Origin of the sequence: Mesonia oceanica (assembly GCF_902499555.1) — a bacterium.
Classification (GTDB): domain Bacteria; phylum Bacteroidota; class Bacteroidia; order Flavobacteriales; family Flavobacteriaceae; genus Mesonia; species Mesonia oceanica.
In genome coordinates, this window is the sequence record NZ_CABVMM010000014.1 from 1 (window position 1) to 57,671 (window position 57,671).

General features: G+C 34.8%; 56 protein-coding genes and 1 pseudogene (1 of these 57 running past the window's edge). 34 read left to right on the plus strand and 23 right to left on the minus strand.

Going from position 1 to position 57,671, the window contains the following annotated elements:
- The 4 genes and pseudogenes from FVB9532_RS15905 to FVB9532_RS15920 form a co-directional block, all read right to left on the minus strand.
- A pseudogene (locus FVB9532_RS15905) lies at nucleotides 1-1,188 on the minus strand (hypothetical protein); the annotation flags it as partial.
- A 42-nt stretch (nucleotides 1,189-1,230) separates the two neighbouring features.
- Entirely contained in the window at nucleotides 1,231-2,400 is a 1,170-nt protein-coding gene (locus tag FVB9532_RS15910; protein WP_150546174.1) for a hypothetical protein, read from the minus strand.
- A gap of 157 nt (nucleotides 2,401-2,557) precedes the next feature.
- Complete coding sequence (locus FVB9532_RS15915; protein ID WP_150546175.1) at nucleotides 2,558-2,929, minus strand: ribosomal maturation YjgA family protein; 372 nt, start codon at nucleotides 2,927-2,929, stop codon at nucleotides 2,558-2,560.
- A 62-nt stretch (nucleotides 2,930-2,991) separates the two neighbouring features.
- The gene (locus tag FVB9532_RS15920; RefSeq protein WP_150546176.1) at nucleotides 2,992-3,570 is read right to left on the minus strand and encodes a GNAT family N-acetyltransferase; all 579 of its coding nucleotides are present in this window, start codon (nucleotides 3,568-3,570) and stop codon (nucleotides 2,992-2,994) included.
- Between the two features lie 189 nt (nucleotides 3,571-3,759).
- Between FVB9532_RS15920 and FVB9532_RS15925 the strand changes: the two genes are divergently transcribed.
- Nucleotides 3,760-4,446 (plus strand): hypothetical protein, encoded by a 687-nt coding sequence (locus FVB9532_RS15925; RefSeq protein WP_150546177.1) that lies wholly within the window; start codon nucleotides 3,760-3,762, stop codon nucleotides 4,444-4,446.
- 173 nt (nucleotides 4,447-4,619) lie between these two features.
- Here FVB9532_RS15925 and FVB9532_RS15930 read toward each other — a convergent pair whose 3' ends face one another.
- The 5 genes from FVB9532_RS15930 to hutI all read right to left on the minus strand — a co-directional run bounded on the left by FVB9532_RS15930 (nucleotide 4,620) and on the right by hutI (nucleotide 8,713).
- Nucleotides 4,620-5,093: a hypothetical protein gene (locus tag FVB9532_RS15930; protein ID WP_150546178.1), complete on the minus strand. Its 474-nt coding sequence runs from the start codon at nucleotides 5,091-5,093 to the stop codon at nucleotides 4,620-4,622.
- Nucleotides 5,094-5,207: 114 nt separating this feature from the next.
- Nucleotides 5,208-6,002 carry an MBL fold metallo-hydrolase gene (locus tag FVB9532_RS15935; protein WP_150546179.1) on the minus strand — a complete coding sequence of 265 codons (795 nt, stop codon included), beginning with the start codon at nucleotides 6,000-6,002 and terminating at the stop codon, nucleotides 5,208-5,210.
- Between the two features lie 11 nt (nucleotides 6,003-6,013).
- Nucleotides 6,014-6,475 carry a GNAT family N-acetyltransferase gene (locus FVB9532_RS15940; protein WP_150546180.1) on the minus strand — a complete coding sequence of 154 codons (462 nt, stop codon included), beginning with the start codon at nucleotides 6,473-6,475 and terminating at the stop codon, nucleotides 6,014-6,016.
- Nucleotides 6,476-7,453 carry a formimidoylglutamase gene (locus tag FVB9532_RS15945; protein ID WP_150546181.1) on the minus strand — a complete coding sequence of 326 codons (978 nt, stop codon included), beginning with the start codon at nucleotides 7,451-7,453 and terminating at the stop codon, nucleotides 6,476-6,478.
- Between the two features lie 21 nt (nucleotides 7,454-7,474).
- Nucleotides 7,475-8,713 carry an imidazolonepropionase gene (gene hutI / locus FVB9532_RS15950; RefSeq protein ID WP_150546182.1) on the minus strand — a complete coding sequence of 413 codons (1,239 nt, stop codon included), beginning with the start codon at nucleotides 8,711-8,713 and terminating at the stop codon, nucleotides 7,475-7,477.
- A gap of 269 nt (nucleotides 8,714-8,982) precedes the next feature.
- Between hutI and FVB9532_RS15955 the strand changes: the two genes are divergently transcribed.
- The 9 genes from FVB9532_RS15955 to ribB all read left to right on the plus strand — a co-directional run bounded on the left by FVB9532_RS15955 (nucleotide 8,983) and on the right by ribB (nucleotide 17,776).
- Nucleotides 8,983-9,621 carry a peroxiredoxin gene (locus tag FVB9532_RS15955; RefSeq protein ID WP_150546183.1) on the plus strand — a complete coding sequence of 213 codons (639 nt, stop codon included), beginning with the start codon at nucleotides 8,983-8,985 and terminating at the stop codon, nucleotides 9,619-9,621.
- A gap of 87 nt (nucleotides 9,622-9,708) precedes the next feature.
- Nucleotides 9,709-10,023, plus strand: coding sequence for a thioredoxin family protein (locus FVB9532_RS15960; RefSeq protein ID WP_150546184.1), 315 nt, complete (start codon nucleotides 9,709-9,711; stop codon nucleotides 10,021-10,023).
- A complete protein-coding gene (locus tag FVB9532_RS15965; protein WP_150546185.1) occupies nucleotides 10,004-10,252 on the plus strand; it encodes a DUF6952 family protein in 249 nt (82 codons plus the stop codon). The genes FVB9532_RS15960 and FVB9532_RS15965 overlap by 20 nt, the downstream gene beginning before the upstream one ends.
- A 156-nt stretch (nucleotides 10,253-10,408) precedes the next feature.
- A complete protein-coding gene (tpx, locus tag FVB9532_RS15970) occupies nucleotides 10,409-10,909 on the plus strand; it encodes a thiol peroxidase (protein ID WP_150546186.1) in 501 nt (166 codons plus the stop codon).
- Nucleotides 10,909-11,271: a diacylglycerol kinase gene (locus FVB9532_RS15975; protein ID WP_150546187.1), complete on the plus strand. Its 363-nt coding sequence runs from the start codon at nucleotides 10,909-10,911 to the stop codon at nucleotides 11,269-11,271. Before tpx ends, FVB9532_RS15975 begins: the two co-directional genes overlap by 1 nt.
- Before the next feature lie 102 nt (nucleotides 11,272-11,373).
- Nucleotides 11,374-13,836, plus strand: a complete 2,463-nt coding sequence (locus FVB9532_RS15980) for a DNA translocase FtsK (protein ID WP_150546188.1) — start codon at nucleotides 11,374-11,376, stop codon at nucleotides 13,834-13,836.
- Nucleotides 13,837-13,852: 16 nt separating this feature from the next.
- Entirely contained in the window at nucleotides 13,853-14,500 is a 648-nt protein-coding gene (locus tag FVB9532_RS15985; RefSeq protein ID WP_150546189.1) for an outer membrane lipoprotein periplasmic chaperone LolA1, read from the plus strand.
- Between the two features lie 4 nt (nucleotides 14,501-14,504).
- Nucleotides 14,505-16,595, plus strand: coding sequence for an LptF/LptG family permease (locus FVB9532_RS15990; protein WP_150546190.1), 2,091 nt, complete (start codon nucleotides 14,505-14,507; stop codon nucleotides 16,593-16,595).
- Nucleotides 16,596-16,627: 32 nt separating this feature from the next.
- Nucleotides 16,628-17,776, plus strand: a complete 1,149-nt coding sequence (ribB, locus tag FVB9532_RS15995; RefSeq protein ID WP_150546191.1) for a 3,4-dihydroxy-2-butanone-4-phosphate synthase — start codon at nucleotides 16,628-16,630, stop codon at nucleotides 17,774-17,776.
- 39 nt (nucleotides 17,777-17,815) lie between these two features.
- Here the strand turns inward: ribB and FVB9532_RS16000 are convergent, their stop codons facing one another.
- On the minus strand, nucleotides 17,816-18,451 hold the full coding sequence (locus FVB9532_RS16000; protein ID WP_150546192.1) for an NAD(P)H-dependent oxidoreductase: 636 nt from the start codon (nucleotides 18,449-18,451) through the stop codon (nucleotides 17,816-17,818).
- Nucleotides 18,452-18,600: 149 nt separating this feature from the next.
- Between FVB9532_RS16000 and FVB9532_RS16005 the strand changes: the two genes are divergently transcribed.
- The 5 genes from FVB9532_RS16005 (at nucleotide 18,601) to FVB9532_RS16025 (ending at nucleotide 25,160) form a co-directional block, all read left to right on the plus strand.
- The gene (locus FVB9532_RS16005; RefSeq protein WP_194716567.1) at nucleotides 18,601-19,569 is read left to right on the plus strand and encodes a lipid A-modifier LpxR family protein; all 969 of its coding nucleotides are present in this window, start codon (nucleotides 18,601-18,603) and stop codon (nucleotides 19,567-19,569) included.
- A 61-nt stretch (nucleotides 19,570-19,630) separates the two neighbouring features.
- Nucleotides 19,631-21,592 (plus strand): endonuclease, encoded by a 1,962-nt coding sequence (locus FVB9532_RS16010; protein ID WP_150546194.1) that lies wholly within the window; start codon nucleotides 19,631-19,633, stop codon nucleotides 21,590-21,592.
- Between the two features lie 226 nt (nucleotides 21,593-21,818).
- Entirely contained in the window at nucleotides 21,819-23,270 is a 1,452-nt protein-coding gene (locus tag FVB9532_RS16015; protein ID WP_150546195.1) for a RimK family ATP-grasp domain-containing protein, read from the plus strand.
- A gap of 1 nt (nucleotide 23,271) precedes the next feature.
- Nucleotides 23,272-24,492, plus strand: coding sequence for a glutamate-cysteine ligase family protein (locus FVB9532_RS16020; RefSeq protein ID WP_150546196.1), 1,221 nt, complete (start codon nucleotides 23,272-23,274; stop codon nucleotides 24,490-24,492).
- Nucleotides 24,489-25,160 carry an N-formylglutamate amidohydrolase gene (locus FVB9532_RS16025; RefSeq protein ID WP_150546197.1) on the plus strand — a complete coding sequence of 224 codons (672 nt, stop codon included), beginning with the start codon at nucleotides 24,489-24,491 and terminating at the stop codon, nucleotides 25,158-25,160. Before FVB9532_RS16020 ends, FVB9532_RS16025 begins: the two co-directional genes overlap by 4 nt.
- Here the strand turns inward: FVB9532_RS16025 and FVB9532_RS16030 are convergent.
- From FVB9532_RS16030 to FVB9532_RS16045, 4 genes are all read right to left on the minus strand, one after another.
- Nucleotides 25,138-25,743: a pseudouridine synthase gene (locus FVB9532_RS16030; protein WP_150546198.1), complete on the minus strand. Its 606-nt coding sequence runs from the start codon at nucleotides 25,741-25,743 to the stop codon at nucleotides 25,138-25,140. The genes FVB9532_RS16025 and FVB9532_RS16030 overlap by 23 nt on opposite strands.
- 348 nt (nucleotides 25,744-26,091) lie before the next feature.
- A complete protein-coding gene (locus FVB9532_RS16035; protein ID WP_150546199.1) occupies nucleotides 26,092-26,904 on the minus strand; it encodes an AraC family transcriptional regulator in 813 nt (270 codons plus the stop codon).
- Nucleotides 26,905-27,129: 225 nt separating this feature from the next.
- Complete coding sequence (locus FVB9532_RS16040; RefSeq protein ID WP_150546200.1) at nucleotides 27,130-28,083, minus strand: transketolase family protein; 954 nt, start codon at nucleotides 28,081-28,083, stop codon at nucleotides 27,130-27,132.
- Between the two features lie 36 nt (nucleotides 28,084-28,119).
- Nucleotides 28,120-28,968, minus strand: a complete 849-nt coding sequence (locus tag FVB9532_RS16045) for a transketolase (protein ID WP_150546201.1) — start codon at nucleotides 28,966-28,968, stop codon at nucleotides 28,120-28,122.
- Between the two features lie 195 nt (nucleotides 28,969-29,163).
- On the opposite strand from FVB9532_RS16045, the gene tgt reads away from it, so the two are divergent.
- From tgt to FVB9532_RS16085, 8 genes are all read left to right on the plus strand, one after another.
- A complete protein-coding gene (tgt, locus tag FVB9532_RS16050; RefSeq protein WP_150546202.1) occupies nucleotides 29,164-30,294 on the plus strand; it encodes a tRNA guanosine(34) transglycosylase Tgt in 1,131 nt (376 codons plus the stop codon).
- Between the two features lies 1 nt (nucleotide 30,295).
- Entirely contained in the window at nucleotides 30,296-31,372 is a 1,077-nt protein-coding gene (locus FVB9532_RS16055; RefSeq protein ID WP_150546203.1) for an LptF/LptG family permease, read from the plus strand.
- Between the two features lie 91 nt (nucleotides 31,373-31,463).
- Entirely contained in the window at nucleotides 31,464-32,417 is a 954-nt protein-coding gene (locus tag FVB9532_RS16060; RefSeq protein ID WP_150546204.1) for an acetyl-CoA carboxylase carboxyltransferase subunit alpha, read from the plus strand.
- Between the two features lie 166 nt (nucleotides 32,418-32,583).
- Nucleotides 32,584-34,134 carry a replicative DNA helicase gene (dnaB, locus tag FVB9532_RS16065; protein WP_150546205.1) on the plus strand — a complete coding sequence of 517 codons (1,551 nt, stop codon included), beginning with the start codon at nucleotides 32,584-32,586 and terminating at the stop codon, nucleotides 34,132-34,134.
- A 110-nt stretch (nucleotides 34,135-34,244) separates the two neighbouring features.
- Entirely contained in the window at nucleotides 34,245-35,507 is a 1,263-nt protein-coding gene (locus FVB9532_RS16070; RefSeq protein WP_150546206.1) for an asparagine synthetase B, read from the plus strand.
- Nucleotides 35,508-35,517: 10 nt separating this feature from the next.
- Complete coding sequence (locus tag FVB9532_RS16075) at nucleotides 35,518-36,507, plus strand: LacI family DNA-binding transcriptional regulator (protein WP_150546207.1); 990 nt, start codon at nucleotides 35,518-35,520, stop codon at nucleotides 36,505-36,507.
- Between the two features lie 66 nt (nucleotides 36,508-36,573).
- Nucleotides 36,574-37,794, plus strand: a complete 1,221-nt coding sequence (locus FVB9532_RS16080) for a glycoside hydrolase family 172 protein (RefSeq protein ID WP_150546208.1) — start codon at nucleotides 36,574-36,576, stop codon at nucleotides 37,792-37,794.
- Nucleotides 37,795-39,339, plus strand: a complete 1,545-nt coding sequence (locus FVB9532_RS16085) for a sulfatase family protein (RefSeq protein ID WP_150546209.1) — start codon at nucleotides 37,795-37,797, stop codon at nucleotides 39,337-39,339.
- On the opposite strand, the gene FVB9532_RS16090 is transcribed toward FVB9532_RS16085, so the two are convergent.
- Nucleotides 39,336-40,289, minus strand: coding sequence for an OmpA family protein (locus tag FVB9532_RS16090; RefSeq protein WP_150546210.1), 954 nt, complete (start codon nucleotides 40,287-40,289; stop codon nucleotides 39,336-39,338). The genes FVB9532_RS16085 and FVB9532_RS16090 overlap by 4 nt on opposite strands.
- Nucleotides 40,290-40,337: 48 nt before the next feature.
- Here FVB9532_RS16090 and FVB9532_RS16095 point away from each other — a divergent pair, with 48 nt between their 5' ends.
- Nucleotides 40,338-40,760: a secondary thiamine-phosphate synthase enzyme YjbQ gene (locus tag FVB9532_RS16095; protein WP_150546211.1), complete on the plus strand. Its 423-nt coding sequence runs from the start codon at nucleotides 40,338-40,340 to the stop codon at nucleotides 40,758-40,760.
- Here the strand turns inward: FVB9532_RS16095 and FVB9532_RS16100 are convergent.
- From FVB9532_RS16100 to htpG, 8 genes are all read right to left on the minus strand, one after another.
- Nucleotides 40,757-41,557 (minus strand): HAD family hydrolase, encoded by an 801-nt coding sequence (locus FVB9532_RS16100; RefSeq protein WP_150546212.1) that lies wholly within the window; start codon nucleotides 41,555-41,557, stop codon nucleotides 40,757-40,759. The genes FVB9532_RS16095 and FVB9532_RS16100 overlap by 4 nt on opposite strands.
- 76 nt (nucleotides 41,558-41,633) lie before the next feature.
- Complete coding sequence (gene rplT / locus FVB9532_RS16105) at nucleotides 41,634-41,978, minus strand: 50S ribosomal protein L20 (RefSeq protein WP_150546213.1); 345 nt, start codon at nucleotides 41,976-41,978, stop codon at nucleotides 41,634-41,636.
- A 97-nt stretch (nucleotides 41,979-42,075) separates the two neighbouring features.
- Entirely contained in the window at nucleotides 42,076-42,273 is a 198-nt protein-coding gene (gene rpmI, locus FVB9532_RS16110; protein ID WP_150546214.1) for a 50S ribosomal protein L35, read from the minus strand.
- A 52-nt stretch (nucleotides 42,274-42,325) separates the two neighbouring features.
- Nucleotides 42,326-42,841, minus strand: a complete 516-nt coding sequence (infC, locus tag FVB9532_RS16115) for a translation initiation factor IF-3 (protein ID WP_262714410.1) — start codon at nucleotides 42,839-42,841, stop codon at nucleotides 42,326-42,328.
- 59 nt (nucleotides 42,842-42,900) lie between these two features.
- A complete protein-coding gene (thrS, locus tag FVB9532_RS16120) occupies nucleotides 42,901-44,853 on the minus strand; it encodes a threonine--tRNA ligase (RefSeq protein WP_150546216.1) in 1,953 nt (650 codons plus the stop codon).
- A 74-nt stretch (nucleotides 44,854-44,927) separates the two neighbouring features.
- Nucleotides 44,928-45,743 carry a DUF6503 family protein gene (locus tag FVB9532_RS16125; RefSeq protein ID WP_150546217.1) on the minus strand — a complete coding sequence of 272 codons (816 nt, stop codon included), beginning with the start codon at nucleotides 45,741-45,743 and terminating at the stop codon, nucleotides 44,928-44,930.
- A gap of 12 nt (nucleotides 45,744-45,755) precedes the next feature.
- Nucleotides 45,756-46,256: a hypothetical protein gene (locus tag FVB9532_RS16130; RefSeq protein WP_150546218.1), complete on the minus strand. Its 501-nt coding sequence runs from the start codon at nucleotides 46,254-46,256 to the stop codon at nucleotides 45,756-45,758.
- 106 nt (nucleotides 46,257-46,362) lie between these two features.
- Nucleotides 46,363-48,246: a molecular chaperone HtpG gene (htpG, locus tag FVB9532_RS16135; RefSeq protein WP_150546219.1), complete on the minus strand. Its 1,884-nt coding sequence runs from the start codon at nucleotides 48,244-48,246 to the stop codon at nucleotides 46,363-46,365.
- 349 nt (nucleotides 48,247-48,595) lie between these two features.
- Here htpG and FVB9532_RS16140 point away from each other — a divergent pair, with 349 nt between their 5' ends.
- The 10 genes from FVB9532_RS16140 to FVB9532_RS16185 all read left to right on the plus strand — a co-directional run.
- A complete protein-coding gene (locus tag FVB9532_RS16140) occupies nucleotides 48,596-49,276 on the plus strand; it encodes a TetR/AcrR family transcriptional regulator (RefSeq protein WP_150546220.1) in 681 nt (226 codons plus the stop codon).
- Nucleotides 49,276-50,586, plus strand: coding sequence for an ABC1 kinase family protein (locus tag FVB9532_RS16145; protein WP_150546221.1), 1,311 nt, complete (start codon nucleotides 49,276-49,278; stop codon nucleotides 50,584-50,586). Before FVB9532_RS16140 ends, FVB9532_RS16145 begins: the two co-directional genes overlap by 1 nt.
- A 907-nt stretch (nucleotides 50,587-51,493) precedes the next feature.
- A complete protein-coding gene (locus tag FVB9532_RS16150) occupies nucleotides 51,494-52,045 on the plus strand; it encodes a hypothetical protein (RefSeq protein ID WP_150546222.1) in 552 nt (183 codons plus the stop codon).
- Between the two features lie 523 nt (nucleotides 52,046-52,568).
- On the plus strand, nucleotides 52,569-52,928 hold the full coding sequence (locus FVB9532_RS16155; protein WP_150546223.1) for a VOC family protein: 360 nt from the start codon (nucleotides 52,569-52,571) through the stop codon (nucleotides 52,926-52,928).
- Between the two features lie 11 nt (nucleotides 52,929-52,939).
- A complete protein-coding gene (locus FVB9532_RS16160) occupies nucleotides 52,940-53,377 on the plus strand; it encodes an EVE domain-containing protein (RefSeq protein ID WP_150546224.1) in 438 nt (145 codons plus the stop codon).
- Nucleotides 53,370-53,831 (plus strand): MarR family winged helix-turn-helix transcriptional regulator, encoded by a 462-nt coding sequence (locus FVB9532_RS16165; RefSeq protein WP_150546225.1) that lies wholly within the window; start codon nucleotides 53,370-53,372, stop codon nucleotides 53,829-53,831. The genes FVB9532_RS16160 and FVB9532_RS16165 overlap by 8 nt, the downstream gene beginning before the upstream one ends.
- Nucleotides 53,832-53,837: 6 nt before the next feature.
- Nucleotides 53,838-54,050: a DUF1428 family protein gene (locus FVB9532_RS16170; protein WP_228482377.1), complete on the plus strand. Its 213-nt coding sequence runs from the start codon at nucleotides 53,838-53,840 to the stop codon at nucleotides 54,048-54,050.
- A gap of 174 nt (nucleotides 54,051-54,224) precedes the next feature.
- Nucleotides 54,225-55,208: a Fic family protein gene (locus FVB9532_RS16175; RefSeq protein WP_150546227.1), complete on the plus strand. Its 984-nt coding sequence runs from the start codon at nucleotides 54,225-54,227 to the stop codon at nucleotides 55,206-55,208.
- 74 nt (nucleotides 55,209-55,282) lie between these two features.
- On the plus strand, nucleotides 55,283-56,587 hold the full coding sequence (locus FVB9532_RS16180; protein ID WP_150546228.1) for an SH3 domain-containing protein: 1,305 nt from the start codon (nucleotides 55,283-55,285) through the stop codon (nucleotides 56,585-56,587).
- A gap of 216 nt (nucleotides 56,588-56,803) precedes the next feature.
- Nucleotides 56,804-57,671 carry the 5' portion of a 3-oxoacyl-ACP synthase III family protein gene (locus FVB9532_RS16185; protein WP_150546229.1) on the plus strand. 143 nt of this gene lie beyond the right edge of the window, so 868 of the gene's 1,011 nt are visible here — the first part of the coding sequence; its start codon is at nucleotides 56,804-56,806; its stop codon lies off the right edge, out of view.

A 57,671-nucleotide genomic window follows, 5' to 3' on the forward strand; every position in this document is an offset into this window, starting at 1 on the left:
ACTGGGGATATCTTTTAAATGCCCTTTTTGTTGAATGTGATTTTCTACTTCTTTAAGGCTAGGGAGTTGGTAAGTGTTTTCAAACACAAAATCTGACCAGCCATTTGCTTCAACCTTTATTTCCCTTGCCCCTATAGAGCCTTCTACGGCTAATTTGTGACTGCCCATGGTTGTGGTGCCAATCCCAAAATTACCTTGATCAAAAATTATTTTTTCATTTGTATTTGTGCCTGCTTGAGTAAAACTTAATACAAAGGGATCGTCATGTTCTATAAAATTTAGCGTTCCCCTTCCACTTTCATAAGACGTGTATATTCTTCCTCCATCATTTGACGAGCCTACGCTAAAAGCGTTTTCTAAATTACTTTTCCCAATATCTAATTTTGCAGTTGGAGAGTTTGTGCCTATCCCCACATTTCCATTCGTATTAAAAGTGATTAGCGAGGGATTCTCATGATTATTGCTTGTCCCATAATTTATTCGTAAGGAAGAATTATCATTAGAAGTCCTTCTAACAATTGACCAAATATCATTATTCGCATCGCCATTACCTTCTACAAGATTAATAGCTGAGCCCCAATTACCGGCTGAACTTGATATAAGATCAAGTTGTGCATCATTAGCTTCAATTATTTGCGTAGCATAGGTTGTTTTTATACCTACATTTGATTCTTCTAGATGTAATTTGGTGTCAGGAGCTGTAGTTCCAATTCCCACATTTCCATCTTTATAAAATAAACTATTTCTTTCTCGTTGCCATTGATAGGAAGAACCAAAAATGTGAGGTTCTACGTCAGCTTCTTGTGTGTTTAATTCTTCTACAAATGCTTTTACAGTATATAGGTTTGCATGATTAGTTTTTATTTTTACAATATTATTATCAATAAATAGAATGGGACTATTTGAGATGTTTGCACGAATGTTAACCGCACGGTGTCTCCAAATAGAAGAATTGTTATCATACCAAACTAAATATTCAGCTCCTGTATCTGTTCCAGTATTCCGGGTTACTAGATGTACTCTGTATATATTATTGATGTTTAGAGATTGTCCGCTATCATCTGTTAGCTCTACAGGTGTATTCACATTAACACTTAAACTTTTAGAGAAAAATCTTTGTTCTGCTGTTTGCGAATATGCTGTTTGAGTGATAAGGTAAACGATGAATAATAAATAAAGGTTTTTCATTTTTTAAGGAATTAAATAATTTAAAAAAGATCAGGTTTTAGATTAGTTTTTGTTTTCTAATTTTTGTATTCTTTTTTGTAGCTCTAGAAGTTTTGCAGTTAGAAATTCATTTTCTTTTTCAAGTTTTTCAATAGTTGAGTTTTTATTTTCTAAAGACAAAATCTTTTTTTCTTGGGCAATTGTATAAAGGGTAAGCTCTTCAATTTTCTGTAATAATTTGGCATCCATTTCCCCTAGAAAAATCCCATTTTCTTCTACTTCTTTAGCGCTGGGGATATCTTTTAAATGCCCTTTTTGTTGAATGTGATTTTCTACTTCTTTAAGGCTAGGAAGTTGGTAAGTGTTTTCAAACACAAAATCTGACCAGCCATTGGCTTCAACCTTTATTTCCCTTGCCCCTATAGAGCCTTCTACGGCTAATTTGTGACTGCCCATTGTTGTGGTACCAATCCCAAAATTACCTTGATCAAAAATTATTTTTTCATTTGTATTTGTGCTTGCTTGAGTAAAACTTAACACAAAGGGATCGTCATGTTCTGTGAAATTTAGCGTTCCACTATTATTTTCATAAGACGTGTATATTCTTCCACCTTCATTTGACGAACCTACGCTAAATGCATTTCCTAAACCGGATTTAATCTCCAACTTTGCAGTTGGAGATTGCGTTCCTATTCCTATATTACCTCCATTGAAATAACTAGAGCCTTGTGGGGAAATTCTAACTTTCTTAGAATTATTTTCATTTTTCATATATAAATTCAAGTAATTTTTACCGTCACCGGGATATTCAGTAAAAAGATTGTATTTACCTGAATCATCAGTTAAAACAAATTGTTTTGCGTAAGATGAAGGAGTTTTAGCAATTACTAGAGGTGCATAGGGGGTAGTAGTACCAATCCCTATATTTCCATTGGGTCTAAATACCATAAAGGTATCATTATATTTTCTACCAATATAACCATAATCAAAGCTAGAACCATTTTGGTCAGTAGTGCCCTTTGCTGAAAAACTTATAAATTTTTCTGTAAGATCTTCATTAGATATAGAAAATCCTCTTGCCCAACCAGCAAGTCCGGTACTATTGAAATTTGTTTTAATACTAACTCCATAAGCAGGTGAATTTAGACCGATTAATATATTTTCATTTTGAGCTTTTGCTTCGATACTTGCTATGATACAAATGATTATTAAAATTTTGGCTTTGTAATTCATGATTAAGTTTTTGAAGAAAAGTTGGTTAGTTATTTTGTTTCGTAAATATAACGGTTTTTTGAATACAATTTATTAAAAATTTTAACTATTGAATTGGGGATAGGTAACTTCTTGTGTAGTAGATTTTTATTTTAACCCAATATAGATTGAGTTATTTTTACTTCTTACTTCGCAATTTTTCTAATCCCAAAATGGTGAAAAAAGCAAAGGTATATGCTGCCATATCTTTCCAATCAAAGGAAGATCCCAATACGATATGTGAAGCTTGGGATTTTTTGATTTTTAATAGTTGTAGAATGTCTATATATTGAGCTATTTCGATGAGGTAGGCCAATACCAATACCCCTATGGCCACGTATAATTTCTTCCACTTAAAAAAGCTAAGGACAAAACAATAAATTAGAAAAACTACCAAATAATCACCAAATACGTTTCTTATAAATCCACCGTGAAAGAAGCGTTCAATAATAACTTCTATCGTAAATAAGAATAGGCTAAGTAGCGCATATGTATAATTAAACCTGAGCATACGAACGGATAAGATTAGGGAAAATACTCATTTTTAAGGGAGGTGGTTTTTTAGTAAAAAATTTATTTAGTTGATTTTATAGGAAGCACTAAGCCTTCTTTAATTGTACTATTTATTTCATAGCATAGACACTTTTCAAGATCAGGGTATGCCTGGAGTAGCGGGTGTTTAAATACGCCAATTTTTTTCATTCCTATCTTCTTCATCACCTTTTCAGAATTGACATTTGTTTCCGGACAGATAGCGATTATTTTCTCCAGGTTGAGGTCATCAAAAGCAAACTCCAGACACCTTTTGGCACCTTCAGGTGCATAGCCTTTTCCCCAAACACTTTTTTTTAATCGCCAACCAATATCTACCGCAGGAGTGAAGTTACTTTTAAAATCTTTATAGTCCAAACCGATAAAGCCTATGAATTCTCCGGTTTCTAAAATTTCTGTAGCGAAATAACAATATCCATTTTTAGCATAACGGGCTTTGAGTCGGTTTATAAGTTCAGCGGTCTCTTTTAAGCTTAAGACTTGTGGAAAGTGTTCCATCACTTCCGGATTGGAATTAATAGCCGCAAACGCTTCTAAATCTTGGTCTGTCCAATTCCGGAACCCGATTCTTTCCGAGGTGAAAATGTATTCTGTTTTCAAGTTATGCTCTTCAAAGGTTTGTGTGATAAAAGTAAACTTTCATCATTATTAAAATTAGGAGCGTAAATATATGAATTAATCATACTTTATAATTGGCGGTATTCTATTACTCCCTAAACAATTATTTTACAAGTGGAACCCCTATATTTACAAATTAAACCTGTTTCCATATTTAGAACAAGACATTTAATGAAGAAACTACTTGTCCTACTAGTATTACTATTCTCTATTGGAGTTTATGCCCAAAAAGGGAAAGACACCGAACCGAGAAATGAAAGTTTTATTACTACAGATGTTATTTCCCCTTTTTATTATCAAGGTACTTTAAAAGGCTTTAGTGATAACGGAACACCTCGTTGGAGACTTGGCTATATAAAAAATATAAATCCTAAAACAAAAATCGGAATAGATATTGGTTACGGAAATGCGAATAGTTCTATTATCCAAACATTTGATAATTATTCGCTTTGGGAAATACGGCCGGAATATTACCATATACTCAATCCTAAAAGGAAAACATTAAGCTATTTTTCTTTAGCGCTCTTTTACCTAAATCAACACGAGGAATTTAAAAATCAATACTTTTTTTCTAAGGATAACGGGTATTCGACTTTTGATAAAGCCGATTATAAAAGACAAAAATTTGGGTTAATCCCAAAATTTGGAATGTTTGTAAATATCTCTAATAGGATTGGATTGAATTGGTACACCGGAGTAGGCGTAAATTATAGAATAAATAGTTATAGTGATTTTGTGAATTTGAGACCAAAACAATATAACGAAGAACATTTTTCACCCTATTTTCGCAGGGAAGGAAACAGAATAGGAGTAGAATTTACTATTGGCCTAAAAATATATTATCGGATAAAAAACTAATACTAACAATCCTAATCGTTTACAAGCTTATTTGTCTTAAGAATTTCGATTTAAACAAACCGCATTAAAGTAGTTTCTGGTTTCCGAAATAGGACTTTGGATCTATTAATTGTCCTGAAAACAATTAGTAATGATATATGATTTTTGAAAAGTTCTTGTTTTTAAAAGTACTTTTAATCATCATATTTAAAGTGTTCCATAAAATTTAATAACTCATCTTCCTTTATCGTTTTATGATTAATTTTTTGACCAACCCAAATACCTTTTTTCTTTTTATCTATTTCAAAAGTTCCTCTTTTTGAAAATCTTTCTATGATTACTTTTTTATCGAGAGGAATAAACTTTTCCATCAATAGTTGTTTATTGAAGGTAGAGTAATTTCTTACTCTCATAATTCTATTTTCATCAAAATTTTTCCGAATACTGAAAGTTGAATAATCTATAAAAAACCCGTTTTTAAGCAATTGCTTGTTAGATTTTATTAATTGATTTAATCCTATCAGCGATCTGATTTCTTCTTCAATTATAATAATAATTGTTGCCAATGATAAAATTAAAATAACATAAAAAATAGAGTGGATTGGACGATAAAAAAAGATGAAAAGACTCATGAATATTAAAACTATCAAGGTGATAACTTTCCACATAGCAATACTTTTAAAGTATTTTTGATAGTTTGTTTTCAAGAGAGTTTAAATAGTAGTTTGCTTAGGTTGATAAAAATTTCTGAGGGTTTGGAAGTTTGTATTTCCCAACCCTCATCAATACCAATCCAAAATTTCAACCTCAATAGCGGGATTGTTGGTGGTGACGATGTTTTTAAAATGATCTACGTCACTCATTCCGTCTTTTCCGCGGTAGTGGTAAGGGTAAACCTTTTTAGGTTTAAAGTCTAAGACCGCATCTGCAGCAGCATCGACCGGCATTGTGTAGGGCAGGTTCATACAAACAAAAGCCAAATCAATATCTTTTAAATTTCGCATTTCTGGGATGTCTTCCGTATCCCCGGAGATATATACTTTTTTATCGTTGGCACTCAACAAATACCCATTGCCACGACCTTTTACGTGAAAATCTTTGGCTTCTTCCCGTAAGTTGTACATCGGGATGGCTTTTACGTTTACACCCCACCAAGTTTTTTCCTCATCATTGTTCATCACCTGAAGTCGGCTTTGTAAATGCTCCGGCAACTGTTCTTTCACGGCTTGCGGACATACAATTTGAAGGGTCGAATCTTGTTCGGTTAAAGCGTTTAAAGTTTCCGCACTCATATGGTCACCATGAATATCGGTTACAAAAATTAAATCGGGTTGAGGTAATTCACTGTATTTTTCAGCACCACCAACCGGGTCAACATAAAAAACCTTATCGTTCAACTGCATTGCAAATGAGGCGTGCTCTACCGGCATCACGATAATAGAGTCTTGCATCGTTTTGGTTTCTTCTTTACCTGCTACCGCAGCACTTATTTCTTGTGGGGCTTTGTCTTCCTTCTTTTCTTGTTTGCAAGCCAGTAAGGAAAGGCTTAAGCAACTGAATAACATTAATTTTTTCATGGGGTTTTTGTTTAAGCTTGGTAAATCATTTTAATGTCGGCACGTTCGTAAGGCGGGTTTTCTTCCAACAGAACTTCGTTAAACCCGAACTTTCTATAAAGATAAATCGCATTTTCCAAAAACCGATTCGAATACAGCACGTATTCATATTCTGCATGTTCACGAGCGTATTGCTGAAAATAAGTCAGCATAAACTGTCCGATTTTTTTTCCGCGCCACGCTTCATCTACTGCCATTTTTGTCAGCTCTAAAGTATCAGGGGTTAACTTCAGTAAAGCAAAAGTGCCTACAATGTTGCCCTCAAGTTCCACAAAGAAAATTTTTCCGCCTTTATCAATAATTTCTTCTTCGCAATGGTAGAGCACTTGTTTGTCGTGTGGCTCCACACGAAAATACTTTTCTAGCCAAGCCAAATTTAATTCAGCAAACTTAGGAGCTAAAACCGGTGTAAACTTCTTTATTTGTAAGTTCATTTATCTATCTTCCCGTATAAAATCTGAAACAAAATAGCTCAAGGCTTTTCCAATCATCGGGTTGTTTTCTGGGGAAGCTTCACACAAATGCATGTATAACACTTCTTGTTTTTTAGAAAGCTTAATAAAACTTCTAATTTCGTTTACATTAAATCCGCTAGGCGTCATCGCACTGCTGTCAAAATTTTTCATGCAGTCACAATCTATTTCCAATCCAAATTTATTTCTAACAAAATCGGTGGCTTTTTTAAACTTGATGAGTTTTTCAATAGTGGTGAGGTGCAAGTAATCTTCCAGCGATGAATATTGAATATGTTTATCGGCATCTATATAATCAAAAATATACTGCGGTGTATAGTTTTGATGAATGCCCACCATGGCGTAACGGTCTAAGTATTCTTCTTCTTTGGCATAGCGAAAACCATTTCCGCTGTGGCGATAATCGGTTTCCCGTAAATCGGTATGTGCATCTACATTTAAAACGTGAATTGGACGATCTAAGGCTTGCGAAGCTCCTTTAATGTTTCCGTACGCGTTGTTATGTCCACCACCAATAATCACCGGGATTTTATCTTGACTAATAATGGTTTTTACCATCATGGCAACTTGGGCGTCAATTTGCTGAACAATTTCTCCCAGTTCTATTTTGGTATAAGTTCCCAGCGAAGCTTTCATAAAAGAAGAACAATTTACTTCTCCCAAGATCAAACAGTTTTCTGGTTGATTGTATTTATTTACCTGAATATTTACAAAACTATTTAAAAAAGCATTCCAAGCCTTTGCTGTTCCCGGTTTGCCGTGGTTTCCACGAACGCCAATATCTTCAGGGACACCAAAAATTACGTATTTGGCTTCAGAAGCCTCTAGTTCATCAAAGGTAGAGACAAACTTTAAAGCTTCTCCAAATTTGGTTTCTCCCTTACGATGATTGATAAAATTATTAATTCGGTCTTTGTTATAAAATTCAAAACCTTCCATAGAAAAAATTTCAGTTAATACTTACTTCACTAGTCTGCCTGCTAAAATTACTTGATCTATATGGTTATTCCCAAAAGAATAAGGTAAAAATCCGTAACTTGGGATAGGATCGGTAATTAAGAGGTTAGCGGTTTTGCCTTTAGTAATGCTACCATGTGTTTTTTGAATTCCCATAGCGTAAGCAGCATTAATGGTAGCGGCATTGATGGCTTCTTCCGGAGTCATTCCCATTTTTATACAAGCTAAAGAAACCACCAAATTCATATTTCCATTGGGAGAACTCCCCGGGTTATAGTCGGTGGCTAAGGCCAAAGGTAATCCGGCATCAATCATTTTTCGGGCTGGGGAATAAGGGATATTTATAAATAAGGAACATGAGGGTAAAGCCACAGGCATCGTGTCACTTCCTTTTAAGGCTTCAATATCCTCTTCCTTCATAACTTCTAAATGATCTACCGATAAGGCATGGTAATCTACTCCGGTTTTTATTCCGCCAATGGAGTTGAATTGATTCACGTGAATTTTTCCTCGAAGGCCGTATTTTTTTCCAGCTTCCAAGACTTGTTCCGTATCTTTTAAGTCGAAATAACCTTGTTCGCAAAAAATATCGATATAATCAGCGAGGTTTTCTTCCGCAATTGTGGGTAACATTTCTTCGCAAATCAAATCGATATAGCCTTGTTTATTGTCTTTATATTCCTTGGGAAGGGCGTGAGCTCCCAAAAAAGTAGTTTTGATGGTAATGGGATGTCTCTTTTGCAGTTTTCTCGCTACCCGAAGCATTTTAAGTTCTGCCTCGGTGGTTAATCCGTAGCCCGACTTGATTTCAATAGCACCGGTTCCCATTTTTATCACTTGTTCCAAACGTTGTAAAGACTGCTGAAATAATTCCTCTTCCTCCGTTTGTTGTAATTCTTTAGCGCTGTTAACAATTCCGCCACCTTTTGCGGCTATTTCTTCGTAAGTAAGTCCATTTATTTTATCAATAAATTCCTGTTCCCGATTTCCGGCATAGACTAAATGCGTATGCGAATCTACCCAAGAGGGTAATACCATTTTTCCGGTGGCATCTATTTCTACATCAGCTTCGATGTGTGGGATGCTTTCCATTCCTCCAAACCCTTCTATTTTATAGTCATTTATCAATAACCAAGCATTGCTAAGCGTAGGTAGGGTAGCCATTTCTTCTCCCGAAAGTTTTTCAATCCCTTCTTCCCGGACTTGTACCAATTGCTTTATATTTCTAATAAGTGTTTTCATTTACTTTTTTTCTTTTTCAATAAGGTTAGTCTTTTTGCGGTAATAGCTATGATTACTACAATTTAAAAGTAAGCAATCCTGTATAAAAGGAAAACTAAAATAACCGATAAAAGGTTAAATAGTTGATTTTTATGGAAGAATCTTGTTTTGATAGGTAAAATTTATAGTGAGATAAAATATTATAAGTGAAATGATATGGTAGAACCTTTCTTTCCTACTATTTTTGTATTGAAAATAAATAATATAATAACTAAAAAAATACAACAACTATGTCTATTGTAGGTGAAAAATTTCCAGATTTAGAAGTAAACGCAATGAATGAAATGGGCGATACTTTTAAGTTAAATGTACTTGAAGAAGCTAAAAAAAATAACAAAAAAGTAGTACTTTTCTGGTATCCTAAAGATTTTACATATGTATGCCCAACAGAGCTTCATGCTTTTCAAGAGGCATTACCAGAATTTGAAAAAAGAAATACCATCGTTATTGGTGCTTCTTGTGATACTGCAGAAGTTCACTTCGCGTGGTTAAATACTTCTAAAGATAATGGTGGGATTGAAGGTGTAACTTACCCAATCTTGGCAGACTCTAACAGAAACCTAAGCGGTAGATTAGGGATCTTAGATACGACCAACGAAAGATACGATGATGAAACTGGAGCTATTACCGTAGATGGAGATAATGTTACTTACCGTGCTACTTACTTAATTGATGAAGAAGGTACCGTTTTTCATGAAGGTGTAAACCATATGCCATTAGGTAGAAATGTAAGTGAATTCATTAGAATGATCGATGCTTATACGCATGTACAAAAGCACGGAGAAGTTTGTCCAGCCAACTGGGAAGAAGGAAAAACTGCAATGAAAGCAGATAGAGAAGGAGTTTCTTCTTACTTAGCTGCTAACTAAGAAATTAAAAATTGCTAGAAAAAGAAAAGTAATCTTACCGGTGAATACCCCCGTTCACCGGTAAATTTTAACCAACAACAAGAAGCTATGTTACAAGAATTAGAAAAAGATAACTTAAATGAAATCGTATCTGACAATGATACAGTAGTAGTTCAATATATGGCCGGATGGTGTGGTAACTGCCGATTAATGAAGCCGAAATTTAAAAAATTAGCTTCAGAAAATGAAAATGCAAAATTCATTTTGGTAGATGCTGAAAAATATCCGGAATCAAGAAAATTAGCTACAGTTGACAATTTACCAACTTTTGCCACTTTTAAAGGAGGAAGTTTCGTCAACCAAGTACAGACCAATAAATTAGAATCTTTAAAAGAATTAGTAGATGAAGTTACCAGTAATTAAACACTTACAGAAGAATAATGATAAGGAAAAGCTGGAACATACTGTTGAGGTTTTAGAATCTTTTACCGAGCATCGTTCTTGCACCGATGAAGATATGGATGTAATAGGTGAATTAATTACCAATATTTGTGGGGCAATTGAAGTTCACCATATGGTAGAAGAAGGAGTTCCAGAAAGAGACGCAGCCAATAACTTTGTAAAAAAAGTAATGGGCTCAATAGATAAATAATAATGAATGTAAGTTCGAGCGGAGTCGAGAATTATTTTTAAGTGAAGTAGAATTAGACGAAGTTTTAAAGAAAGAAAAAGGTTGCCATTGGGCAGCCTTTTTTTATGATAGCTTTAATAGGTTTTGCTAGGTTTATTTGTACTTTTAAAATAAAAAATGGCAACCATTACTTTAAAAGGAGAGCGCTTTAAAACCGTAGGAGAATTACCCAAGGTAGGTGAGCAAGCTCCCGATTTTCAATTAATTGATCGAAATTTAGAAACTGTAAACCTTTCTAATTATAAAGGAAAAAGATTAGTACTAAATATTTTCCCCAGTATCGATACCAATGTTTGTGCTACTTCTGTTCGTAATTTTAATGAACGTGCTAAAGATTTAGACAATACAGAAGTACTTTGTATTTCTAGGGATTTACCATTTGCGCAAAAACGCTTTACCAATGGGGAAGAGTTAAAAGAAGTGATTACCCTTTCCGATTTTCAAACTCAAGAATTTGGTAAAGATTACGGGTTGGAAATTGAAAACGGGCCTTTTAAAAACCTATTATCCCGGGTAGTGATCGTATTAGATGAAGAAGGAAAAGTGATACATTCACAACAGGTGACTGAGATTGCAGATGAACCTGACTATCTTTCAGCTTTAAAAACACTATTGTAATGCAAAATTCCTTTCTGGGAAAACGAATAAAAGCCTGTGGTTATGCACTCAAAGGAGCGTTCATTTTAATAAAAACAGAACCGCCCATTCAAGTGCAAGTGGTCATTTCAATAATGATGGTGGGCTTGGGCTTTTATTTTGACATCACTACTACAGAATGGATTTTACAAATTTTCGCTATGGGGATGGTACTCAGTTTAGAAGCCGCCAATACCGCTATCGAAGAAATAGCCGATTTTATTCATCCTGATTTTCATCACAAAATAGGACTCATCAAAGATATGGCTGCCGGAGCGGTATTTTTTGCAGCGATTACCGCAATAATTATCGGTCTCATTATTTATATCCCTTATCTATTTTAGAAAAAGCTTGATGCTGTTTATAATTAAATAGCCTATAAATAAGTTTTCTTACCTTTAATTCAGTTGAATTTGTATTTTTGCTTCTTAGCGAGAAACTAACGAATGGCAAAGAAGAAAAAGACCACATCTAAAAAGAAAGCTCCCACTAAATTTAAAAAGCCTAACCTAAATTTTAGCCGCAAGCAGAAGGTTATTTTAGGTAGTTTTTTAATTTTATTTGGTATTGCTCTGGTAGTGGCTTTTACGTCATTTCTGTTCAACTGGAAGGTAGACCAAAGCACCTTAAGTCAGCTTTCCGATAGAAGCGTAGAAACACAAAACTGGCTTAGCAAGTTTGGAGCGGGAATCAGCAATTTCTTTATTTATAAAGGTTTTGGAGTAGCCGCTTACAGCATTGCCGTATTGGTAACTCTCACAGGTTTTTATTTTTTTCTGGGATTGAACAAAAACAACCTTAAAACGTTTTGGTTCTGGGGTGTCTTGGTGATGTTATGGTTTTCCACAGTGCTCGGTTTTTTTGCAGAAAGCAATGCTCTTTTAGGCGGAACGATTGGTTTTGAAACCAACGATTTCCTTCAGGACTATTTAGGGTTTACAGGAACCGTTTTATTACTTGCTTTTATATTCATCGTTTATTTGGTAGCGCGGTTAAACATTACTCCCGAGGCGGTCGCTAAGTACTTCCATCAAACAAAAAAAGAAGTGGCTAAAGATTTTGATGAAGCACAACAACAATCTACTGTTGCTCAAGAGGAAGATAATCTTTCAGAAGAAATACAAGCACCAACTGTAAAAGGAGATTCAGCCACTTCAGAAGAAACCGAAGCAGAGCTTGCTATAAAGTTTGAACGAAAAGAGGAAGGCGAAGAATCGGCCTCTATACAAGATACTACAGAAAACTCATCTGTTGAGTTAGAAAATACTTCCACAGTAAGCCAAAAAGAAAAAATCGTTATCAAGTCCAACGATGAAGAAGATGTAGAAATGGAAGTGGAAACAGCTGAGGAAGAGGAAGAGGTGGAAGAGAACCTGAGCAAAAAATTGGTCGAAGATTTTGGTGAATTTGACCCGACCTTAGATTTAAAAAATTACAAATTCCCCACCATCGAATTGTTGAAAGATTACAATGCCGGTGGTTCAAGTATTACGATAGATCAGCGTGAACTTGAAGAGAACAAAGATAATATTGTTAACACGCTCAAGAATTATAAAATTGAAATCGCTCAAATTAAAGCCACCGTTGGTCCAACGGTTACCCTTTACGAAATTGTACCGGAGGCCGGAGTCAGGATTTCAAAAATTAAAAATCTAGAAGACGATATAGCGCTTTCGCTATCAGCATTGGGTATTCGTATTATTGCACCAATTCCTGGTCGCGGAACCATTGGTATAGAAGTACCCAATAAAAATGCGAGTATCGTTTCGATGCGTTCGGTGGTGGCTTCTTCAAAATTTCAAAATGCAGAAATGCAATTGCCACTAGCGATGGGAAAAACCATTTCTAACGAAACCTTTGTGGTCGATTTAGCCAAAATGCCTCACTTGTTAATGGCAGGGGCAACAGGGCAAGGTAAATCGGTGGGATTAAACTGTATTCTTACTTCCTTGCTTTATCAAAAGCATCCGGCCGAGGTGAAATTTGTTTTGGTAGATCCTAAGAAAGTAGAACTTACTTTATTCAATAAAATAGAAAGACATTATTTGGCCAAACTTCCCGATAGTGAAGAAGCGATTATTACCGATAATACAAAAGTAATCAATACGCTAAACTCACTTTGTATTGAAATGGATAATCGTTATGAGCTGTTGAAAGACGCTATGGTGAGAAACATTAAAGAATACAACGAGAAGTTTAAAGCCAGAAAACTCAATCCGGAAAACGGACATAAATTTTTGCCTTATATCGTACTTGTAGTCGATGAGTTTGCCGATTTGATTATGACAGCAGGAAAAGAGGTAGAAACACCCATTGCCCGTTTAGCACAGTTAGCCCGTGCAATTGGGATTCATTTAATTATTGCTACGCAGCGTCCATCGGTAAATGTAATTACCGGGATGATCAAAGCAAACTTTCCTGCCAGGATTGCTTTTAGGGTAACTTCTAAAATCGATTCAAGAACAATCTTGGATAGTGGTGGAGCCGAACAGCTCATAGGACGAGGAGATATGTTGTATACGCAAGGAAACGATTTGGTGCGTCTGCAATGTGCATTTGTAGATACTCCTGAAGTTGAAAAAATTACAGAATTTATTGGCTCACAAAAGGCTTATCCCGATGCACATAAACTTCCGGAATACGAATCGGAAGAAAGTGGCACAGGACTTGATATAGATGTGGACGAACGCGATAAATTGTTTAATCAAGCGGCAGAAGTGTTGGTCACCGCCCAACAAGGTTCAGCCTCTTTGTTACAGCGAAAATTAAAAGTAGGCTATAACCGTGCCGGAAGATTAATCGATCAACTGGAAGCTGCCGGAATAGTAGGGCCTTTTGAAGGAAGTAAAGCCCGACAGGTATTAATTACAGATTTAATAGCCTTAGAAGAACATTTAAATAATGAATAAACTAGAATACACTATAATGAAAAAATTAACCTTTATACTAAGTTTTATCCTAACCTTTAGCTCGGTTTGTTTTGCTCAGCATTCAGAAAAAGCAAAAGCCTTGTTAGATGATGTTTCTAAAAAAGTGAAATCTTACGATAACATTGAAATCGAATTTTCTTACGTTTTAGAAAATACGGCGGAGAACATCAAGCAAGAAACCAGAGGCGATGTAGCTTTAAAAGATGAAAAATACCGATTGAATTTAATGGGAACTACCCGTTTGTTTGATGGACAAAAATTATACACCATTATTCCTGAAGATGAAGAAATAAATATTTCTACCTACAATCCAGAAGATAGTAATGGGATTACCCCTTCAGAAATGTTGACTTTTTACGAAGATGGTTATACCTATAACTGGGACATTAAACAAAATGTAAAAGGTAGAAAAATTCAATATGTAAAATTAACCCCTATTGATTCTGATGCAGAGGTGAAAGAAATTTTATTAGGAATAGATGTGCAAACCAAACACATTTACAATTTAATTCAGAAACAAGATAACGGAACAAAAGTGACCATTAAAGTGAATAGCTTTAAGACTAATCAACCCTTATCGGAGAATTTATTCAAGTTTAACGAAGATAAATATCAAGGATATTACATTAATCGTTTAGATTAGTCTGTTGAAGATATTAGACCGCTACATATTTACCAGTTTTGTAAGAACCTTTTTGTCGGTATTCATTATCTTGATGTTCATTTTTGTACTTCAAGGTATTTGGTTGCATATCTCAGAATTGGCCGGTAAAGATTTGGACTATGGCGTCATCGGTAAGTTTTTGCTCTACCTTACTCCAAGTCTTATTCCATTGGTATTGCCTTTAACCATTTTGGTATCTTCCATCATGGTTTTTGGTAGTTTTGCAGAAAACTATGAGTTTGCCGCTATGAAATCTTCTGGGATTTCGCTTCAGCGTGCGATGAGAAGTCTCATCGTTTTTATTGGTTTTTTAAGCATTACTGCCTTGTTTTTTGCCAATACTGTTATTCCGTGGGCAGAATTTAAATCTATTAACCTAAGGTACAATATTCGAGAGTTAAAGCCCGCCATGGCAATCGTGGAAGGAGCTTTTAATGAAATAGGGAATGTAAACATTAAAGTAGGGGAAAAGTACGGAAAAGATGGTGAAAAGTTTAAAGATGTTATCATTCATAAAAAAACACCAAAGAAACTAGGGAATTATACCGTTATCAAAGCAGAATCAGGCGAATTGGTAAGTACTAATGATAATGGTTTAGCACTTATTTTATACAATGGTAATTATTATGATGAACTTCAACCCAAAGATTATAAAGAGCGGAAAAAGAAACCTTTCTTAAAAAGTTATTTTGATAAGTATAACATCAACATCGATCTTTCCAATTTTAACGATGTAGATTTAGATGAAACCAAGTACAACTATTCTTATAAAATGTTGGACATTCCTGAGTTAAATGAATCCTTAGATTCTCTATCTCAAGATCTCAACCGGGATAAAAAGAATTTTTCCAGAAATATATTGGTACGAAGTGGTTCTCGACGGTTAGGGGAAGATACCCTCTCCCAAAATAAGAAAAAAACACCGATGGGTAAGCGTATTGAATCTTTTAAAAAAGTAGAAGATACCATTACCTATGATATTAATACCATAGAAGAATTTTTTGACTCTTACGATGCCAATAAAAAACAGCAAATTGTAAATATTGCCTTGGGAGCGGTCCGAGGAACCGTCTCTAACATTAATGGTAAAGAAGGTATTTTTAAAAGCAAAGCCTCCCGTTTAAATAAAACTGAAATACAACTTCATGAAAAATATGCATTGGCAGTTGCTTGCTTTATCCTCTTTTTTGTGGGAGCTCCACTAGGTGCTATTATTAGAAAAGGAGGGATGGGATTACCGATGGTCATTGCTATTTTGTTATTTTTAACGTATCACTTCATCGGGATTTTTGCTAAAAACAGTGCTGAAAATGGTACGATAAGTCCATTTATAGCTTCGTGGCTCTCCACTTTCATAATGTTGCCTTTGGGCGTTTATTTAACTTATCGAGCTACCACCGATCAAGGCTTTATTAATACCGATTTCATTACAGAACCTATAAGAAACTTCTTCTTAAAAATTGGACTCGGAAAGAAGAAAAAAGTTTTATCAAATTTTCAAACTATTAAAGATTTAAATCAAAAAATATCTGTAGATAAAGAAGATGTTGAAAAATTAAAGGCTTATAGCGACGAAAAGTTAATCGACATAGTTAAAAACTACAAGGCTTATAATTTTTCAGAAGATTATAGGATAGCAGTTTTGAGAATATTGAATACTAGAGGTGTTACTCAAATTGAATTAAAAAAAGCAGGAAATTTATATAATAAAGAATATATAGAGTTAGAGGTTTTATTATCTAATATCAGTAATTTATTCTTGACTACCAATACGTTATTCATTTTGTTATATATTTTTCCAATTATTATTGCTATTTTAAACAATAATGTTGATTCAGATATATTGATAATTACGTTCTTGGTTATAGCATTAATAAATTTAATATTATTTTACGTATCTTTATTTAGATTGGATAAACGATTAAATAGAATTAATCAAATTACTGGTAATGAAAATAATTTACCAATGTATTCCTTTTTGTTTTTAGGTCCGGTATTTTATTTCTTCTTTTATTTTCAATACAAAAATCAAATAAAAGCTTTGAAACGTGATTTGTCTTCAAAAACTAATTGATATTTTTGTATAAAATTAAAGCACTCATATAAATGTCTCTAGATATAACTACCGAAAATAAAATAAAATTAAACACTATTCCGGAAGCGATAGAAGATATTCGGGAAGGAAAAGTAGTCATCGTGGTAGATGATGAAGACCGTGAAAATGAAGGAGATTTTGTTGCTGCGGCTGAAAAAGTAACTCCTGAAATGATTAATTTTATGGCAACTCATGGCCGTGGGTTAATCTGTGCGCCTCTTACTGAATCCCGTTGTGAAGAATTAGAATTAGACATGATGGTAGGTAACAATACCGATGCCATGGAAACCGCTTTTACCGTTTCTATCGATTTAAAAGGCTATGGGTGTACGACCGGAATATCAGCATCAGATCGTGCAAAAACCGTAAAAGCTTTAACCGATCCTAAAATAAAGCCATACGAATTAGGCCGTCCCGGTCATATTTTTCCTCTAAAAGCTAAAGAAGGAGGGGTTTTAAGAAGAACAGGTCACACCGAAGCTGCCATCGATTTTGCAAGACTGGCGGGACTTAACCCGGCCGGTGTAATTGTTGAAATAATGAATGAAGACGGAACCATGGCCCGTTTGCCCCAATTGGTAGAAGTAGCCAAACGTTTCGACTTAAAAGTAGTTTCAATTGAAGAGCTAGTAGCTTACCGAATGCAACATGATTCTTTAATCGAAAAGAAAGAAGATTTTGACATCAATACGCGTTTCGGCACTTATCGTTTAAGAGCTTATAAACAGACTACGAACGACCAAATTCATCTCGCATTGACCAAAGGAAGCTGGACCACCGAGGAATCGGTAATGGTACGGGTAAATTCAACCTTGGTAAATAATGATATCTTGGGAACTTTAACCAATAATGCCGACAAGAAGTTGGACGATATGTTTAAAACCTTAGAGAAAGAGGAAAAAGGTGCTATTGTTTTTATTAATCAAGAAGCTTCCAGTCTAAATTTATTAAATCGTTTACGAGGTTTAAAAGAAAATCAAGAAAACGGAGAAATGAAAGCACCTGGAATGGCAATGGATAATAAAGATTTTGGTATAGGAGCTCAAATTCTTCATGATTTAGGAATTCATAAAATAAAATTACTTTCCAATTCCCAACAAAAGAAAAGAGTAGGGATGATAGGTTACGGATTGGAAATCACCGAATATTTAAGCTATTAAGTTGTAAACCTCCCAAATTTGGGAGGTTTTTTTAGTGCTTTATTCTTTAATTTCAATAATGGTTTCTTCCATAGGTCGGCGTACTTTCTTTAAGTCAGCAAAAATATCATCTTCCGCACGGTAACCCACCGGTAAAATTAATACCGATTGTAAATTTTTTTCATCTAAGTTTAAAACTTCATCATATTTTTCAGCATTAAAGCCTTCCATGGGGCAAGCATCAATTCCTTCGTGAGCACAAACTGTAAGTAAATTTCCTAAAGCTAGATAAGCTTGGTTCACCGCCCAGATTTTAATTTCTTCGTCCGTCTTATTTTTAAAATCTTTTAGTAAAAACTCCCGGAAAGGTTTTAAGATTTTTTCAGGTGTTTCCCTGATGTCTTTTACCAGTTCAAAATTCTGCTTAATGAATTCTGAATTTACATTTTTTTCAATACAAATCACTAATAAATGGGAAGCAGTTACTACTTGTTGTTGATGGGCGCTGTGCTCTAAAAGCTGTTCTTGGAGTTCTTTATGTTGTATTACGACCAACTTTAAAGGTTGAAGGCCATAGGAAGTAGGGGTAAGGTTAAAACTCTCTTTGAGGATAGCTATTTGTTCAGAAGATAACTGTTTAGAGTCATCAAATTTTTTGGTTGCATACCGCCATTGTAAAGATTTGATATTGCCCATGTCATTTATAAAATTCTAGTGTTTGTTTTACAAATATAAGTAAGCTTAAAGCGAATAGGGAATAGTTGTATATTTAATCATAAATCTTTTTTAAATCTAGTTGAAGTGAAAAGATTATGCTGCAATTTGCACCAAATTTTAAGCTTAAGATGAGATTTTATTTATTCCCTATTTTACTTTTATTGGTGTTGAATATGCAATTAGTAAATGCCCAAGACACCATTCCTACGCACGATCATTATAACCATCAATTCAATGTTGGAACAGATAACGATTTTTTTGCCATTTTCACTAACAAAGATCGCTCTTATACCTTTGGGGTCAATGCAGCCTATCGATTTGTACCTGAAAATGAAAACTTTTTAACCAAGGTTTTTTCTAACAAAGAGTATGCTTTTCATGATATCTCCGTACAGTTGGAAGCTTATACACCCAATTACGATTTTGAAACGGGAATCCCTACCGGAGAACGTCCCTATGCGGGTTGGACTTACGCTACTTTTGCGACGAGGTATATTTTTGAAAAATCTTTTTTTACATTGAAAACAGATCTAGGAGTCTTGGGTGAAATTTCCAAAGCCGGAACAGTACAAGATTGGTTTCATAAAAACGTATCGGGTGACACCGTTTTAAAAGGTTGGGAAAATCAAATTCCGAATATGTTGGGCGTAAACCTAAAAGCCAATTATTACCGAAGTATAATAAGAAATGATTGGTATGACTTTTTTGGAAGTGGTGAAGTCTCTTTAGGAAATGTACGTTCGTACGTGATTCCTCAACTTTATATGAGGGTGGGAAGATTTTACGATTTGGGTAGAACAACTTCTTTAAATAATTCTATCCTTCAGCCAAAAGATGCTGTGGAATACTTTTTGCAAGCTTCTATTGGTTTTAAAATGATTGCCAATGATGCTACTCTACAAGGAAACATTTTTAGTGATAGTCATGATCACAGAACTTTAGAACATATAGACCATTCTACTTTTCATGCAAATTTAGGAGGCTATGTAGCTTATCATCGATTTAATTTCGGAATGGTTTATCATTTTAACAGCGGAGAAATTGATAGTATAAAAACACATAGCTATGTGTCTGTAAATCTTGATTATAAATTTTAATAATAACTTAATCTAGCAGTCGATAATAGTTACTTACATTTGCAATCCAAAAAAATTATAAATGAAAAATATTTTTACCCCACTACTACTTTTGTTTTTTATTTCTTTAAATGCACAAGTAGTCATTAATGAATTGGATTCTGATACTGATGGAATTGACGATTTGGAATTTATTGAATTGAAAACCGATAATCCATATGCTTCTTTAAATGGTTATGTATTGGTCTTCTTTAATGGTTCTTCTAGCGGAAATGATAGTAGTTATTATGCTATCGATCTTGATGGTTTTACTTCAGATATTAATGGTTTATTTGTTATAGGGAATATGGGCGTGTCTCCGGTTCCACAATATTTTATATCAGATAATACCATTCAAAACGGAGCTGATGCAGTCGCTATTTATCAAGGCGACGATACCGATTTTCCTGAAGGCACTCAAGCAACGACGAACAATTTAATCGATGCTTTGGTTTATGATACTAATGATGCCGATGATATCGGTTTAATGAATCTGTTAGGAGTTTCTGTTCAAATTAATGAAGATGAAAACAACAATAAAGATTTTGAATCTATTCAACGTAATAACGACGGAACCTATTTTGTGGGTGCGCCAACCCCAAGGCTATTAAATGATGGTAGTGGAGTTATTTTAAACGGTGTCAGCATCAACGTGAGTGCAACGCAATATAATGAAGGAGATACATTTCCAATAGAATTTACGACACAGGAAAATGTTTCAGGGAGTGACTTGACGATTACTTTTAATTTAGCTAATGGAGGTTTTAATGCTTCAGATTTTTCTGGAATTACTTCGGTAACTATTCCGCAGGGACAAAATTCAGTTACCACCAATATCACTTTAATTGATGATAATGATGATGAAGGCGATGAAGAGTTAATTATTCAAATGAATCCTCTTCCTGATGAATACATGAAACTCAACGATAATATTTTAATTCGGGTTGTCGATAACGATTATACTGTAGCCGCTTGGGGAACGCCGCTAAATCCTACTTATGATCAAGTTGAAAGTACAGTACCTGCAAATTATTACAATTCATTAGATGGAACATCCGGACAAGGTTTACGGGATGCTTTACAAGCGATTATAGCTGAAGAAGGAGTGGTAAGAGCACAAACGTATGCCGATGTGTATGATATTTTAGAAGAAGCAGATCAAAACCCATTAAATAGTAATGAAATGTGGTTAGTCTATACCGAACAAGGTCGGCCAAAATTAGATCGACAAATGACTTCCAATAACACAGGAACCTGGAATAGAGAGCATGTTTTTCCTCGTTCAAGAGGAGGTTATTATAGCATCGGCGATGATGATATTGCCGATGGGATTAATGTGTATTGGAATACCAATGCAGATTCTTTAAGACACGGAAATTCTGATGCCCATCATTTAAGAGCGGCAGATGGCCCTGAAAATAGTTCTCGCGGAAATAAATTTTACGGTCAGGATGAATACATCGGTCCAGAAAATACTCAAGGAAGTTTTAAAGGAGATGTAGCCAGAAGTATTTTCTATATGGCTATTCGCTATAATGGATTGTCGGTGGTAGATGGTTATCCTGATGGTAATGTAGGTGAATTTGGAGATTTAGCGACTTTGTTAGAGTGGCACGAAAATGACCCACCGGATGATTTTGAAATGAATCGAAACAATGTGGTTTACACTTGGCAGAAGAATAGGAATCCATTTATAGATCAGCCAGAATTGGTCGATTATATCTGGGGAGATCAAGCTGGACAAACTTGGGAGCAAGATTTGTCAACCCCAAAAAATCAACTAACAGAAATTAAGATTTTTCCTAATCCAACACGCGGGGAAATAAATATTGTAGGGGTGAATAACGATTATGAAGTTGAAATTTATTCCATCTTAGGAAAGAAAGTATTCAGCAAGAAAGCTACCGGAGCTATAAAATTGAATACAAATTTAAGCGCTGGGCTTTATTTGGTAAAAGTAACTAATAAGCATACCTCCAAAGTTCAAAAAGTGATTGTAAAGTAAATTCCTGTAGATCAATTAATGAATTGTCACCTCCAGCGCAGTCGAGAGGTCTTCTAAAATAAAGTTCTTGATTGCTCTTAAATTTTAAGAATTTATTAGATTACAACAAAATAAAACCAAACCTCTATTGCTTAAATAGAGGTTTTTTTATCCCTAAAAATTAAGAAAAGTTTTATTTGTTCAATTGAATTTTAGTTTACATTTAGCTAGTTTTTTAACCATGTAAATGAAAAAATATATTGTCGTAGACAATCCTAAATCCTGGAGTTTTTTAGCAGAAAACATTCAGGTAGTTTCGGCGCAAGAATACCTGACCAATGCGCATTTTGCGAGCCAGAAAAACCTTCGCGTTTTTAACCTTTGTAAAAATTATTCCTATCAATCAAAAGGTTATTATGTTTCCCTTTTGGCAGAAGCCCGTGGGCATTCACCCATTCCCAATAGTAAAAACTTGGTAGATTTACGTGCGCCCAAATTGGTGAAAGTAATTTCTGAAGAGTTTGAAGATTTAATACAGCAGAGTTTAAAGAATATTAAGTCACGCGAATTTGTACTGAGTATTTATTTTGGACAGAATGTGGCGCAGAAGTATAAAGATGTAAGTGCAGCTTTTTATAGAAACTTTCAAATACCATTTTTGCGAGTAAAATTCAACTATACCCATAAGTGGAATATTCAACATATTCGAGCTATTTCTTATGCTGAAATTCCACAGGAACATAAAAGTAGTGTAGAAGAATTTGCACTTCAGTATTTTGCTAAAAAACGTTACGATACCGCAAAGCCTTCTAAGTTTTTGTATGATCTGGCTATTTTGGTAAATGAGAACGATCCCGCACCGCCAAGCAATACAAAAGCTTTAAAAAAGTTTATAGAAGTTGCTGAAAAAAATAATTTCTACGTAGAACTGGTTTCTCCTAAAGACCTTTCTCGACTTTCAGCCTTTGATGCCTTGTTTATTCGACAGAGTACAGAAGTGAATAACGAAGCTTATGCCTTTGCCAGAAAAGCACAGCAAGAAAATATTGCGATTATCGATTATCCCGATGCGATTTTAAAATGCTGTAATAAGGTGTTTATGGCAGAAGCTTTGCAAAATGCCCATATCGCTTCCCCTAAAACTAAAATCTTGCACCAGGAAAATATAGAGCAGGTGTTAGAAGAAATTAAGTTGCCTTGTGTGTTAAAAAGTCCCGATTCAACTTTTTCATTTGGTGTAAAGAAAGCAAAAACCAAAGCAGAATATTTAGACTTGGTAAAAGAAATGCTAAAAACTTCTGACTTGATTATCGCACAAGAATTTACTCCTTCCGATTACGATTGGCGTATCGGAGTATTAGATGGAAAGCCGTTCTATGCTTGTCGTTATTATATGGCCAAAGGCCATTGGCAAATTTATAACTGGGCAGCAAAAGATAAAGAAGACCAAGACGGGAATGCCGATTGTATGCCTGTTGAAGAAGTTCCATCCGCAATTATTGATGTTGCCGTAAAATCTGCCAAAATTATGGGCTTAGGATTGTATGGCATCGATATTAAAGAAGTGAAGGGAAAACCTTTGGTGATCGAAATTAACGATAATCCTAACATCGATTTTGGTGTGGAAGATGCACACTATGGCGATGAGGTTTACCAACAAATTATCAAGGCTCTGCTCAAACGGGTAGAGGAGAAGTAACATGAAAAAATACCATCTTTTTGAAGTTTTTGGGATTGAGCTGGAGTATATGCTCGTGAACAAAAAAAGTTTAAAAGTTGCTTCACAGGTAGATGAATTATTATCATTGAAGCAAGGCGAAATTACCTCTGATGTAGAGAATGGAGAAATTGCTTGGAGCAATGAATTGGTGGCTCACGTGGTGGAGTTAAAAACCAATGGACCAACAAAAGACTTAGCAGGTTTAAGTGAACACTTTCATGAAAATGTTGTTGAAATAAATTCATTGTTAGAAGCTAAAGAGTTGCAATTATTACCTACAGCTTCTCATCCCTTGATGAATCCAACTGCAGATACGCAACTTTGGAAGCACAGTTATTCTGAAGTTTATGCACTATACAACCGAATTTTCAATTGTAAAGGTCACGGTTGGGCAAACGTGCAAAGCATGCACATCAACCTTCCGTTTTATGACGATGAAGAATTTGAAAAATTGCACGCTGCCATTCGGGTGTTGCTTCCGCTGTTACCGGCTTTAGCCGCAAGTTCCCCTATTTTTGAAGGGAAACAAACCGGTTTTAAAGACAGCCGAATGCAAGTTTATAAAACCAACCAAAAAGAAATTCCGGTGTTGGCAGGAAAGGTGATTCCGGAACGGGTATTTAGTAAAGAAGCTTATCATCGTGAGATTTTTAAGCCCATTAATCAAGCAATTCAGCCTTATGATACCGATAAGATTTTAGAACATCATTTCTTGAATTCCCGCGGTGCGATTGCCCGGTTCGATAGAAATGCCATAGAAATTCGAGTACTGGATTTGCAGGAGTGCCCCAAAGCCGATGTGGCAATTGCGATGGTTATGGTGGAAGTTTTAAAATGGATGATTAGCAATTTAAATTTAGCGCAATTAAAAGAGTTGCATGAAGATGACTTATTAATCATTTTGAATGAAACGATTTTGGCAGCAGAGGAAGCGAAAATTGATTCAATAGAATTTTTAGAGGTTTTTGGTTTAGCTGAAAAAAGTTATACAGCTCGACAAATCTGGCAATTTTTAGTTGAAAAAGTGAAGGGTAACTTGAATAAAGAAACCCAAGAAACCCTTCAACTTATACTAACAAGCGGTTCACTTTCTACCCGAATATTAAATGCTTTAAAAGGTGATGTTTCAGAAGAAAATATTTTCAAGGTTTATAGAGAGTTGGCTGTGTGTTTACAAGAAAACAAACTTTTTGTCAATTGAAACTAATTATTACCTGTGAACATGGCGGAAATCAAATTCCGCCCATTTATCAAACTTATTTTAAAGATCAAGAAGCGATGTTAGCTTCACATCGAGCTTATGATCCCGGAACTTTAGATTTGTGGAAGGAGGTAAAAGGTTTAGCTGATTTTAGTATTAAAAATGAAATAAGTCGTTTGTTGATTGAGTTCAATAGATCTTTACATCATCCACAATTATTTTCTCAAATTTCCAAGAAATTTTCGATAGAACAGAAAGAGCAATTACTTCAGCAGTATTATTTTCCTTATCGAAACTCGGTAGAACAGCAAATAGGGGAATGGATCAATTTAAATGAAAAAGTCCTTCATTTGTCTTTGCACTCCTTTACACCAATACTCCATGGAGATCAGCGAAACGCCGATATGGGTATTTTATATGATTCTTCGAAATTGGATGAGAAAAATTTCTGTAAAAAATTTAAGACACAACTTCAGCAAGAATTACCGGAATTTAATATCCGGTTCAATTATCCGTATTTAGGGAAAGCCGATGGGTTGACCACCTATCTTCGCAAAAAATTTTCGAGAAATTACCTTGGAATCGAATTGGAGATCAATCAGAAATATGCTGTAGATAATCAATTCCCGAAATACTTAAAAACCGCTATTGTTCGTGTGATTGAATAACTTCAGGAAAATAAGCATTCAGTTTCTGAGTAATTTCCTCTACTTCGCCGGCTTGCATATTTTCGATAGTCAGTTGATCTACGCGGTAACGCACCAGACGTAAGGTGGGGAAGCCAACAGCAGCCGTCATTTTTTTAACTTGCCTATATTTTCCTTCAGTGATCGTGATTGATGCCCAACTAGTAGGTCCATGCCGTTCATCCCTAATTTTTTTAGCACGTTCGGGTAGCGTAGGTATTTCAATTTTTCTGGCTTTACAAGGTTGCGTAGTGTATTTTTTTCCTTGAATTCCAATTTCTACGCCGGCTTGTAATTGCTCAATGGCTTTATCGGTAATGATACCGTCAACCTGTACATAATATTCCTTTTCAACAGAAGTGCTTAATACGGCGTAGCTCATTTTTCCGTCCGTGCTTAATAAAAGTAATCCTTCAGAATCTTCATCCAATCGACCAATAGACATGGTTTCTTTTGGGAAATCGTATAATTCTCCCAACATCTTTTTCTTTTTAGCTTTTTGTTGATTGGTGATAAACTGACTCAAATAGCCGTAGGGTTTGTACAGTTTAAAATGACGATGCATGCGCTTTATATTCTATTTTTTGAATTATAATTCAAATTTTGGAAGTTTCCAAATGACAATTATAGAAAATCAAAATCTTAAATTTGGTACATCCACCATCGCAAGAGTTGTTGCAGAAAAAGATTTAGCCTAGAATTCCGGTTGGCTCGCTATTCAACCTTAAAAAGAAAAATAATTATATTCTTCCTTCAAAATAAAGCAAATAGGAAAGTGCTAACCAAGACTTGGTTTAATGACTAGTTTATTTATCAGAAAAATACCATAAACTAGTGATCATCTTGAAGTTTTCTTATTTTTAACTTTCAGATGAGTTGCGGTATACGGAATCAAGAAATGAAATCAGCTTTTTTATTTTAATATTTCAGCTCCTCTTTGGTAATCTGAAGGACGTTTGCCTATTACTTTATAAAAAGTATTACTAAAGGTGGGAATACTGGAATAACCTACTTTTGAAGCAATTTCACTTATATTGTAATTTCGCTGTGCTAAATAATCTATCGCTTTATACATTCTTACTAAGGTGAAAAACTTAATGAAAGATAAATTGATATCTTTTTTGAAAAGTCGGTGTAACGAGCGTTCGTTGATATCAAATCTTTCTGCAATGTCAGAGAGCATAATGTTTTTTTCGATGTTCTCACTCAAGTATTGGGTAACTTCTTTAAGCTTTTCGTCCTTAATTTTAGGTAAGGTAAGACGTACTTTGTTTTGCGAAAAATCTGGTAATAGTACTTTTATAGCTTGCACTATGGGGTAAAGCTTTCTGTTAAACCTTTCAATATCCCCTCTCCAATCTTTTGTGTAAAGAAGTAGTTGCAATAGTAAATCGTTTACAGGATAAGTACCAATTTCATTATAAAATGGCAATTCTTCCCGGTCCATAGGGAAGTAAAGCGTACGCATCATTACATCATCGGAACTTGAATAAGTACCGTGTTTCATTCCTAATGGAATCCAGATATAATGATTAGCAGGAACAAAATAAATTTTATCCTCTGTTTCCACATTTATTGTCCCGCCTTCTACATAGATTAATTGGCCCTTATAATGAGAATGCTGCTCAAAAAAGCTTTGACCAGGAATATCATGATAGCAATAAATGCTATTTAAATTTTTATCAACTTGAGCTAAAAACTCGGTCTGTTCTTCTACTTTTCTCACTCTAGATGAATTGTTAAAAATTAATAAAAATTAAAAAAATAAATTGTTTTTTGAACAAATCTTAAATAAAGATAAATATTTTTATGATTTTATTATGAAACGTTATATTTTTATTTTAATTATTAAGGATAATTTAGTCTATTTTGAATAATTTTGCGAATAATTAAAATAAAAAAGACCTTTTTATTCAAAATAAAAAGGTCTTTTAGTTAAAAATAAGCTTACTTATTTTCTTTTGATTACTCTTTCTGAAGCTTTAACAATAGAAATTGCATTTAAACCATATTTTTCCATTAATTGATCTGGAGTTCCACTTTCTCCAAAACAATCATCGGTGGCAATAAATTCTTGTGGGGTTGGCGTGTTTTCAGCCAAAACCCTAGCCACACTTTCTCCTAAACCACCTAAATGATTATGTTCTTCAGCAGTAACAATACATTTTGTTTTCTTTACTGAATTTAAAATAGCTTCTTTATCCAATGGTTTTATGGTATGGATATTAATTACTTCTGCCGAAATTCCTTTTTCTTCTAATTGCTCCGCAGCTTTTAAAGCTTCCCAAACTAAATGTCCGGTAGCGACAATCGTTACATCATTTCCTTCGGTAAGTTGAATAGCTTTGCCAATTTCAAATTTTTGATCTTCTGGAGTGAAGTTAGCTACCTTTGGTCTTCCAAAACGTAAATAAACAGGGCCTTCGTGTTCAGCTATAGCCATTGTTGCCGCTTTGGTTTGGTTATAATCGCAAGTATTAATCACCGTCATTCCCGGTAACATCTTCATTAAACCAATATCTTCTAAGATTTGATGGGTAGCTCCATCTTCCCCTAGAGTTAAACCAGCATGGGAAGCACAGATTTTTACGTTCTTACCAGAATAAGCCACACTTTGTCTTATTTGATCGTAAACACGTCCCGTAGAAAAGTTAGCAAAAGTTCCGGTAAATGGTATTTTTCCACCAATCGTCATTCCCGCAGCCATTCCAATCATATTCGCTTCAGCAATTCCTACCTGAAAGAAACGTTCCGGGTGATTTGCTTTAAACTCATCCATTTTTAAAGATCCGGTTAGATCTGCGCAAAGAGCCACTACATTTTCATTGGTTTTACCCAACGCTGCCAATCCTGCTCCAAAACCTGATCTTGTATCTTTTTTACCTGTATCTGTATATTTTTTCATTGTAATTGATTCTGAATTAATAATTGTTGAATGGGTTTAGTAATCTCCTAAAGTTTCCGGGTTTTGTTCTAAACCTATGGCTAATTGTTCATCATTAGGCGCTTTACCGTGCCAAGCGTGCGTGTGCATCATAAAATCTACACCATTCCCCATTACTGTATGAAGCAAAATACAAACCGGCTTACCTTTTCCGGTAAGTTGCTGAGCTTCTTTAATACCTTTTATTACTTCAACTATATTATTTCCTTTTTCAATTTCAAGAACTTCCCAACCAAATGCCAAGAATTTATCTTTTATATTTCCCATAGGAAGTACATCATCTGTAGAACCATCAATTTGCTGTCCGTTTAAATCAACCGTAGCAATTAAGTTATCTACTTTATGGGCAGCTGCATACATAATCGCTTCCCAGTTTTGGCCTTCTTGCAATTCACCGTCACCGTGAAGCGAATACACCAAATGTGTATCTTTATTTAATTTTTTGGCTTCAGCAGCACCAATGGCTACCGACATTCCTTGTCCCAAAGAACCGGAAGCGATTCGAATTCCCGGTAAACCTTCATGCGTAGTAGGATGACCTTGTAAACGGGAATCAATGTGTCTAAAAGTAGCTAATTCTTCTACCGGAAAAAAGCCGCTTCTTGCTAAAACACTATAAAAAACAGGAGAAATATGTCCGTTAGATAAAAAGAATAAATCTTCATTTTTACCGTCCATATTAAAATCTGTACTATACTCCATAATTTCTTGATAGAGTGCTACAAAAAATTCTGCGCAGCCCAAAGAACCTCCCGGGTGTCCGGAATTTACTTTATGTACTTGCCTAAGAATATCCCTTCTTACCTGGGTAACAAAATCTTCTAATTGTTGTGTGTTGTGTGGCATTTTAAGTTTGTTGTTTCAATTTGTGCAAAAGTAATTCTAATTAGAAGGCTATAAAAGAAATTATACTTCAATTATTAACTTTTTATTGTGAATAATTCAAAATTTAGTTTCATTTCTGAATTTTATTGATTTGCTGAATAAAAGCACTTCACTTTTCTTTTAGATAATTATCTTTGCCCTTCCTTAATTTTTATTATGAAATTTGATCTTTTAGCGACCGATAAAAATAGCAAAGCCCGTGCAGGTGAAATCACTACCGATCACGGCAAAATAGAAACTCCTATTTTTATGCCGGTAGGAACTATTGCTACCGTAAAAGGTGTTCACCAAAAAGAATTGAAAGAAGAAATAAATCCTGATATTATTTTAGGGAATACCTATCATTTATATTTAAGGCCACAAACCAATATTCTTCAAAAAGCCGGTGGATTGCACAAATTCATGAATTGGGATCGAAATATTTTGACCGATAGTGGCGGTTATCAAGTATATTCCCTTTCAGCAAACCGAAAAATTAAGGAAGAAGGCGTGAAGTTTAAATCGCATATTGACGGTTCTTACCACTTTTTTACACCTGAGCGCGTGATGGAAATTCAACGTGCTATAGGAGCCGATATTATGATGGCTTTTGATGAATGTACTCCTTATCCTTGCGATTACAAATACGCAAAAAAATCGATGCATATGACGCATCGTTGGTTAGATAGGTGTATTCGTCATTTTGAAAAGACTCCGCCACTTTACGGTTATGAGCAAACATTATTTCCTATAGTTCAAGGAAGTACTTATAAAGATTTAAGAAAACAATCGGCAGAATACATTGCCAATGCAGGAGCAGCCGGTAACGCTATTGGTGGACTTTCGGTAGGCGAACCCGCCGAAGAAATGTATGCCATGACAGAGGTGGTAACCGAAATTTTACCGGAAGATAAGCCCCGTTATTTGATGGGCGTGGGAACACCTATTAATATTCTCGAAAATATTGCGTTGGGCGTAGATATGTTCGATTGCGTCATGCCTACCAGAAATGGCCGTAACGGAATGTTATTTACAGCTCACGGGACCATTAATATCAAGAACAAGAAATGGGAAGACGATTTTTCTCCCATAGATGAAATGGGCATCACTTGGGTAGATACCGAATATTCAAAAGCCTATGTAAGACATTTATTTTCGGTAAATGAAATGCTTGGCAGGCAAATTGCTACCATTCACAATTTAGGATTTTACCTTTGGTTGGTTAGAGAAGCTAGAAAGCATATTTTAGCAGGAGATTTTAGAACTTGGAAAGACCAAATGGTTAAACAAATGGATAAAAGGTTATAGCTTGAAAATATTAGACTGGTACATACTTAAACGCTACTTGGGCACTTTTATAACGCTGCTCATTCTGTTTATTCCCATTGGAATCACAGTTAATTTAGCAGAAAAAATAGATAAAATCTTAGAAAACGAAGTACCCTTTATAGAAGTGGTGTATTATTATATGGATTTCACCATCTATTTTGCTAATTTACTTTTTCCTATATTTTTATTCCTTTCCACCATTTGGTTTACTTCAAAATTAGCCAATAATACCGAAGTGATTGCTTTTTTAAGTTCCGGGGTTTCCTTTTATCGATTTCTTAGACCTTATTTAATAGGAGCGACCATCGTTTGTTTAGCAGCATTATTTCTTTCTATGTATTTGGCACCGGTAGCTAACAATGGTTATAATGAATTTAAATACAAGTACCTGAAAAAAGGAGCTTCGGTACAAGAAACAAGAGATGTATATCGGCAAATAAACGATAATGAATTTATCTATGCCAGTAACTTTAGGCCCGATGCAGGAACTGCCAGTAATTTCACCTTAGAGCATTTTGAAGACGATGAAATGAAATTTAAAATTCGTGCCGATCGTTTACAATACAATAAAGAAGATTCTACCTATACATTAACAAGATACGAAAAGAGAACTATAGGGGAACGTGACGATATTCTCGAAAGTGAAACCAAATACGATACCATTTTACCTTTTGAAATAGATGCCTTAACACCCGTCACTTATATTGCAGAAACCTTAACCTATAGTGAACTCAATAAATTTATTGAAGATGAACAACGGCGTGGTTCCGGAAACATCAATATCTATAAAGTAGTTGCTTACAAACGTTGGAGTATTCCCGTTTCTGCTTATATTTTAACTTTTATTGCCGTTTCCGTTTCTGCTATGAAACGAAGAGGAGGGATGGGGGTTAATCTTGCCGTAGGGATTTCCATTGCATTCTCTTATGTTTTCTTAGACAAAGTTTTTGGGACGATTGCTGAAAAATCGACCTTTTCACCTTTAATTGCGGTTTGGTTCCCCAACATAGTCTTCGGTATTCTGGCACTGGTTTTATTGAATAGGGCCAAGCGATAATTCTTCAAAAGAAACTCTACAATTAAAACTTTTTTAGCTAATAAGTTTTATATATTTGTAAGCTATAATTATAAAAAGCCTCATTCATATTATGGAATATTTAGACTTTGAGTTGCCCATTAAAGAGCTGGAAGAGCAATATGAAAAAGCGTGTGCGATAGGGAAAGACAGTGCGGTAGATGTAAGCTCAACCTGTAAGCAAATTGAGAAAAAGCTAAAAGAAACCAAGAAAGATATATACAAAAATTTAACGGCTTGGCAGAGAGTTCAACTTTCTAGACACCCCAACCGTCCTTATACTTTAGATTACATTAAAGCACTTTGCGGTGATAATTTTTTAGAGCTGCATGGAGATAGAAATGTAAAAGACGATAAAGCGATGGTAGGCGGTTTAGGGAAAATTGGTGATCAAAGTTTTATGATTATCGGTCAGCAAAAAGGCTACAATACCAAAACCCGACAATACAGAAATTTCGGGATGGCCAATCCGGAAGGATATCGTAAAGCCCTTCGTTTGATGAAGTCAGCTGAAAAATTTGGGTTACCTATTTTAACCTTTATCGATACTCCTGGAGCTTATCCCGGTTTAGAAGCTGAAGAACGTGGACAAGGAGAAGCCATTGCCCGTAATATCTTTGAAATGACCAAACTGAAAACCCAGGTTTTTGTGATCGTTATTGGAGAAGGAGCCAGTGGCGGAGCTTTAGGTATTGGTGTAGGAGATAAAGTAATGATGCTTGAAAATGCTTGGTATTCGGTGATTTCCCCAGAAAACTGTTCTTCCATACTTTGGAGAAGTTGGGACCATAAGGAGCAAGCTGCAGAAGCATTGAAATTGACGGCAAAAGATGCCAAAAAATTAGAAGTAATCGATGCGATTATTAAAGAACCTATTGGAGGAGCTCATAGTGATCGTGAAGCCATGTTTAGTACCTTAAAAAAAGTTGTTTTAGATTCTTTTGAAGAAACAAAAAACTTATCAATAGAAGAATTGATCCAAAAGCGAATGGAAAAATATTCCAACATGGGAGTCTTCAAAGGCTAAGTCCTTTAGAATAAAACTTCTTGAAAAAATCCGGATATCCAATCTGGATTTTTTTATACTTATTAACAGCAAAAATTAGTTATCAACATATAGAATGTTTATAATCGGTGAATTATCCGAGAGGGATTTTTCGCCTTCCAATTAACATTTTTTTTACATTCGTTCTATGGAAAAAGTAAAGGTATCGCAACAATATAATTCTGGTCGAGGAAATGTAATTAATCTCGAGAAAGGAAAAATACCTCCGCAAGCAGTTGATTTAGAAGAAGTTGTGCTGGGGGCGATGATGATAGATAAAAAAGGAGTAGATGAAGTTGTAGATATTTTGCACCCAGACGCTTTCTATAAAGAAGCCCATCAGCACATTTTCGATGCCATATTTAAACTTTTTAAAGAAGGCTCTCCAATTGACTTATTAACCGTTTCAAGTCAATTAAAAAAAGACGGAAAATTGGAAGCGAGTGGCGGTGATTATTACATTATTCAATTAACCCAAAAAGTATCCTCTTCAGCACATATTGAGTTCCACGCGAGAATAATTCTTCAGAAATATATTCAGCGTAGCTTAATTAAAATCTCCAATGAAATCATTGAAGATTCTTACGATGAGTCGACCGATGTTTTTGACTTGTTGGATAAAGCAGAAGCAAAACTTTATGAAGTTACCCAAGGTAACATTAAAAAGTCTTCAGAAACCGCTCAGAGTTTAGTTACCCAAGCTTTAAAGAAAATTGAAGATATTTCCAATAAAGAAGGTTTAAGTGGAATTCCTTCTGGGTTTGAAAGGCTAGATAAATTAACTTCCGGTTGGCAGCCTAGTGATTTAATTATTGTAGCAGCAAGACCAGGTATGGGGAAAACTGCACTCACGCTATCGATGGCCAGAAATATTTCTGTTGATCAAAATATTCCGGTAGCATTCTTTTCTTTAGAGATGTCGTCCGTACAGTTAATTACACGTCTTATTTCTTCGGAAACCGGACTTTCTTCAGAAAAATTAAGAACAGGAAAATTAGAAACTCACGAATGGGAACAGCTTAACGTAAAAGTAAAAGATCTTGAGAAAGCACCTTTGTTTATCGATGATACACCATCGCTTTCTATTTTCGATTTACGGGCAAAAGCAAGACGTTTATCGTCACAGCATGGGATTAAGCTCATTGTGATCGATTATTTACAATTAATGACGGCAGCCACAGGAAATAAAGGAGGGAACCGTGAGCAGGAAATCTCCACCATTTCTCGTAACTTAAAAGCCTTGGCGAAAGAACTAGAAGTTCCCGTGATAGCACTTTCACAGCTTTCCCGTGCAGTAGAAACACGTGGAGGAAGTAAACGACCTTTACTTTCCGACCTTCGTGAATCTGGAGCAATTGAGCAGGATGCCGATATTGTATCGTTTATTTACCGACCTGAATATTATAAAATTGAAGAATGGGATGATGAAGAACGTTCACCTACCGATGGTCAAGCCGAATTTATTGTGGCAAAACACAGGAATGGTGGTTTAGAAAACATTCGTTTGAAATTCGAAGGACATTTAGGTAGGTTTGGTAATTTAGAAACTTTCGATTCACCTTTCGAATTTCATTCAAAAATGAATGAAGGAGAAGAAGAAAACCCGTTCAGCACACCACCAAATTTCCCATCGGCAGATGAAGCATTTGGTAGACCGAATAATTCTACTCCTGATGATGATAACGAAGTTCCTTTCTAATTCTTTCTGAATAAGAATCGATTGGAATAAAAATTGTTTATTTTTAGGTTGAATAGATTTCAGTTAAAATAAAACTGAATTCATTCAACCTTTTTTAATTTAAGCGAACAATGAAAAAATATTTCCTCATACTTCTTTTAGTATTATTCATCCCTTTTCAGAATTATGCCTCGTATGTATTAATTCCGATGGATGCCGAATCGCAAACCGATCATTTAAAAGCTTACGGGATCACTTATTGGGTACTCAATAAACAGCAGAAAGTAAAATGGCTCCTCAACTATCGTGGCGGTTCATTTTTGATGCCCGATACGGAAGAATTGAGGAGAGAATGTAAAATTAGAGGGGTTTCCTTTGAAGTTTTGAGTGATGGTAAAACCCAAACTATTTTAGATCAAATCGCAAGTCCGTCGCAAAATCAGGATGCAGTAATTTTAGAAAAAGCTCCAAAAATTGCCGTTTACACACCTAAAGGAAATGCTCCTTGGGATGATGCTGTAACCATGGTGCTTACTTATGCTGAAATTCCTTACGAAAAAGTTTACGATAAAGAAGTTTTAAACGATGAGCTTTTACTTTATGATTGGTTGCATTTACACCACGAAGATTTTACCGGTCAATATGGTAAATTCTATCGAGCTTATCGCGCCGCCCCTTGGTATATTGAGGAAAAAAGAGCTGCAGAAGAATTAGCTACAGAGTTGGGGTATGATAAAGTCTCGCAAGAGAAATTAGCAGTTGCTCAAAAAATAAGGGACTATGTCATTGGTGGCGGATTTATGTTTGCGATGTGCAGCGCTACCGATAGTTTTGATATTGCCCTTTCGGCAGAGGGAGTAGATATTTGTGAGCCGATGTTTGATGGTGATGCGAGTGAACCCGCGTACCAAAGTAAAATAGATTATGATAAAACTTTTGCTTTTACTGATTATACCTTAGAACGAAGCCCGATGGTTTATGAGTTTTCTTCTATTGATATGACCACCCAACGCCGAATTCCAAAAGAAACCGATTATTTTTCTTTGATGAATTATTCGGCAAAATGGGATCCCATTCCTACCATGCTTTGTCAAAATCATACAGCTTTAGTGAAAGGTTTTATGGGGCAAACCACTTCCTTTAGAAGAGACGAAATAAAACCCACCGTTCTCGTAATGGGAGAAAATAAAACCAACGGAGAAGCCCGTTACATTCACGGAATTAAAGGAAAAGGTTTTTTTACATTTTACGGCGGTCACGATCCGGAAGACTATCAGCATAAAGTGGGTGACCCCAAAACCGAACTTTCACTTCATCCCAATTCACCGGGCTACCGACTTATTTTAAACAATGTGTTATTTCCGGCAGCGAGAAAGAAAAAACAGAAAACCTGATTTTTTGTAAATGAAAAAAGTTTCCCTTAAAGACATTGCTAAAAAAGCAGAAGTTTCTACCGCAACTGTTTCTTATGTTCTTGGTAATAAAAAATGCAGGGTAAGTGAAGCCACCAAAGAGCGAATAAGAGCGATTGCTCAAGAATTAAATTACCAACCCAATCAAATCGCTCAAAGTTTAAAAAGTGGTAAAACTTATACCATAGGTTTAATTGTTGCCGATATTTCCAATCCGTTCTTTTCTAATATTGCTCGGGTCATCGAAGATGAAGCTGCCAAATTTGGATATACCGTTATTTTTGGAAGTTCAGACGAAAGTGCTGAAAAGTCATGGAAACTAATTCAGTTTTTGAAAAATAGACAAGTAGATGGTTTTATTATCGTGCCTACCGAAAATTCTGAAGCTCAAATTGAATACCTTCAAGAACAGAAAATGCCTTTTGTTTTATTAGATCGTTATTTTCCCCAATTGAATACCACCAACGTTGCCATTAATAATTTTGAAATCGCTTCAGAAATGGTGAAGGATCTAATAAAAACTTCACCTAAAAAAATAGGAATGATTGCTTATAAAAATTCACTTATCCACATGGAAGATCGTATTGGAGGTTTTCAAGAAGCATCAAAAAGCATAGAGAGTTTTATAGAAAGGGTCGGTTTTAATGCGATAGAAGCAGAAGTAGAATTAGCTTTAGAAAACTTGCTGCAAAAGAAAGTAGAGGCTTTATTTTTTGCGACTAATTCCTTGGCCGTAGCAGGATTAAGAGTATTACAGCAAAAAAATATAAAGATTCCCAATGAAATTGCCATAGCGAGTTTTGATGAGAGTGAAGCTTTTGAATTTTTTTACAGTCCGGTAAGTTATATTCAACAGCCTATTAATCAGATGGGAACACGTGCCCTACAACTTTTATTGAACAAAGTTAATACACCTGAACTTCAAGAAAAGACAGAGATTTTAACGGCTGAATGTGTGTTTAGAAAATCATCTCAACGCTAAATTGTCTTTTTTTATTTTGATTTGATTAAACGTTTAATCATATTTGTTTAATCAAAAATAATAATCATGAAAACGACTATTTTTTTCTTGTTCACACTGGTAAGTTTAAATATAACAGCTCAAAAATTATACGATTTACCGGAAAATGTAGAAACACGTTGGGCCAGTTTTGAGAACCCCAAAGCCAAAAAAGGGGCAGCAGCTCAAGAAAACAAAGGAGCTAAAGGTCATCCTTTTGATCGTATTCCGGCGGGCGAAAGTATAGAGTTAGTCAATGTGAAAGGGAGAGGTGTGATTAATCGAATTTGGTTAACCATAAGTGATCGTTCTCCAGAAATGCTAAGATCTCTAAAAATAGAAATGTTTTGGGATGGTAAAAGTCAACCAGCTGTTTCAGTTCCGTTAGGAGATTTTTTTGGAGTGGGATTAGGTAAACGGGTAGCTTTTGAAAGTGCTTTTTTTTCCGATCCGGAAGGACGTTCTTTTAATTGTATAATCCCGATGCCTTTTAAAACAGGCGCAAGAATTACGGTCACTAATGAATCTGATAAACAATTGGATGCTATTTTTTATGATGTAAATATGGTTCAGAAAAAGCACGAAGGGAAAGACCTGTTGTATTTTCATGCGTATTGGAGCCGAGACTTAGCGACAGCACCAGGAACCGCATTTACTATTTTGCCAAAGGTGGAAGGAAAAGGCCGTTTTTTAGGAACTAATATTGGCATTTTTACCAATAAAAAGTATGAAGGTACTTGGTTTGGCGAAGGCGAAGTAAAAATATATATAGATGGCGATACCGATTACCCTAGTTTAGCAGGTTCAGGTACAGAAGATTATATTGGTACGGCCTACGGACAAGGAACGTATAGCAACCAGTATCAAGGATCGTTAGTGGCCAATAAAGAACAAGGAGCATTTGCTTTTTATCGATATCATATTCCAGATCCTGTTTATTTTTATAACGATATAAAAGTGACTATACAGCAAATGGGAGGGGCGCCGACAAATAAAGTAAGGGAGTTGGTGAAAAATGGAGCTGAGCTAATTCCGGTTACCGTCGATCACGCTCCAAATTTTACAAAATTATTAGAAATGGAAAATCCGCCTAAGTTAGGTGATGAAGATTTTCCTATGGGATGGACTAACTTTTACCGTAGTGATGATGTTTCGGCGACTGCCTATTTTTATTTGAATAATCCCACTCATCATTTACCAACACTTCAGCCACAGGAAATTCGAGCTAAGAATTTAAACAAAGCTGAAATTGTAAAAAACGATCTTTAGATGAAACCTAAATTTTTCAACTTACATTTTCTATTGCTGTTCAATTTTATTTCGTTGGGAATACTTTCAGCACAAAACAAACCCAATGTTATTTATATCAATGCAGATGATTTAGGGTATGGCGATATTGGTGCTTACGGAGCTAAGCGAGTCTATACACCCAATATGGATAAGCTCGCAACACAAGGAAAAAAGTTTACTGACGCTCATTCGGTATCGGCCGTTTGCACCCCTTCTCGTTATGGATTGATCACAGGGGAGTATCCTGTAAAAGCAAATGTGGCGCATGCGATTTTTGATAGGGATTCCCTGTTAATTCCTACTTCTAAATTTACTTTGGCAGATGTATTCAAAGAGCAAGGTTATGCCACCGCTTGTGTGGGAAAATGGCATTTAGGATTTGGTGAAACTCGTCCCGTGAATTGGAACGAAGAATTAAAACCCGGTCCTTTAGAATTAGGCTTCGATTATTATTTTGGTGTTCCTGTGCTAAATAGTCATCCGCCATTTGTATATGTTGAAAATCATCATGTGGTTGGTTTCGAAAAAGACGATCCGTTTGTTTGGGGCAAGGAAGCTGCTACTGCTCCTTATCCTGAAAAATGGAACCGGTGGAACCAAAAAATTGGTGGAGCTACCAAAGCTCATCAACTATATGTGGATAGCTTGGTAGGGACGACGTTAAAAGATACAGCACAAGCATTTATCAAACGCCATAAAAATGAGCCCTTCTTTTTGTATTTGGCAACCACGAATATTCATCATCCTTTTACACCTGCCAAACGATTTTTGGGAAGGAGTGATGCCGGTCGTTATGGTGATTTTATTGAAGAGCTGGATTGGATAGTGGGAGAAATTATGAATACCTTGGAAAAAGAGAATTTGACTGAAAATACAATTCTCGTACTAACCAGCGATAATGGGGGAATGCTGAATAGAGGAGGGCAAGATGCCTACGCTATGGATCATCATATAAACGGAGAACTATTGGGGTTTAAATTTGATGCTTGGGAAGGAGGTCATCGCATACCTTTTATTGTGAGATGGCCTGGAAAAGTGGAAGCAGGAAGTGTTTCAAACCAATTACTTTCTAATGTAGATATGGTGGCAACTTTCGCAGCCTTGTTCGATAGGAAACTTAAAAAGGGTGAAGCTGTGGACAGTTATAATATGTTACCTACCTTTATAGGAAATCCCGATGAAAATATAAGACCTTCCCTTTTAATTGCTCCTGATAATATTGAAAATTTGGCAGTAAGAAAAGGCAAGTGGATGTATATTTCCGGTCAAGGTGGTGGCGGTTTTAAAGCTGAATATAGAGGGATTCATGATTTTGGAGGTCCGGCGGCAACTGTTTTTACTCACCAGAAAAATAGCGATATCGCTCATGGTAGAATTAAGGAAAATGCTCCACCTGCTCAATTATACAATTTGGAAAAAGATCTTTCAGAAACACATAATTTATATGAAGATTATCCTGAAAAGGTAGAAGAAATGCAATTAGAATTAGAAAGGCTTCAACAAGTGAGACAAACTCGGCCTTAAGGCTGTTTATAGAAATCTTCAGAGGGAATTACAATAATTTCTACGCGTCTGTTTTTTTGTCTTCCCGAGGGAGTTGAATTACTCGCTACGGGTTGAGTTTCGCCTAATGATTTTACTTGAAAGTCGTAATTTTTAGCTTTTTCCTTTAAATGTTGAAGCAGATACTTTTTGACACTTTTGGCGCGGTTTAGTCCTAATTTTTGATTGTAACTATGCGAAGCTTGAGCATCAGTATGTCCTTCTATAATCACTTCTGCTTCCGGTATTTTTTCTAAACCAATTAGAAAATTATCTAAGGTGCTTAAGGCTTTATCTCTTAGTTGATATTTATCTACATCAAAAAGGAGGTTAGCGTCAATGTTTACTTTTAAAACGCCCCCAATAGTTCCAATAGCATCAATATCTGCACCGGCGGTTGGACCATCGCAAAAGGAGCCTAAGTCTTTTAATTTAATATAGTAATAGATGTTTTTTTTCTTCCCTTTTTCCACGGCAGCGATATCTACATAGCTGGAACCTCCCGAAGATTTTTGCACATATTTCCAGTTTTTGCCGTCTTTAGAAATATATACTTCAAAGGCTTCTACAGAAGGGCCAACTTCAAAAAAATAAAGATCGGGACCTTCAATGTCTATAAAGCCATTGTTTTTAAATTCGACTATAAGTTCACCGCCACAACCTAAAGAAAGATAAGTTTTGTCGGGGTAACTTACATAATCGGGAGCGCCAAGCGCATGATCGGTATTACTATATATATTTTCTGCTTTAGGATTTCCTTGCTTAAAATAGGTTATTTTATCTACAAATGAAATATCCCCCAAAGGAAGAAAGACTTCATTATCTTCCCCAACCTTATAATATTTTTGAAAATCGATTACGGTAAAGTCAACATACTGGGAAAAACTGAATTGGATGAAGAGAAGAAAAATAAGAAGTGAAAAGTATTTCATGAATCTATAATAAGTTTTTAAATTTAAGCAAATTCAAGAAAAATAGCGATGAAGATTATTCAAAAAGAAATTCAATTGAAGGAAAAATCCAGGGGTTTTCACTTAATTACAGAGGAGGTAGAAAATAATCTTACTGAAATCAAAGAGATAAGGCAAGGGGTTTTAAAGGTCTTTATAAAACATACTTCAGCCGGTTTAACTATTAATGAAAATGCTGATCCTACGGTTCGGGAAGATTTTGAAACGCATATCAATAAAATGGTTCCTGAAAACCAAGCCTATTACAAGCATACCTTTGAGGGCTCCGATGATATGCCTGCACATATCAAATCTTCTTTGATAGGAAGTAGCGTAGAACTTCCGGTAACTAATGGGAGACTAAACCTTGGTACTTGGCAAGGAATTTATCTCGGTGAGTTTAGAAATCATGGAGGTCCACGTAAACTAGTATTAACTTTGCTGGGTGACTAGCTATTTAAAATCTGTTCTAGAATAGTTTCGACCCCTTCATCATCATTACTTTTGGTGCTATAATTAGCCACAGCTTTTACATTAGGATGCGCATTTTTCATCGCAAAGCTAAAATCTGCAAGTTGAAGCATTTCCAGATCATTATTAAAATCTCCAAATACTACGGTTTGGGTTCTGTCGATTCCTAAAATTTTCTGAAGCTTTTCTAGCGCATTTCCTTTATGGGTTTCTAAGCTAGAAAGGTCTAACCAATTTTCACCACTAATTTTCACCTGTAATTCTCCTTCAAAAGATTTAACTGAAGGATAAATATATTCTTCTGAGCTTTCGGGATGATAAACGGCTACTTTAAAGAACTCATCTTGTGGGACATTCAATAAATCTTCCACTTTTTCATATTCGGTATAAAACTCTTTAAAGAAATCAATAAATTCAGGATTGTCACTTTCAATATAAGCTTTTGATTTTGCACAGAGTACCATTTCAGTAGCCTCTATATTTCTCACTTTTTCAATAATAGTTTTTATGGTGTCGAAGGCTAGGGTATAGGTGTTGATTACTTCTTTTCCTTTTAACGTGATTCCTCCGTTTTCTGCAATTACATAAATATCATTTTGAATAGGGGAGAGTTTGCTTTTTATACTGTAGAATTGTCTCCCACTCGCAGCTACAAACATGATTCCTTTTTTTTCTAGTGATTGATAAAGTTGAAAGAATTTATCGCTTACATTTCCTTTAGAATTAAGCAATGTTCCGTCCATATCGGAAACGATGAGTTTTACTTGTGAAAAATCCATAGCAGTGGTTTTGTTTGAAAGAAAAAATCCGGTTCAAAGAACCGGATTTTTATAAGAGAGATAATTTATTGTTGTATTATTTTACTTTGTCTACAATGGCTTTAAAAGCATCCGGATGGTTCATCGCTAAATCCGCAAGAACTTTACGGTTTAACTCGATATCGTTCGCTTTTACTTTACCCATAAATTGTGAATAAGACATACCGTTTAAACGGGCTGCCGCATTAATACGGGTAATCCATAGTGTACGAAAGTTTCTTTTCTTTGCTTTACGGTCTCTATAAGCATACAACATTGCTTTTTCAACCGCGTTTTTAGCTACTGTCCAAACGTTTTTACGACGTCCGAAGTAACCTTTTGCTTGCTTCATGATTTTCTTTCTACGAGCTCTTGAAGCAACTGAATTTACTGATCTTGGCATATTTTAATTATTTTTTTGTAGCAGGCGGTTATTTACAATAACACTTTTTACAGGCCATACTCCATGGTTTATATTAATTGAACCGGTTAAACCGTAATTACTTTAAACGTAATTGAAGTTTAACATTGTTTTCGTCGGCTTTATGTACTAATGTACTGTGTGTTAAAGCTAACTTACGCTTTTTAGACTTCTTTGTTAAAATGTGGCTTTTAAAAGCGTGCTTTCTCTTGATCTTTCCAGTACCAGTTAACTTAAAACGTTTTTTAGCACTAGATTTTGTCTTCATTTTAGGCATTACTATCCTTGTTTTTAATTATCTCTCTTATTTATTTTAAAGAAAATCCTGTTTATTTTGTTTTCTTAGGAGCGATGAACATTGTCATACGTTTACCTTCTAATTTAGGCATTTGCTCTACTTTACCGTATTCTTCTAAATCTGTAGCTAGACGAAGTAACAAAATTTCTCCTTTGTCTTTAAATACGATAGAACGACCTTTAAAGAAAACGTACGCTTTTAGTTTAGCACCATCTTCTAAGAACTTTTGAGCATGGTTTTTCTTGAATTCGTAATCGTGGTCATCTGTATTGGGACCAAAACGAATTTCTTTTACCACCACCTTAGAAGCTTTTTGCTTCATGGCTTTTTCACGTTTTTTCTGCTCATAAAGAAACTTCTTGTATTCCATCACTTTTGCAACAGGAGGTTTTGCATTTGGAGAAATTTCTACCAAATCCAAACCAAGTTCTTCAGCGATGGCAAGAGCTTTTTTAATAGGGTAAACATCCATTTCAACGTTATCACCTACTAAACGAACTTCTTTCGCACGAATCTTATCATTGATTCTATGCGGATCTTCCTTTATTTGTCTTAACGGACCTCTTGATTTTTTTCTACGTATTGCTATAACTCTATAATTTTAAATTAAACTTCAGTTGTAAAAGGTTTTAGAGAAGAATTTATCTCTTTATTTATAATTTCGGCGAATTCTTCAATTTTCATTGCGCCTAAATCTTCTCCACCATGCTTTCGTACAGAAACCGTGCCGTCTTGCTCTTCTTGCTCGCCAACTATCAACATATAAGGCAGTTTGTTCATTTCTGCCTCACGAATCTTTTTACCCATAGTCTCGCTACGATCATCAGCAAGGGCGCGAATTTCGTGATTTTCTAACAAATTTAAAACTTTTTGTGAATATTTTTCATATTTCTCACTCAAAGTCAGAATGATAGCTTGTTCAGGCATTAGCCATAGCGGGAAGTTACCCCCTGTGTGTTCTAATAAAATGGCTACAAAACGTTCTATACTTCCAAATGGAGCTCGGTGAATCATTACCGGACGGTGAAGATCGTTATCGCTACCTTTATAGGTTAGATCAAAACGTTCTGGCAAGTTGTAATCTACTTGAATGGTTCCTAACTGCCAACTTCTTCCTAAGGCATCTTTTACCATAAAATCTAGCTTAGGACCATAAAAGGCAGCTTCACCTGTCTCAATGACATAGTTTAAGTCTTTTTCTTTGGCAGCATTGATAATTGCATTCTCTGCTTTTACCCAATTTTCTTCTTCACCAATATATTTTTCCTTGTTTTCAGGATCTCTTAAAGAAACCTGAGCCGTAAAATTTTCAAAGCCTAAAGAACCAAATACGTACAAGACAAGATCGATTACTTTTTTAAATTCATTGTCCAATTGGTCTGGCGTACAAAAAATATGGGCATCGTCTTGGGTAAATCCCCTTACACGGGTTAATCCATGTAATTCTCCACTTTGCTCATAACGATAAACCGTCCCAAATTCAGCAAAGCGTTTGGGTAAATCACGGTAACTCCACGATTGTGAATTGAAAATTTCACAGTGGTGTGGACAGTTCATAGGTTTTAATAAAAACTCTTCATCTTCATTAGGAGTTTTTATGGGTTGAAAGCTGTCTTCTCCGTATTTTGCATAGTGACCGGAAGTCACATACAATTCTTTTTGACCAATGTGTGGTGAAACTACTTGTTCGTAACCGGCTTTTTTTTGTGCTTTTTTCAAGAAGTTTTCTAAACGTTCCCGTAAGGCAGCTCCTTTTGGTAACCATAAAGGTAAACCTTGTCCTACTTTTTGGGAGAAGGTGAATAATTGTAATTCTTTCCCTAATTTTCTATGGTCACGTTTTTTGGCTTCTTCTAAAAGCTCTAAATATTCTTTTAATTCTTTTTGTTTTGGGAACGACACTCCATAGACCCGAGTTAATTGCGGGTTGTGTTCATCACCTCGCCAGTAAGCTCCGGCAATGTTCATTAATTTTACCGCTTTAATAATTCCGGTGTTGGGAATGTGTCCGCCACGACATAAGTCGGTAAAAGTGTCGTGATCGCAAAAAGTGATATCTCCATCCTGAAGGTTTTCAATTAATTCAACCTTAAAAGGATTATTTTCTTTTTTATAGAAATCTAAAGCATCTTGCTTCGAAACTTCACGCATCACAAACTCGTGTTTGCCGCGTGCAATTTCCAACATTTTATCTTCAATTTTCTTGAAGTCGTTTTCAGATACTTTATGTTCTCCAAAATCTACATCGTAATAAAAACCATTCTCGATTGCCGGACCAATAGTTAATTTAGCACCCGGATATAGTTCTTGAATGGCTTGTGCCATCACGTGGGAAGTACTATGCCAAAAGGCTTTTTTACCTTCATCGTCGCGCCAGGTAAAAAGTACTAAAGAACCATCGGTGGTCAGTGAGGTTTTGGTTTCAACGGTAGTCCCGTTGTATTTTGCAGAAATCACATTTCTGGCTAAACCTTCACTAATGCTTTTGGCGACCTCTAATACGGTAGTGCCGCTTTCAAATTCTTTAATACTGCCGTCAGGCAAAGTTACGTTGATCATGGTTTTATTTTAAAAACGCAAAGATACAAGGATAATTATTCTTTCCAATAGCGTTTATAGGCTTTTAGATAAATTTATCTTTGGATTTTTACTGCCGTTTCCGGGACCGTAAAAGTGGCTTCTTCTGCCGGGAAATATTTTAGTTTAGAAATTTCAGCATCGCCAATAGGTTCGCCATAAATTCCTTTTTCTTCGCTCCAATTGTAAAACTTCCAATATTTGGCTACCGGAACGCTTTTCACGGTAAAGTAACGATCATAAACAATGGCATGTGGATTTTCTTCTGCCGTTTCAATATCTTTTCCGTAGGTAACAATATAAGCGGCTGCTTTTAATAAATGGGTTCGTTTATCGGCATAGATGATGTACCAGTCATCTGGCGCATCACCTACATTATTTTCAAAAGTTAATTTTGCAGTAAGGTAATTAGTGCTATCTAATTGGCGCTCTTTTTTCTCTTGCCATTTTGTACCTTCATCGGTCAATTTAAAAGGCATGGTAAAAAAGTAAGGCCATGTAAAGATATCAAACCTTGCTGCGTCGTAATTATTTTGTTTTGGATATAGGAAGACATCGTCACCATCATAAACTAAAGTAGTACCATCTTCTTTTTCAAGCTTAATTTTTGTAGAATTGGTGAGCATGGTTATTTTTCCATTGATACGTTGTTTTCCGCCAAAATTCACTTTAAGATTGAAGGATATCGCTTGGTTATTAAAAAAATCTTCTTTGTGATGGGTGGTTTCTATCGTTTCAGCAAGATTTCTAGCGGCGTTATTTTTTTCTTCTGTAGTAGTGATGGGGTCTTCTGTTGTTTCTGAAGTGTTTTTAGGGTCGTTTTTACAACTCAGTAAAAGAAGAATGAACAAAAATGGGTAAACCTGTTTCATAATTAGCTTAAATTAGTAAAAGAAATTTCTGAGTAAAGTTACCGATAAAATGGCAGTAATCATGGGAACAAGCATATTTGATTTAGATGCCTTTAGATGGAGGTGCAAACTTAAAAGGATGCAGTAAGGGGCAACTTCATCTTGATGGGTCTGGATTTTATATTTCCCGTTGTTGGTAAAGCCATTTTCATTAGTGACACTAAGGAGTAAATTATCGTTTTTATCAACTAATTTAGTTCCACCTTTCCAACTGGAGATTCCTTTTATTCTGAATTTTGATTTTTTAGACTTGTAATTACCCAAGAAATTGTATTTGACCAAAGTGTCTATTTTCTTGTAGTTTTTAAAAATTTTAATTTTTCTTTTTTCAGGAGAAAGTTGAAATTTATCCTCATTAATAGAGATGTAAATATCAAGTGGTTGTTGATAACTAATTTTCCCTACTTCCTGCGAAGTGGCATCGTCAATCAGGGTTAACCATTTATTTTCGTAAATAGCAGTGAACGTATTCATAAGTTTTTTTAAGGTTAATGCAAATATAAAAAAACCGCCTTATTTGGTAAGACGGTTTTCTATATTTAACGATGTAATATTAAATTTATTATGCTATTACGTTTTTTTATTTAATCATCTCAAAACTACGCTTCACAAAGTTCGTTAATTCTTCTCCTTTTAAAAGGTTTTGAGAAAGACGCGCTAAATCTAAAGATTGCTTGATAATGCGTTCTTGCTCGGCTTCTTCTTTGCCAACTAAGCTAGAAATTAACTCATTGTTCGTGTTTACAACCAAATTGTACATTTCCGGCATATTGCCCATACCAAACATTCCGCCACCGCCGGTTTGTTGCATCTCTTTCATACGACGCATAAATTCGGGTTGGGTAATAATTAGCGGAGCCGCATTACTATCCATCGCCTCTAATTGAATAGTGTACTTTTCCTTAGGTACTACTTTTTCAAAATCAGCTTTTAACTTTTCTTGTTCTTCCTCAGAAAGCTTAGAAGTTTTATCTTCATCTTTCTTAATTAAATTATCTACGTGATCGCTATCTACACGAACAAAGGAGATATTTTCTTTAGAAGTTTCTAATTTCTGAATTAAATGCGGAACAATTGGCGTATCTAATAATAATACTTGATAACCTTTATCTTTCGCTGCAGAAATATAACTGTGTTGCTCGTCTTTGTTGGAAGCGTAAAGAATCACCATTTTCCCGTCTTTATCGGTTTGGTTTTCTTTAATTTTTTCTTCTAACTCTTCGTAGGTGAAGTATTCTCCATCAACTGTTGGGTAAAGGGTAAATTTTTGTGCTTTTTCAAAAAACTTGTCTTCGGTAAGCATTCCATATTCAATCACCACTTTAATATCGTCCCATTTCTTTTCGAAATCTTCCCGATTGTTATTGAACAACGATTTTAATTTATCGGCTACTTTACGCGTAATGTAGCTTGAAATTTTCTTTACCGCTCCGTCAGCCTGAAGGTAAGAACGAGAAACGTTCAATGGAATGTCCGGAGAATCGATCACCCCTTTCAACATGGTCAAAAATTCAGGAACAATCCCTTCCACATTATCGGTTACAAAAACCTGGTTTTGATACAACTGAATTTTATCACGCTGCATCGTCATATCGTTACTTAACTTAGGGAAATATAAAATTCCGGTTAAGTTGAACGGATAATCTACATTTAAGTGAATGTGGAATAAAGGCTCCTCAAACTGCATCGGGTATAACTCACGATAGAAGCTTTTATAATCTTCCTCTTCTAAATCGGTAGGTTGTTTAGTCCAAGCCGGTTCCGGGTTATTAATGATGTTATCAACCGTAATTTTTTTAGGTTCTTCATCTTCCGGTGCATCTTCAGCTTTTGGAAGCGTTTTTTCCTTTGTACCAAATTTAATCGGTACCGGCATAAACTTGTTATACTTGGTAAGTAACTCAGAAATTCTGTTTTCCTCTAAAAATTCCGTTTCATCATCATTGAGATGAAGAATAATTTCGGTACCTCTTTCTGTTTTATCAGCGTCCCCTAACGTGAAATCGGTGGTTCCTTCACAAATCCAGTGAGCTGCCGGTTCATCTTTGTATGATTTGGTAATGATTTCAACCTTATTGGCTACCATAAAGGCAGAATAGAAACCAAGTCCAAAATGACCGATGATTCCGCTATCTTTCGCAGAATCTTTATATTTTTCTAAGAACTCTTCCGCTCCGGAAAAAGCAACTTCATTAATATATTTTTCAACCTCTTCTTTGGTCATCCCAATTCCTTGGTCAATAATATGAAGGGTTTTATTTTCTTTGTTAGCCTTTACCTCAATAACCGGATTGCCATACTCCACCGTAGCTTCACCAATACTGGTTAAGTGTTTTAGTTTTAAAGTTGCATCGGTAGCGTTAGAAATTAACTCTCGTAAGAAAATTTCGTGGTCGCTGTAAAGGAATTTTTTAATCAGCGGAAAAATATTTTCTACCGAAACATTAATCTTTCCTGTTGCCATATCTATTGTGAATTTTTTAAATGTTATTGGCTTACAACTGGTCAAAAAAAATACCATTAAAAGGAAAGTGACAAACTGACAGCGAATAAGATGAGTTTGTCATTTGATTAGAACTATTTGCTTAAATATTCAATTCAATTTGAATTGATTCTTAAATGAATTCAGGATGACGCTTTATAAAAAATTCATATCTGTACGCATAATTATATATTTTGAAATTCAACAAGTTAAATAGAGAAGTAGGTATAAAAGTTGTAGATATTAATATGAAATTATTTAACAAACATTTTGTTTAAGTTTAAAGCAAATAAATTAAACAAAATGGTAAATTTGAAGAAAGAATTGAATTATGGCGACAACGAAGAAAACAACTACCCCAAAAAAATCTACTGTAAAATTGACGAAAGAGCGGGTAATCACGATTTATATGGAATACGTTCTAGAGCACGAAACTACTCCTAAAACAGTCTATAAATTCTGCAAAGAAAATAAAATGACCGAAGAGCAATTTTATCAATTCTTCGGTAGTTTTGAAGGCGTGCAGCAAGAAATCTGGAACACTTTTTACCAAAAGAGCATCGATTTAATGCATAAATCTCCGGAAGTAGAGCAGTTTGGCAGTCGAGAAAAACTACTTACCTTTTATTTCACTTTTTTCGAAATGCTTACCGCCAACAGAAGCTATGTGTTGTTTATGCTGAAGGAACATCGCGAACCTTTAAAAAATTTAAGTCAGTTAAAAGGCTTGCGAAAGAAAATAATAAGTTTTGTCAAAGGCTTAATTGAAGAAGATAACAAAGACAAAAATGTAAAGCTATTACAGCGAAACGAACGCATATTTTCAGAAGCTGCTTGGTTACAAACCTTATTCCTGCTGAAGTTTTGGATGGACGATCACTCTCCGCAATTTGAAAAAACCGATGTAGCGATTGAAAAATCAGTCAATACCGTTTTTGATGTATTTGATAATACGCCTTTAGAGCGTGTACTCGATTTTGGGAAGTTTTTATTTAAAGAAAGGATGGCCTAATGAAATCGATAGACAAAATACCTACGGGAAAAATAGGGCGGACTTCCGAGCTCGTGAAAACTGGCGTAAAAATAGGAGGGAACTACCTGAAATATTACGGGAAGAAAGCCTTCAACAAAGACCTTACCCGAGATGAACTCGATAAAGATAACGCCGAAGATATTTACGACGGACTCAAAAACTTAAAAGGAAGTGCGTTGAAAGTAGCGCAAATGCTTTCGATGGAAAAGAGTTTATTGCCCAGCGCTTACGTGGAGAAGTTTAGTTTGGCGCAATTTAGCGTCCCACCACTTTCAGCCCCTTTGGTGCGCAAAACCTTTAAGAATTACCAAGGGGCTTATCCCGAAGATTTATACGATTCATTTACTCCAAATTCTGTTAATGCGGCAAGTATTGGGCAGGTGCATCAAGCCACTAAAGATGGAAAAAAGCTGGCGGTGAAAATTCAATATCCCGGCGTAGCCGATAGTATTAGTTCAGATTTGGCGATGGTAAAACCTGTGGCCACAAAAATGTTTAACCTACAGGGAAAAGATTCTGAAAAATACTTTAAGGAAGTAGAAGGGAAGTTGCTGGAAGAAACCGACTATAAACTGGAAGTCGAGCAAAGTAAATTTATTTCTGAAGCATGTGCTAAGATTGAAAATTTACGTTTCCCGAAGTATTACGAAGAACTTTCCAGTGAGCGCATCATCACGATGGATTGGATGCAGGGCGAACATTTAAGCGATTTTGTCAAGAAAGATTTTAGCAAAGAAGAAGGCGACCAATTAGGACAAGCGCTTTGGGATTTTTATATGTTCCAGATGCACGAGTTAAAAGCTGTTCATGCCGATCCGCATCCCGGAAATTTCTTAATCGACGAAGACCAAAATTTAATAGCCATCGATTTTGGTTGTATTAAAAAAGTACCAGAAGAATTCTACAAACCTTATTTTGAATTAGCGGTTCCTGAAAACATCAACAATCGAAAATTCTTTTTAGCGAAGCTCTCGGAATTAGAGATTTTAAGACCCGATGATACCGAAAAAGAAATCGATTATTTCTCGAACCTATTCTACGAGATGTTGAGCCTGTTTACCAGTCCGTTTCATCAAGAAACCTTTGATTTTTCAGACGAAAGCTTTTGGAACAAGATTACAGAATTAAGCGAAAAATACAGTAAAGATACCGAACTCCGAAAAATGAACGGTAACCGTGGAAGTAAGCATTTTCTCTACATTAATAGAACCTTTTTTGGCTTGTATAATCTATTACACGATTTAAAAGCCGAAGTAAAGATCAATCATTTTAAGAAGTATCTCGATTAGTTTTTAAATCAAGATAAATTTTTAAGAAAGCCCAATTATTCACGATTGGGCTTTCTTTTTTTAAGTAATAATTTAAGTTGTACAGTTACTGAAAATTGGTTTGTCCGGTAAAATCTTAGCTAAAACTGTTATATTTAGTTAAGTGTAATTACTTAGGGATAAGTTGAACAAACACACGTGAATAAAATAAAGAATAAATAATTTTAAATTAACTGAAGAACAAAAAAATAAATTGGCTTTACATCTTGCAGCAACGGGCTTAATGACGGTCAGATTTTTGACGTTTTTCAAAGAATAAAATCTGAATCCGATTATAAAAAATATTTGGAATATGATTAAGTGAAATATGAATAAGCTATTAATCTCTGTAATAAGAAAAAGAAATTAAGGAAAATCATCGACTTGGAATTCCTTATTCGGTCGAACTTTGAAAACGGGAACTAAACTGAAAAAACTATAACTAAACAAAACCGAATATTTCAACGGATTTTTGGTTAGTGGTAGTTCCGAAGAAAGAGAAACCTACGTTGGAGAATTAATAACGATTAATAATCCCACTATTGTTATTTGCTCGATGCAGTACAGAAATGATGTTACGCAAACAATGGATTATTTTAATAATAAAAATTAATTTTAATAACCGAGTACAAGAAATTCGTGAGTATGTCTATGTATGGACAAAATATAGAAATTTAATCCGAACAGACTGAGAAAAACCTGTGGCTAATATATAATAACCGCAATTACGGTCGATTTAACTACGTTAGAATTAACTTCTAATTCCTAAGGTCAATTGTAAATTGAAAAACATTATCTTTATTATCATAAACTTAGATTTTTACTATACTGATTATTAGGTAGGAAAAAAATACAACCTGAATTTAATTACTCAATTCAAAAATAAAATATGCGAATTGTCATACCACAAGAAGATGAAAATCAAAAAAAAGAACTATCTAAAAAGTTCAAAGATTATGAAATTGATTATGCTGAAGCAGATATTGGTGGAGGTGCAGATTGGTGGATTACAATAATAATTCTTGGAGGAGCTTTATTTTTTCAAGGAAAAAATATAAATGAGAATTTAGATGCGTGGAAAGATATTGGCAATAAAATTAAATCAATTTTTAAGAAAAAAGAAAGCTCTAATTTTTTAGATAAAGAAGCAGCTATAGCACTTTCCATTGCAAAAATATCGGAAAAAACAAAAATAAAAAAAATTGAGCTTACCGATTCAAAATCAATAATAGGAAAAGAAACTAATACTAAAGGTTTTAAGCTAAATTTTGCACCATTAGATTATTATATTTTGACATTTAAAGTTAATAGAATTGAGAATTTTATATTTTGTGTTAAATCTAATGGGGAAATACGTTTTCAAGATTATTTTGAGCGTTCCGAATGGAATTACGAATTTAACTGGGATTCTTATGAAGAAAGAGAAAACTACAATTCTTGATTATCATAATATGAGATTTGAAAAAAAACTTATATTTTTTATAAAAACCAATGAATGAAAAGACCAATGTTTTTAATAATTTCAATTGTTCTAAATTTCATTATTTATTATCATTTAACTGAAAATATTGGAATTAATGCTACTTTCGAAGAGATTTCAATGACACTAATAGCATCTATTATAGTTATTTCTTTACTTTCATTAGTTCCAGCCATTGTTATTTATTACTTGAAAATGTATATGAAAAAAGTATTTGTTCCTTTTAAAAAAATATACTTGAATTTGTATCTAAATATATCATTGGCATTTTATGGAATTATGATATTAATTGGTATAATGACATATTTTAAAGTAACAAACTAAAATAGGTTACAAACTTAGTGAGCAATTGTAGTTGTATTTTGCAAATACAACCATAAAACTCCCAAATATTTAAACAACTAACCAAAAAATAAATTATTAAATCATAGTTATTTTGTTGTCGTGTATATTATATTTGCAACAACATAATAAAATAAAAACCATGAGACAATTAACATTTGCATCCCTACAAGTAAACAACCTAGAAGCATCCAAAGAGTTTTATACCCAAAAATTAGGCTTTGAAATTGAAAATTCAAATCCGCAAGCCTATGTATTTAAGTATCGTAAAGGAGAAGCTAGTTTTGCCATTCGCACCCCACTTGAACCCATCGAAAACAAAGCATTGGGAATAGGTGTTGCGCTTTGGTTTGCCGTCAACGAAAACGTGGAAGAATTAAAAGAAAGATTTATCAGTAACGAGGTGACCACCACCGGACCCATTATAGAAACTCCTTTTGGCAGGGCATTTCATGTAACAGACTTGGATGGTTACAAACTTACTTTTTTAGAAACAAAATAGTTTCTACATTTATGGGACAAAAAGAGAAATATTGGATCATTGTGGCCTCCAAAGACCATGTAAAAAAAGGAATTACCGACGGTTTTGCACAAGCCTGTCACGGTAAAATAGCTCCATTAAAACGAATGAAAAAAGGCGATTTTGTGATTTACTATTCCAGTAAACAGACCATGGGAAAACCTGATAAATGCCAGGAATTTACAGCCATCGGAAAAGTAAAAAATGAGGCTATTTATCCCTTTCAAATGTCGGCAGATTTTTGTCTATTTAGAAGAGATGTCGAATTTTTTGATCATCAGGACGTTTCTATTATCCCTTTGATCAATGAGTTAGAATTTATTCCCAATAAACAACGATGGGGCTATCCATTTCGGTTTGGTTTCTTTGAAATTAACCCACACGATTTTGAGCTAATTTTATCACAAATGCTTCCCACTTATCATGAGTAAAGAAATTAAATTTCAATTTAAAAGTCCAAACGATAGTCCCGGTTATTTACTGGGCCAGGTAACTTTGTTGTGGCAACGCAAACAAAAAAGAGTCTTAGATCCTTTACACCTAACCCACACCCAATTTGTACTTTTAGCAGCTTTAGGTTGGCTCTCCAAAAAAAACGATACAGTAACGCAAGTAGATATCGCTAATCAAAGCAATTCTGATAGGATGATGGTTTCTAAAGTCTTGCGAACGCTAGAGAAAAAAGAATTTATAGCAAGGCATGAACATCCTGTAGATACCAGAGCTAAAGTCATTAAATTAACTCCCGAGGGAGCGATGGTGTTACAAAAAGCCTTAAAAATTATAGAAGATACCGATAAAGAATTCTTTTCCTGCTTAGGTGATCATTTGTCGCTATTTAATGAAAATATGGTTTATTTAATCAAGGAAAATAAAGAGGGATAGCTGAAAATTTGGAAAGAATATGGAGCTATTGCTTATTTCGAATTTGTAGGGGATGAGTTGTTTTTAGAAGGCACAAAATCTTTTACAGAAGCTGTAGAAGCAAAAGAAGACGAAGAAATTGTATTCGGTCGGGTGGTTTTTCCTTCAAAAGGAGTATGGGATTCCGTCAACAAAAAAGTACCTCAAGACCCAAGAATGGCAGCATTAGTCGAACCCTAAACCAACGCAGAAAAATTGATTTTTGATGTCAGTAGAATGGTTTATGGAGGATTTAAACCGCTGGTTGAAAAATAGGGGAGGAATAGACTGGAAAATTTAGTGTAGTGAAAATTCCAACTTTATATTTCCCAAAATGAATGTATCTTTGATAGCATCATTTGATACTATCATAAAATGAAGCCACCTTACCAAATCACTGCAGAACTATTAAAGTTAATAACTTCTATTTCAGAAAAAATAGGAGAAGTTAACGCGAATTACTTAAACAAAGCTTCTCCTAAATTGAGAAAGCAAAACAGAATTAAAACTATTCATTCCTCTTTAAAAATCGAAGGAAATACGCTTACGGAAGAACAAATAACCGCACTATTAGAAAAGAAAAGGGTTATTGGCCCTAAAAAAGATGTTGTTGAAGTTCTAAATGCGATCGAGATTTATGAAAATTTGCATCGATATGATCCGCATAAGGAAAGCAGTTTTCTGAAAGCACATCAACATTTAATGAAGAACTTGATTGATGATGCCGGAAAATATAGAAAACAAGGAGTTGGAATTGCAAAAGGTTCAAAAATTGAACACCTAGCCCCTTCATTTACCAATGTTCCCTATTTGATGAAAGATTTATTTGAGTATTTAAAAAAATCAGAAGAAATTGAGTTAATTAAGAGTTGTGTTTTTCATTATGAAATGGAATTTATTCATCCGTTTTTAGACGGTAATGGAAGAATGGGAAGATTATGGCAAACTCTAATTTTAATGGAAAGATATCCTGTTTTTGAGTTTTTACCTTTTGAAACATTAATTAGTCAAGATCAGGAAAAATACTATCAAGCTTTAGCACAAAGTGATAGAGCAGGAAATTCTACCAAGTTTATTGAATATATGCTTACAGTTATCGATACTTCTATCAATAAGCTTTTGGCTTACAATAATAGAACGCTAACGGAAAATGACCGTCTTGAGTATTTTATTAACTTCATCAACAAAAAGGAATTTTCAAGAAAAGATTATATGAATGTTTTTAAAGATATTTCTTCAGCCACTGCCAGTAGGGATCTAAAAAAAGGATTGGTATTAAATCTATTTGAAAAAATAGGAGAAAAAAACAAAACAAGGTATCAAATAATAGCTGAGCGAGATACAACTGAACGAGGATAGAAGTCGGGAATTTTTACTAACTTAGTTTTTAGCTAAAGTGAAAGCTTTTAGAAAAATTAAATGATCTCCGTTTCATGAAAATTTCTTTGCAATTATTTCTTCTATCCATAATAATTTTGATTTTCAGTTGTAAAGAAAACATAAAAAACTCAGTAACACCCAAGACTGAAAGGCAAGTTGAAATACAAACCTCAACAGAACTTCCTAAAGATTCAGTAGTCAGCAAAAAAAGCATAGAAACGCCAAAATATTATGAGCATAAGTATGTTGTGGCAAGGTCTGGATTAAATTATAGGGATTCGCCAAAAGGAAATGTTTTGGGTAAATTCCCATTAAATACTTCGTTGAAAATTCTTGAAAAAACTACAATTACCGATCAAATAAAAGATAAAGAAAAAACATTTAAAGGCGAATGGGTAGGAGTCGAAAAAAACTCAGATACGGTTTATGTATTCGACGGGTTTTTATCAAACTCATATATTGAATCTGATATTAAGTTATATAATGTCATACCTTACTATAAAGATAATGATAGTAAAGAAAGAACAGCTTTTTTGAATTTGTCTGAAACTTATTTTGAAAATGCTTACAATGAGGGTAGTGATAGAAATAAAAATTTAATACTTACAAAAAGTGACCTGTCTAAAGATACTATTAGATTAAATCAAAATCAGAGAAGAGAACTTTTAAGTCAACTTAAATTATCAGAATCAGATAGGATATTTGTATATATGATGGCAAACGATAGCATCATCAATTTCTCTATTAAAGATTTGCCTGCTATCGCTTGTATGAATATATATGGGGCTTATAGCGATTATCAAAATCAAGAAGGAGATTATGAATTTGGATTTGATTTAGGAAGAAGTATTACAAATTGGGAGGAAAATTTAGTGTTTATGGGAAAGGAAAACCCTTTTCATACTGGAAAATTAAAACCCATGATTTGGAGTAAAATAGATAGTCAAGATTTTCCGAAAAAATTTGACGATTCTATTATAGATGATAGAAGGAAATGGTGGTTTAAAGGAATCAAAGCGGGGCAGTCTTATAAGTTTTCTTTAAATAATTTAGATTACTATGTCCAAGATTTAAAAAAAGGTGAAAGTGTAGAACATCGATATTTAATTGTTATCGATTCAAATACTAAAAAAGTTCTTCATGAAAAAGTTTTTATAGATGCGGAAAGCACTTATTTAATTCCATTACAAATAGAGAATAGTGAAGAAAAATATTATGGTCAATGGGCAGGCCAGCTTTTTAAAAACAAAGCAACAGTCATTTTTGGCTTTTTGGGTTACACTTTTGGATGTCCTTCCATTACAGTTTTAGATGAAACAGAACCCAACATACCAATACTTTGCGACAATAGGCATTGAAAGTTATTTAGGTTTGTCAGGTCGAGTGATTTTGTTAAGTGAAACCAAGCAAAACTGTATCGAGAACCAAATTTTAAATTCCATACTTCTATTTCCTATGCGTGCATATAATAACTAAACGCAATTTTTCCTTTCAATTTTAATAATATGTATATTGCTCGTGTTGAATTTTAAGATTCTTCTATTTTTACTTCAAAAAATTAAAAAGAAATACGAATGTTATATCAATCAAAAATTTCCGGACTGGGCTATTACGTTCCCGAAAATGTAGTGACCAATGAAGATCTTTCCAAAATGATGGAAACCAATGACGAATGGATTACCGAGCGTACCGGAATTAAAGAACGACGACATATTAAAAAAGGCGATGGAAATTCTACCGCCATCATGGGAGCAAAAGCTGCTAAAATTGCGTTGGAAAGAGCCAACATCCATAAAGATGATATCGATTTAATTGTGTTTGCCACGTTAAGTCCCGATTATTATTTTCCGGGTTGTGGGGTGCAAGTGCAAGAACTATTAGACATTCACACCTGTCCGGCGCTAGATGTAAGAAATCAATGTAGCGGCTTTATCTACGGACTTTCCGTTGCTGATCAGTTTATCAAAACCGGAATGTATAAAAACGTACTCTTGATTGGAAGTGAAAACCATTCGGGTGGATTGGATATGACGACAAGAGGTCGTGGCGTTTCCGTGATTTTTGGGGATGGAGCAGGAGCAGCAGTATTAACAAGAAGTGACCATAACGGACAAGGGATTTTATCTACGCACTTACATTCAGAAGGAAAACATGCCTTAGAACTATCTCTAAAAGGCCCAAGTACCATGCATTGGGTCCCGGAAATTATAGCAGAGAATCCACAAGAAGATATTCCGTACTATCCTTATATGAACGGTCAGTTTGTATTTAAAAATGCCGTGCAGCGTTTTTCTGAAGTGATTATGGAAGGATTACAAGATAACGGATTAGAAGTTTCTGATATTGATATGTTGATTCCGCATCAAGCCAATTTGAGAATATCTCAATTTATTCAGCATAAGTTTAAACTTAACGATGATCAGGTATTTAATAATATCCAGA

What these genes read in the sequence shown, in the direction of transcription:
- FVB9532_RS15910 (WP_150546174.1), bottom strand. Translation starts at nt 2,400, where the DNA reads ATGAATTACAAAGCCAAAATTTTAATAATCATTTGTATCATAGCAAGT.
- FVB9532_RS15915 (WP_150546175.1), bottom strand. Translation starts at nt 2,929, where the DNA reads ATGCTCAGGTTTAATTATACATATGCGCTACTTAGCCTATTCTTATTT.
- FVB9532_RS15925 (WP_150546177.1), top strand. Translation starts at nt 3,760, where the DNA reads ATGAAGAAACTACTTGTCCTACTAGTATTACTATTCTCTATTGGAGTT.
- FVB9532_RS15930 (WP_150546178.1), bottom strand. Translation starts at nt 5,093, where the DNA reads ATGTGGAAAGTTATCACCTTGATAGTTTTAATATTCATGAGTCTTTTC.
- FVB9532_RS15935 (WP_150546179.1), bottom strand. Translation starts at nt 6,002, where the DNA reads ATGAAAAAATTAATGTTATTCAGTTGCTTAAGCCTTTCCTTACTGGCT.
- FVB9532_RS15940 (WP_150546180.1), bottom strand. Translation starts at nt 6,475, where the DNA reads ATGAACTTACAAATAAAGAAGTTTACACCGGTTTTAGCTCCTAAGTTT.
- FVB9532_RS15945 (WP_150546181.1), bottom strand. Translation starts at nt 7,453, where the DNA reads ATGGAAGGTTTTGAATTTTATAACAAAGACCGAATTAATAATTTTATC.
- hutI (WP_150546182.1), bottom strand. Translation starts at nt 8,713, where the DNA reads ATGAAAACACTTATTAGAAATATAAAGCAATTGGTACAAGTCCGGGAA.
- FVB9532_RS15955 (WP_150546183.1), top strand. Translation starts at nt 8,983, where the DNA reads ATGTCTATTGTAGGTGAAAAATTTCCAGATTTAGAAGTAAACGCAATG.
- FVB9532_RS15960 (WP_150546184.1), top strand. Translation starts at nt 9,709, where the DNA reads ATGTTACAAGAATTAGAAAAAGATAACTTAAATGAAATCGTATCTGAC.
- FVB9532_RS15965 (WP_150546185.1), top strand. Translation starts at nt 10,004, where the DNA reads ATGAAGTTACCAGTAATTAAACACTTACAGAAGAATAATGATAAGGAA.
- tpx (WP_150546186.1), top strand. Translation starts at nt 10,409, where the DNA reads ATGGCAACCATTACTTTAAAAGGAGAGCGCTTTAAAACCGTAGGAGAA.
- FVB9532_RS15975 (WP_150546187.1), top strand. Translation starts at nt 10,909, where the DNA reads ATGCAAAATTCCTTTCTGGGAAAACGAATAAAAGCCTGTGGTTATGCA.
- FVB9532_RS15980 (WP_150546188.1), top strand. Translation starts at nt 11,374, where the DNA reads ATGGCAAAGAAGAAAAAGACCACATCTAAAAAGAAAGCTCCCACTAAA.
- FVB9532_RS15985 (WP_150546189.1), top strand. Translation starts at nt 13,853, where the DNA reads ATGAAAAAATTAACCTTTATACTAAGTTTTATCCTAACCTTTAGCTCG.
- ribB (WP_150546191.1), top strand. Translation starts at nt 16,628, where the DNA reads ATGTCTCTAGATATAACTACCGAAAATAAAATAAAATTAAACACTATT.
- FVB9532_RS16000 (WP_150546192.1), bottom strand. Translation starts at nt 18,451, where the DNA reads ATGGGCAATATCAAATCTTTACAATGGCGGTATGCAACCAAAAAATTT.
- FVB9532_RS16005 (WP_194716567.1), top strand. Translation starts at nt 18,601, where the DNA reads ATGAGATTTTATTTATTCCCTATTTTACTTTTATTGGTGTTGAATATG.
- FVB9532_RS16010 (WP_150546194.1), top strand. Translation starts at nt 19,631, where the DNA reads ATGAAAAATATTTTTACCCCACTACTACTTTTGTTTTTTATTTCTTTA.
- FVB9532_RS16015 (WP_150546195.1), top strand. Translation starts at nt 21,819, where the DNA reads ATGAAAAAATATATTGTCGTAGACAATCCTAAATCCTGGAGTTTTTTA.
- FVB9532_RS16020 (WP_150546196.1), top strand. Translation starts at nt 23,272, where the DNA reads ATGAAAAAATACCATCTTTTTGAAGTTTTTGGGATTGAGCTGGAGTAT.
- FVB9532_RS16030 (WP_150546198.1), bottom strand. Translation starts at nt 25,743, where the DNA reads ATGCATCGTCATTTTAAACTGTACAAACCCTACGGCTATTTGAGTCAG.
- FVB9532_RS16040 (WP_150546200.1), bottom strand. Translation starts at nt 28,083, where the DNA reads ATGAAAAAATATACAGATACAGGTAAAAAAGATACAAGATCAGGTTTT.
- FVB9532_RS16045 (WP_150546201.1), bottom strand. Translation starts at nt 28,968, where the DNA reads ATGCCACACAACACACAACAATTAGAAGATTTTGTTACCCAGGTAAGA.
- tgt (WP_150546202.1), top strand. Translation starts at nt 29,164, where the DNA reads ATGAAATTTGATCTTTTAGCGACCGATAAAAATAGCAAAGCCCGTGCA.
- FVB9532_RS16060 (WP_150546204.1), top strand. Translation starts at nt 31,464, where the DNA reads ATGGAATATTTAGACTTTGAGTTGCCCATTAAAGAGCTGGAAGAGCAA.
- dnaB (WP_150546205.1), top strand. Translation starts at nt 32,584, where the DNA reads ATGGAAAAAGTAAAGGTATCGCAACAATATAATTCTGGTCGAGGAAAT.
- FVB9532_RS16070 (WP_150546206.1), top strand. Translation starts at nt 34,245, where the DNA reads ATGAAAAAATATTTCCTCATACTTCTTTTAGTATTATTCATCCCTTTT.
- FVB9532_RS16075 (WP_150546207.1), top strand. Translation starts at nt 35,518, where the DNA reads ATGAAAAAAGTTTCCCTTAAAGACATTGCTAAAAAAGCAGAAGTTTCT.
- FVB9532_RS16080 (WP_150546208.1), top strand. Translation starts at nt 36,574, where the DNA reads ATGAAAACGACTATTTTTTTCTTGTTCACACTGGTAAGTTTAAATATA.
- FVB9532_RS16085 (WP_150546209.1), top strand. Translation starts at nt 37,795, where the DNA reads ATGAAACCTAAATTTTTCAACTTACATTTTCTATTGCTGTTCAATTTT.
- FVB9532_RS16090 (WP_150546210.1), bottom strand. Translation starts at nt 40,289, where the DNA reads ATGAAATACTTTTCACTTCTTATTTTTCTTCTCTTCATCCAATTCAGT.
- FVB9532_RS16095 (WP_150546211.1), top strand. Translation starts at nt 40,338, where the DNA reads ATGAAGATTATTCAAAAAGAAATTCAATTGAAGGAAAAATCCAGGGGT.
- FVB9532_RS16100 (WP_150546212.1), bottom strand. Translation starts at nt 41,557, where the DNA reads ATGGATTTTTCACAAGTAAAACTCATCGTTTCCGATATGGACGGAACA.
- rplT (WP_150546213.1), bottom strand. Translation starts at nt 41,978, where the DNA reads ATGCCAAGATCAGTAAATTCAGTTGCTTCAAGAGCTCGTAGAAAGAAA.
- rpmI (WP_150546214.1), bottom strand. Translation starts at nt 42,273, where the DNA reads ATGCCTAAAATGAAGACAAAATCTAGTGCTAAAAAACGTTTTAAGTTA.
- thrS (WP_150546216.1), bottom strand. Translation starts at nt 44,853, where the DNA reads ATGATCAACGTAACTTTGCCTGACGGCAGTATTAAAGAATTTGAAAGC.
- FVB9532_RS16125 (WP_150546217.1), bottom strand. Translation starts at nt 45,743, where the DNA reads ATGAAACAGGTTTACCCATTTTTGTTCATTCTTCTTTTACTGAGTTGT.
- FVB9532_RS16130 (WP_150546218.1), bottom strand. Translation starts at nt 46,256, where the DNA reads ATGAATACGTTCACTGCTATTTACGAAAATAAATGGTTAACCCTGATT.
- htpG (WP_150546219.1), bottom strand. Translation starts at nt 48,246, where the DNA reads ATGGCAACAGGAAAGATTAATGTTTCGGTAGAAAATATTTTTCCGCTG.
- FVB9532_RS16140 (WP_150546220.1), top strand. Translation starts at nt 48,596, where the DNA reads ATGGCGACAACGAAGAAAACAACTACCCCAAAAAAATCTACTGTAAAA.
- FVB9532_RS16145 (WP_150546221.1), top strand. Translation starts at nt 49,276, where the DNA reads ATGAAATCGATAGACAAAATACCTACGGGAAAAATAGGGCGGACTTCC.
- FVB9532_RS16150 (WP_150546222.1), top strand. Translation starts at nt 51,494, where the DNA reads ATGCGAATTGTCATACCACAAGAAGATGAAAATCAAAAAAAAGAACTA.
- FVB9532_RS16155 (WP_150546223.1), top strand. Translation starts at nt 52,569, where the DNA reads ATGAGACAATTAACATTTGCATCCCTACAAGTAAACAACCTAGAAGCA.
- FVB9532_RS16160 (WP_150546224.1), top strand. Translation starts at nt 52,940, where the DNA reads ATGGGACAAAAAGAGAAATATTGGATCATTGTGGCCTCCAAAGACCAT.
- FVB9532_RS16165 (WP_150546225.1), top strand. Translation starts at nt 53,370, where the DNA reads ATGAGTAAAGAAATTAAATTTCAATTTAAAAGTCCAAACGATAGTCCC.
- FVB9532_RS16175 (WP_150546227.1), top strand. Translation starts at nt 54,225, where the DNA reads ATGAAGCCACCTTACCAAATCACTGCAGAACTATTAAAGTTAATAACT.
- FVB9532_RS16180 (WP_150546228.1), top strand. Translation starts at nt 55,283, where the DNA reads ATGAAAATTTCTTTGCAATTATTTCTTCTATCCATAATAATTTTGATT.